Annotated in this window: 39 protein-coding genes and 1 riboswitch; of the genes, 13 read left to right on the plus strand and 26 right to left on the minus strand. The window is 36.9% G+C overall.

Going from position 1 to position 40,529, the window contains the following annotated elements:
- Positions 1 to 522: 522 nt before the first annotated feature.
- Positions 523 to 1,701 (minus strand): MFS transporter, encoded by a 1,179-nt coding sequence (locus ACIQXW_RS21845; RefSeq protein ID WP_402765512.1) that lies wholly within the window; start codon positions 1,699 to 1,701, stop codon positions 523 to 525.
- A 368-nt stretch (positions 1,702 to 2,069) separates the two neighbouring features.
- On the opposite strand from ACIQXW_RS21845, the gene ACIQXW_RS21850 reads away from it, so the two are divergent.
- Positions 2,070 to 2,255, plus strand: a complete 186-nt coding sequence (locus tag ACIQXW_RS21850) for an SE1561 family protein (protein WP_173479575.1) — start codon at positions 2,070 to 2,072, stop codon at positions 2,253 to 2,255.
- Between the two features lie 45 nt (positions 2,256 to 2,300).
- Here the strand turns inward: ACIQXW_RS21850 and ACIQXW_RS21855 are convergent, their stop codons facing one another.
- Complete coding sequence (locus ACIQXW_RS21855) at positions 2,301 to 3,101, minus strand: YwqG family protein (RefSeq protein ID WP_402765515.1); 801 nt, start codon at positions 3,099 to 3,101, stop codon at positions 2,301 to 2,303.
- A gap of 226 nt (positions 3,102 to 3,327) precedes the next feature.
- On the opposite strand from ACIQXW_RS21855, the gene ACIQXW_RS21860 reads away from it, so the two are divergent.
- Positions 3,328 to 4,866 (plus strand): fumarate hydratase, encoded by a 1,539-nt coding sequence (locus ACIQXW_RS21860; RefSeq protein WP_401021812.1) that lies wholly within the window; start codon positions 3,328 to 3,330, stop codon positions 4,864 to 4,866.
- 345 nt (positions 4,867 to 5,211) lie between these two features.
- Complete coding sequence (locus ACIQXW_RS21865) at positions 5,212 to 7,116, plus strand: heavy metal translocating P-type ATPase (protein ID WP_402765517.1); 1,905 nt, start codon at positions 5,212 to 5,214, stop codon at positions 7,114 to 7,116.
- Positions 7,117 to 7,400: 284 nt separating this feature from the next.
- On the opposite strand, the gene ACIQXW_RS21870 is transcribed toward ACIQXW_RS21865, so the two are convergent.
- Both ACIQXW_RS21870 and ACIQXW_RS21875 read right to left on the minus strand, forming a co-directional pair.
- A complete protein-coding gene (locus ACIQXW_RS21870; RefSeq protein ID WP_401021816.1) occupies positions 7,401 to 8,324 on the minus strand; it encodes a YihY/virulence factor BrkB family protein in 924 nt (307 codons plus the stop codon).
- Between the two features lie 24 nt (positions 8,325 to 8,348).
- Positions 8,349 to 8,675, minus strand: a complete 327-nt coding sequence (locus tag ACIQXW_RS21875) for a YtxH domain-containing protein (protein ID WP_340822327.1) — start codon at positions 8,673 to 8,675, stop codon at positions 8,349 to 8,351.
- Between the two features lie 182 nt (positions 8,676 to 8,857).
- Between ACIQXW_RS21875 and ACIQXW_RS21880 the strand changes: the two genes are divergently transcribed.
- Entirely contained in the window at positions 8,858 to 9,079 is a 222-nt protein-coding gene (locus ACIQXW_RS21880; protein ID WP_340822324.1) for a DUF1128 domain-containing protein, read from the plus strand.
- Positions 9,080 to 9,145: 66 nt separating this feature from the next.
- On the opposite strand, the gene motB is transcribed toward ACIQXW_RS21880, so the two are convergent.
- Together motB and motA are read right to left on the minus strand one after the other, a co-directional pair.
- The gene (motB, locus tag ACIQXW_RS21885) at positions 9,146 to 9,922 is read right to left on the minus strand and encodes a flagellar motor protein MotB (RefSeq protein ID WP_340822323.1); all 777 of its coding nucleotides are present in this window, start codon (positions 9,920 to 9,922) and stop codon (positions 9,146 to 9,148) included.
- Positions 9,906 to 10,709 (minus strand): flagellar motor stator protein MotA, encoded by an 804-nt coding sequence (motA, locus tag ACIQXW_RS21890; RefSeq protein ID WP_340822322.1) that lies wholly within the window; start codon positions 10,707 to 10,709, stop codon positions 9,906 to 9,908. Before motA ends, motB begins: the two co-directional genes overlap by 17 nt.
- A 198-nt stretch (positions 10,710 to 10,907) precedes the next feature.
- Between motA and ACIQXW_RS21895 the strand changes: the two genes are divergently transcribed.
- From ACIQXW_RS21895 to ACIQXW_RS21905, 3 genes are all read left to right on the plus strand, one after another.
- A complete protein-coding gene (locus ACIQXW_RS21895) occupies positions 10,908 to 12,143 on the plus strand; it encodes an aminopeptidase (RefSeq protein WP_402765521.1) in 1,236 nt (411 codons plus the stop codon).
- A 142-nt stretch (positions 12,144 to 12,285) separates the two neighbouring features.
- Positions 12,286 to 12,420 (plus strand): hypothetical protein, encoded by a 135-nt coding sequence (locus tag ACIQXW_RS21900; protein ID WP_340822319.1) that lies wholly within the window; start codon positions 12,286 to 12,288, stop codon positions 12,418 to 12,420.
- A gap of 183 nt (positions 12,421 to 12,603) precedes the next feature.
- Complete coding sequence (locus ACIQXW_RS21905; RefSeq protein ID WP_340822317.1) at positions 12,604 to 13,164, plus strand: beta-class carbonic anhydrase; 561 nt, start codon at positions 12,604 to 12,606, stop codon at positions 13,162 to 13,164.
- Positions 13,165 to 13,279: 115 nt separating this feature from the next.
- Here ACIQXW_RS21905 and ACIQXW_RS21910 read toward each other — a convergent pair whose 3' ends face one another.
- Positions 13,280 to 14,356 carry a helix-turn-helix domain-containing protein gene (locus ACIQXW_RS21910; protein ID WP_402765525.1) on the minus strand — a complete coding sequence of 359 codons (1,077 nt, stop codon included), beginning with the start codon at positions 14,354 to 14,356 and terminating at the stop codon, positions 13,280 to 13,282.
- A gap of 141 nt (positions 14,357 to 14,497) precedes the next feature.
- Between ACIQXW_RS21910 and ACIQXW_RS21915 the strand changes: the two genes are divergently transcribed.
- A complete protein-coding gene (locus ACIQXW_RS21915; RefSeq protein WP_402765528.1) occupies positions 14,498 to 15,247 on the plus strand; it encodes a class I SAM-dependent methyltransferase in 750 nt (249 codons plus the stop codon).
- A gap of 303 nt (positions 15,248 to 15,550) precedes the next feature.
- On the opposite strand, the gene ACIQXW_RS21920 is transcribed toward ACIQXW_RS21915, so the two are convergent.
- Positions 15,551 to 16,138 carry a GNAT family N-acetyltransferase gene (locus ACIQXW_RS21920; RefSeq protein ID WP_340822312.1) on the minus strand — a complete coding sequence of 196 codons (588 nt, stop codon included), beginning with the start codon at positions 16,136 to 16,138 and terminating at the stop codon, positions 15,551 to 15,553.
- Between the two features lie 109 nt (positions 16,139 to 16,247).
- Positions 16,248 to 17,075 carry a polyphosphate kinase 2 family protein gene (locus ACIQXW_RS21925; protein ID WP_340822311.1) on the minus strand — a complete coding sequence of 276 codons (828 nt, stop codon included), beginning with the start codon at positions 17,073 to 17,075 and terminating at the stop codon, positions 16,248 to 16,250.
- 207 nt (positions 17,076 to 17,282) lie between these two features.
- Between ACIQXW_RS21925 and ACIQXW_RS21930 the strand changes: the two genes are divergently transcribed.
- On the plus strand, positions 17,283 to 17,996 hold the full coding sequence (locus ACIQXW_RS21930) for a hypothetical protein (RefSeq protein WP_401021832.1): 714 nt from the start codon (positions 17,283 to 17,285) through the stop codon (positions 17,994 to 17,996).
- Between the two features lie 47 nt (positions 17,997 to 18,043).
- On the opposite strand, the gene map is transcribed toward ACIQXW_RS21930, so the two are convergent.
- On the minus strand, positions 18,044 to 18,799 hold the full coding sequence (gene map / locus ACIQXW_RS21935) for a type I methionyl aminopeptidase (RefSeq protein WP_340822308.1): 756 nt from the start codon (positions 18,797 to 18,799) through the stop codon (positions 18,044 to 18,046).
- 254 nt (positions 18,800 to 19,053) lie between these two features.
- A complete protein-coding gene (gene thiT, locus ACIQXW_RS21940) occupies positions 19,054 to 19,614 on the minus strand; it encodes an energy-coupled thiamine transporter ThiT (protein WP_402765533.1) in 561 nt (186 codons plus the stop codon).
- 121 nt (positions 19,615 to 19,735) lie between these two features.
- Positions 19,736 to 19,843: riboswitch (TPP riboswitch) on the minus strand.
- A gap of 128 nt (positions 19,844 to 19,971) precedes the next feature.
- Here thiT and ACIQXW_RS21945 point away from each other — a divergent pair.
- Together ACIQXW_RS21945 and ACIQXW_RS21950 are read left to right on the plus strand one after the other, a co-directional pair.
- A complete protein-coding gene (locus tag ACIQXW_RS21945) occupies positions 19,972 to 20,304 on the plus strand; it encodes a magnetosome magnetite crystal formation protein family (RefSeq protein WP_340822305.1) in 333 nt (110 codons plus the stop codon).
- A 28-nt stretch (positions 20,305 to 20,332) separates the two neighbouring features.
- A complete protein-coding gene (locus tag ACIQXW_RS21950) occupies positions 20,333 to 20,455 on the plus strand; it encodes a hypothetical protein (protein ID WP_255639590.1) in 123 nt (40 codons plus the stop codon).
- Between the two features lie 188 nt (positions 20,456 to 20,643).
- Here ACIQXW_RS21950 and ACIQXW_RS21955 read toward each other — a convergent pair whose 3' ends face one another.
- From ACIQXW_RS21955 to ACIQXW_RS21995, 9 genes are all read right to left on the minus strand, one after another.
- Positions 20,644 to 23,724, minus strand: a complete 3,081-nt coding sequence (locus ACIQXW_RS21955) for an AAA family ATPase (RefSeq protein WP_402765536.1) — start codon at positions 23,722 to 23,724, stop codon at positions 20,644 to 20,646.
- Positions 23,721 to 24,878, minus strand: a complete 1,158-nt coding sequence (locus tag ACIQXW_RS21960) for an exonuclease SbcCD subunit D (RefSeq protein ID WP_402765539.1) — start codon at positions 24,876 to 24,878, stop codon at positions 23,721 to 23,723. The genes ACIQXW_RS21955 and ACIQXW_RS21960 overlap by 4 nt, the downstream gene beginning before the upstream one ends.
- A gap of 396 nt (positions 24,879 to 25,274) precedes the next feature.
- Positions 25,275 to 26,207, minus strand: coding sequence for an SGNH/GDSL hydrolase family protein (locus tag ACIQXW_RS21965; protein WP_402765542.1), 933 nt, complete (start codon positions 26,205 to 26,207; stop codon positions 25,275 to 25,277).
- Between the two features lie 32 nt (positions 26,208 to 26,239).
- Positions 26,240 to 27,469: an aminopeptidase gene (locus ACIQXW_RS21970; RefSeq protein ID WP_402765545.1), complete on the minus strand. Its 1,230-nt coding sequence runs from the start codon at positions 27,467 to 27,469 to the stop codon at positions 26,240 to 26,242.
- 1 nt (position 27,470) lies between these two features.
- Positions 27,471 to 28,619 carry a DEAD/DEAH box helicase gene (locus tag ACIQXW_RS21975; protein ID WP_340822296.1) on the minus strand — a complete coding sequence of 383 codons (1,149 nt, stop codon included), beginning with the start codon at positions 28,617 to 28,619 and terminating at the stop codon, positions 27,471 to 27,473.
- Between the two features lie 147 nt (positions 28,620 to 28,766).
- Complete coding sequence (gene cuyB / locus ACIQXW_RS21980) at positions 28,767 to 29,468, minus strand: cysteate racemase (RefSeq protein ID WP_340822294.1); 702 nt, start codon at positions 29,466 to 29,468, stop codon at positions 28,767 to 28,769.
- Positions 29,465 to 30,697 carry a carboxylate--amine ligase gene (locus ACIQXW_RS21985; RefSeq protein ID WP_340822292.1) on the minus strand — a complete coding sequence of 411 codons (1,233 nt, stop codon included), beginning with the start codon at positions 30,695 to 30,697 and terminating at the stop codon, positions 29,465 to 29,467. The genes cuyB and ACIQXW_RS21985 overlap by 4 nt, the downstream gene beginning before the upstream one ends.
- A gap of 103 nt (positions 30,698 to 30,800) precedes the next feature.
- On the minus strand, positions 30,801 to 31,784 hold the full coding sequence (locus ACIQXW_RS21990; RefSeq protein WP_401021852.1) for a C39 family peptidase: 984 nt from the start codon (positions 31,782 to 31,784) through the stop codon (positions 30,801 to 30,803).
- 146 nt (positions 31,785 to 31,930) lie between these two features.
- A complete protein-coding gene (locus ACIQXW_RS21995) occupies positions 31,931 to 33,427 on the minus strand; it encodes a class I adenylate-forming enzyme family protein (protein ID WP_402765656.1) in 1,497 nt (498 codons plus the stop codon).
- Between the two features lie 382 nt (positions 33,428 to 33,809).
- Here ACIQXW_RS21995 and ACIQXW_RS22000 point away from each other — a divergent pair, with 382 nt between their 5' ends.
- Entirely contained in the window at positions 33,810 to 34,421 is a 612-nt protein-coding gene (locus ACIQXW_RS22000) for a metallophosphoesterase family protein (protein ID WP_402765659.1), read from the plus strand.
- A gap of 647 nt (positions 34,422 to 35,068) precedes the next feature.
- Here the strand turns inward: ACIQXW_RS22000 and ACIQXW_RS22005 are convergent.
- From ACIQXW_RS22005 to ACIQXW_RS22025, 5 genes are all read right to left on the minus strand, one after another.
- Positions 35,069 to 35,647, minus strand: a complete 579-nt coding sequence (locus ACIQXW_RS22005; RefSeq protein WP_340822289.1) for a DUF305 domain-containing protein — start codon at positions 35,645 to 35,647, stop codon at positions 35,069 to 35,071.
- Positions 35,648 to 35,741: 94 nt separating this feature from the next.
- Complete coding sequence (locus ACIQXW_RS22010; protein WP_340822288.1) at positions 35,742 to 35,924, minus strand: cysteine-rich CWC family protein; 183 nt, start codon at positions 35,922 to 35,924, stop codon at positions 35,742 to 35,744.
- 84 nt (positions 35,925 to 36,008) lie between these two features.
- Entirely contained in the window at positions 36,009 to 36,203 is a 195-nt protein-coding gene (locus tag ACIQXW_RS22015; protein WP_402765662.1) for a gamma-type small acid-soluble spore protein, read from the minus strand.
- A 25-nt stretch (positions 36,204 to 36,228) separates the two neighbouring features.
- On the minus strand, positions 36,229 to 36,438 hold the full coding sequence (locus tag ACIQXW_RS22020; RefSeq protein WP_340822287.1) for a hypothetical protein: 210 nt from the start codon (positions 36,436 to 36,438) through the stop codon (positions 36,229 to 36,231).
- A 273-nt stretch (positions 36,439 to 36,711) separates the two neighbouring features.
- Positions 36,712 to 38,184: a helix-turn-helix domain-containing protein gene (locus tag ACIQXW_RS22025; protein ID WP_340822285.1), complete on the minus strand. Its 1,473-nt coding sequence runs from the start codon at positions 38,182 to 38,184 to the stop codon at positions 36,712 to 36,714.
- 406 nt (positions 38,185 to 38,590) lie between these two features.
- Between ACIQXW_RS22025 and ACIQXW_RS22030 the strand changes: the two genes are divergently transcribed.
- Positions 38,591 to 38,926, plus strand: a complete 336-nt coding sequence (locus ACIQXW_RS22030; RefSeq protein ID WP_402765549.1) for a hypothetical protein — start codon at positions 38,591 to 38,593, stop codon at positions 38,924 to 38,926.
- Between the two features lie 184 nt (positions 38,927 to 39,110).
- On the opposite strand, the gene ACIQXW_RS22035 is transcribed toward ACIQXW_RS22030, so the two are convergent.
- Positions 39,111 to 40,529: coiled-coil domain-containing protein (locus ACIQXW_RS22035; RefSeq protein ID WP_483869810.1), on the minus strand; the 1,419-nt coding region annotated here is incomplete at its 5' end.

Raw genomic sequence — 40,529 nt, forward strand, 5'->3', positions numbered from 1 at the left:
TTCGCGGAATTCTCACCCGCTTTCGCGGAATCCCCACCTTCTTCCCGGAATCCCCGCCCACTTTCGCGGAATTCTCACCCTCTTCCGCGGAATCCCTACCCTCTTCCGCGGAATCCTCACCTGCTTTCGCGGAAATCCCACCCTCTTTCGCGGAATCACTACCTTCTTTCGCGGAATTCTCACCCGCTTTCGCGGAATCCCCACCTTCTTCCCGGAATCCCCGCCCACTTTCGCGGAATTCTCACCCTCTTCCGCGGAATCCCAGCCCGCTTTCGCGGAATCCCTACCCGCTTTCGCGGAATTCCCTCCCACTCCCGCAAACATGGAACTAATATCTAATTGCTTTTATAGAAGCTTGTCTGTATAATGTATTTCTAGGTGCCAAACCTACGTGGCATGGACGGAACATCCGTGTCACACCGAAAAACGCCATTACAGCACGGATTTGCTGGGCGTTTTTTGTTTTATGAGCGGGAGATGAGCCCCGCTCTTTTATTTTGCATTTAAAAAGCGACCGTGACATTAAACAGTCACTGATCGCTTATTTTTATTCCCAAATACAAGTAGAACTGTCGCTACAGCTAGTAATAGAAGTGCTACAAGTAACAGGAAGCTATAATTTTTTACAAATTCTAAATAAACGCCACCTAAAAATGGTCCTGTTAAACTACCGATACTTAATGCAATACCACAAAGAAGGTTTCCGGTTGGTAATAGCTCTTTAGGCGTTAAATCAGCCATAAACGTAATACCGAGAGAAAACATCGAACCGACCAATGTACCTGCGAAGAAAAACGCGATCGCTACAGCCATTTGTGAGTGCTCTAAAAAACTAGCAATACTAAATAAAATTGCGCCTCCAAATGATCCAAACATCAGTATATTCCGTCGCCCAATTTTATCGCCAAGTGCACCAAGCGGCACTTGCGTTAAAATGCCCCCAAATGTAAAGACGGATAAAATAATCGGAATCATGTCTACCTCAAAACCTATACGTAAAGCGTATACTGGAAATAAGGCATTTAATGAAGATTCTAAAAAACCGTAAACAAACGGACCTAAAAATGCTATCCATCCAAATACAATTGCCACCTTATAGCGATTCCATCCTCTTGCATTCATATCACCCGTTAAACGCTCTGGCTTTTCATTGCGTAAAAAGAATACAAATGACCAAGCAAATAAGCACATAATCGATGACACAATAAACGGCAATGCCTCTGCAATTTGTATAAGCTGTACCATTAATGGCCCTACCGCAAAGCCCATGCTAAAGGACAAACCATAAATAGCCATACCTTTGCCTAAGCTTTTATGATCAGCTGTGCTCGTAATCCATGTTTGAGTAGCATAATGTAGCGCATGATCTCCAACACCTATTAGCAAACGTAGCACAAACCAAAATGTGACACTTTTCCATAAAGGGAATATGATAAGTGATACAAAGACAAATGCCCCGCCAATTAAAATAATTGGCTTATAGCCCCATTTTCGTAAAGGCTGTTCGATAAACGGTGAGATTAATAAAGTTCCTATGTATAGTCCCGTCGCATTTAAACCATTTAAAGCGGACGATACACCATCACGCTCAAAAATTATGGAGATAAGCGGCAGTAGCATTCCTTGTGAAAATCCCGATATAGATACAATTAACACTAAAATAGTAAATCTTTTTTTGCTGTAATCTGAGAAGTAATTCATTTTTTCCTCCAACATCAAGTCTTCTTCCACATTACAGCATACCAAAAAGCCTTAGCGCTCACCACATGTGATTTTACGCTAAGGCCTAACTAACACTTATCTTCATTCAACTTGTATAAACACGAATTTCGGCTTTTTTATTTGACCGATTACTTGTTTAAACTCCCTCCTTTTCGAGTTAGAGTTCACCGTTTTGTACAATCAGCTCCTTTACTATTTCTTAAAATAACTTTAACACACAACATCAATATTGTAAATATTCTGTCTATTGATTTTTAAAAATAATCGCTAAGTCCTAGGTGTTGACCTAGGCATTGAAATTTAGTCCCAAATCAGCTACTATGTAAGGGACGAAATGAGGTGTATGCATGTCAAAGCCAATCACGGATAAAGAACAACAAGTGACTTACTTAAAAGAACGTCTAGAAATGTTTTTAGAAGTTTTAGATGCCATCGACCCAGAAAAAACTGAATTACAAGATATTGATCGTTTAATTCAAATGATGGATGATTTAGAAGATAAAATGGAGCAATTCAACGCTCGTGAACAATAGTAACGATAAAAAGCAAGCGAGCATATAAATTGCTCGCTTGCTTATTTAATGACAATCCCAATTGTAAACAACCTTGCTAAAATCTTGATTTTTAAGTTCATCCTCTGTAATGAAGAAATTGCAAACACCACAATCCCCCCACATAATATGATCTCCTTCACTATCTATTTGAAGTAACATCGTTGTTGAATCCGTATAATTGCCGTATGCTCTAGGATCCTCCTGTGTAAAGAAAGGATACCCTCCAATTTTATGACCATCACCCGTTAATACATCATATAATACATCTGTCAGCTCTTCGTCTTCTTCAGCGGCTGTTTCGATGCTTGCGTATATTTCATTGCTTCTAAAGTCATCCATAGATAAAGGTTCAAATTTTGCTTTAAAGGACAAGGCCATTTCCTTATCTACTGGAAAGTACAATTCTTCTTCTTTATTTTCTACAAATGAGAAATCTTGAATAAGCTGTGATTCATCCTTGACGATTGTATCGTGGAAAATAACTCGAAAACCATTTTGATTTTTCCCATTATCGAAATCCATTCCAAGTACATCATCATAGCCATCAATATAAAATTGCAGTATCCCCTCGTTAGGGAAATGAGGTAAGTGCTTAGGTACATCTGCAAAATTAATTTGTGCTAAAAGCTTTAATGGTTGTTGTTCCTCGTTTTTTGGATATTCCATAGAAAGTGGAAAATACGGATTACCTGCAAACTTACTTTCAAATAATGTCGTTTCCTTTTCATGCGTTTCAATTACAACAACAGGCTTCATAGTTCCTTCTATAATATTTCGAAATTGCTCAACTTCCTTTGGTAACTTCAACGATATTGTTTCAGACATGAAATATCCTCCTTAAAGTAAAGTTAATTCTATTTTAGAACAAATGTTCCTAATAATCAAATACTATTTTCTTTGAACATTTAATGGTTAATGATTAAACATTACAAAATCTATAAAAATAATCGCTAATTCCTACCACAATGAGATGGACTCTTTTTTTCATTAGTGGAAAAGAGTATAATGTATCGTGGAAATAATCAATTTTTCATTGGGGGGCAATATCAAAATGAATCTTCAAACTTTGGAGAAAAGTCTTTACAATTTAATTACTGAAACGTCAACAAACTTACCAAAAGATGTACGTCGTGCCATTAAAAAAGCTAAAGAAGCTGAAAATGCGGGTACTCGCGCAGCAATGAGTTTAGAAACAATCTCAAATAATATTATTATGGCAGAAGACAACGTATCACCAATCTGTCAAGATACTGGTCTACCAACATTTAAAATTTACACTCCTGTAGGTGTAAACCAATTAGAAATTAAAGAAGCGATTAAAAAAGCAATTAACGATACAACAGCTGATGCAAAATTACGTCCAAATGCCGTTGATTCTTTAACTGGTGCAAACAGTGGAAATAACCTTGGTGATGGTCTGCCAGTTATGAAATTCGAGCAATGGGAAAAAGATTATATTACGATTAAATTAATTCTTAAAGGTGGCGGCTGTGAAAACAAAAACATCCAGTACAGCCTACCATGTGAGTTAGAAGGTCTTGGCCGTGCTGGTCGTGATTTAGATGGTATCCGTAAATGTATCTTACACTCTGTTTATCAAGCACAAGGACAAGGCTGTTCTGCAGGCTTTATCGGTGTAGGTATCGGTGGCGATCGCTCTTCTGGATATGATTTAGCAAAAGAGCAATTATTCCGTCATGTTGAAGATACAAATTCAAATCCTGACCTTGCTAAATTAGAAGACTATGTTGTGAAAACTGCAAACACTTTCGGTATCGGTACAATGGGCTTCGGTGGTGAAGCAACTTTACTTGGCTGTAAAATTGGTGTAATGCACCGTATTCCTGCTTCATTCTACGTATCTGTAGCATATAACTGCTGGGCATACCGTCGTATGGCAGTTGATATTAATCCTGAAACAGGCGAAATCATCAACTGGCACTACCAAGAAGGTGAAAAAATTACATTTAAAGAAGATGAAGTCGCTGCAACAACAGATGAAACTTTAACAAATGTAGTAGAACTTACTGCTCCAATTACAGAAGAACAAATTCGTTCACTTAAAGTTGGTGACGTTGTATCTATTACTGGCCGTATGTACACTGGCCGTGATGCAATTCACCATCATTTAATGAGTCACGATGCACCTGTAGATCTTAACGGACAAGTTATTTATCACTGTGGTCCTGTAATGGCAAAAGACGAAGAAGGCAACTGGACTGTGAAAGCTGCTGGTCCAACTACTTCTATACGTGAGGAGCCATATCAAGGCGACATTATGAAAAAATTCGGTATCCGCGCTGTAATTGGTAAAGGTGGTATGGGTCCTAAAACGCTTGCTGCTTTAGGCGAACACGGCGGTGTTTACTTGAATGCAATTGGTGGTGCTGCTCAATACTACGCAGACTGCATTAAAGGTGTAGATGGTGTAGACTTAATGGAATTCGGTATTCCTGAAGCTATGTGGCATTTAAATGTTGAAGGGTTCACAGCTGTAGTAACAATGGACTCTCACGGTAAATCGCTTCACGCTGATGTGGACAAATCTTCTCTAGAAAAACTTGCTCAACATGCAGAAAGAGTTTTCTAATCTAGAAGAACATTTTTAACTAAAGAGATTTATCTGTTACACACACAAAATGTAAAGGCACAGAATATTCCTAGTGAATATACTGTGTCTTTTTCTGTTCTCAATGCAATGTTCAGAATAGGAAAATCAACAATCAGTTTCTTGAACACATTATTATATTTAATTGATTTCTTTCCTAGACCATTTCCTCTAAAAGTTATTGCTTTCATTTTCCAAAAACCTTTGTTATAATAATTCTAAATTAGAAAAGATGTAAATGAAAGTGATTATCAACTACAAGAATGTTTATACTTCCTTATTATACAAGGGTTTTGATATTGATTTTCATTATCAGGGGGGATATTGATGGAATATACTAATCGAGAAAACGTAAGTCTAATTGAGAATATCAAGGTACATGCTGAACTGATTGCTGCTGTTATGGCTGGATTATTTATTTTACTTGCATGGCGTTTAGATACAAATGATCAAACAACAGCTTCTATTCTCTTATATGTTGTTGCTTTTTGTGTCGGAGGATTTGCCAAAGCAAAAGAAGGTATTGAAGAAACACTAGAAGAAAAAAAATTGAATGTAGAATTACTTATGATATTAGCTGCAGTCGGCTCAGCTGCCATTGGCTATTGGACAGAAGGCGCAATTCTTATTTTTATCTTCGCTGTCAGTGGTGCTCTTGAAACATATGCTATGAACAAAAGTCATCGCGAAATTTCTGCTCTTATGAATTTACAACCTGAAGAGGCTTGGCTAGTACGTGGTGGATTTGAACCGATGAAGGTGGCTGTCTCTACATTAAAAATTGGCGATCATTTACTTATTAAACCAGGTGAACGTGTTCCAGCAGACGGTATTATCTTTAAAGGACAGTCGTCTATTGATGAATCAGCGATTAGTGGTGAGCCGCTACCTATTGCTAAATTTGAAGGTGACGAAGTATTTGCAGGAACGGTAAATTTAAATGGTGCAATTACGATGGAAATGACGAAACCAAATTCCGAAACACTATTCCAAAAAATTATTATGCTTGTACAAAGTGCTCAAAGCGAAAAATCGCCTTCTCAACAATTCATCGAAAAATTCGAAGGCACATATGTAAAGTTTGTATTATTATCTGTAGCGCTTATGATGTTCCTTCCCCACTTTTTACTCGGTTGGGATTGGACGACTACATTTTATCGAGCAATGGTGCTCCTAGTTGTTGCCTCCCCTTGTGCACTCGTTGCATCCATAATGCCTGCAACATTAGCAACTATTTCAAATGGCGCTAAAAATGGGGTGTTATTTAAAGGTGGCTTGCATTTAGAGCATCTAAGTGTTTTACGTGCATTAGCTGTCGATAAAACAGGTACTCTTACGCAAGGAAAACCAGTCGTTACAGAGTTTATTGTACGTGAAGGTTTAGATCAACAAGAAGCATTAGCGCTTCTGGCAGGCATTGAAGCACAGTCAAATCACCCATTAGCCCAAGCAATTACAAGCTACGCAAAAGCACAACATATTTCACAGTTTGCTCAAGCAACAATAGAAGATATCCCTGGTTGGGGCATAAAGGGCTACGTTAATGAAACAGAGTACCTTATCGGTAAACCCGATTTTGTAGGAGAGGATGAAGCCAATGCTTTTGCGAATAACGCATTAGCGAAGCTTACCTCAGAAGGTAAAACAGTGATTTTCATGCGAGACAATGAAGGCATTGTTGCACTTGCTGCGTTAAAAGATACAGTTCGTGATGAGGCAAAGAAAGCCGTCACATTATTAAAAGAATTAGGTATAGATGTCGTCATGCTTACTGGTGATAATGATAAAACAGCAAAAGTTATTGCGAAAGAAGCTGGCGTTACTGAATACGTGGCAGAGTGTCTTCCTGAAACAAAAGTTACGGAAATGAAACGCCTACTTAATCAACATAACTTTGTAGGGATGGTTGGCGATGGCATTAATGACGCACCTGCATTAGCGACAGCTACTACTGGGATTGCAATGGGCGAAGGTACTGATGTCGCTTTGGAAACAGCAGACGTTGTGTTAATGAAAAATGACTTATCTAAAATTGCTTATGCAGTACGTCTATCTCGCAAAATGCAACGAATCGTCAAACAAAACATCTTCTTCTCTATTGGTATCATTGTTTTGCTAATTGCCTCTAACTTTTTACAAGCTGTTGATTTACCACTAGGTGTTATCGGGCATGAAGGTAGTACAATTCTTGTAATATTAAACGGCTTACGAATGCTTAATAAAAATGTATAAAAAAGGGTGGTCTCAAACTGGTATTTATGAGAAGTGCCAGGCACTCAAACAATTCCGAATTTTTAACAAAGCAAAAATCCACGTAGACTCCTGCGGGAACAGCACCAGTTGTAAGACGCAACAAACCGCGCGACAGCGAGGGTTGCGGCTTACACTGTGCCCGCGGAAAGCGAAGTGGATTTTTACGCTTTAGGAGCGTAATATTATGCCCGCGGAAATCAACGGCATTTAACTGTAAAAAGACTGAAGGGTGGTCTCCAATTGAGACCACCCTTTTTATAAAGTTATTTAATAGCACCTTCAGCTTTTTGCAAGGCTCTTTTTTGCATTGTGGCATTTAACACACCACCAAAAATTATTATCATCCCTGTAAAATACAGCCATAGCATTAAAATAATAACGCCACCAATACTACCGTATGTAGCAGAATAATTTCCAAAGTTACTTATATAAAAAGAAAAACCATATGTCACAACGAGCCATGCAAGCGTAGAAAATATTGCCCCTGGCCATACACCCATTATTTTCAATCGTGGGCTTGTATTCGGTACTAACCAATAAATTGCCATCAACAGTAAAAAGATAAGTAATGGCGGCATTGACCAACGAATATTACGCCAAAGAGACTCAAACTCATCTTCAATGCTAACAATTGAAAACAAAAAATGCCCAATTTGCTGTCCAAAGACAGGTAATAGAAGAGCTACTGCAATTACAATAACTAAAGCTATAGTAAATACAAGTGAGAGCCCTCTGTCTACAAAACCTACTCTACCTTCCGTATCGTACGCTTTATTTAGAGCTCTTATTAACGCATTTATTCCTTTTGAAGCAGACCATATTGTCCCTAGTACCCCGATGGATAATAAACTACTATTGCGATTTGTTAATACTTCATTTAATGTACTTTCAATAAGCCTATATACTTCATCTGGCATTAGATTGACTAAAAACGAGTACACTTGCGTTGTCTCTAAGTTTAAATATGGCAATAGGGTAACAAGGAAAATTAATAGGGGGAAGAAAGAAAGTAAAAAGAAATAAGCAAGTTGTGCCCCAAGAGCTGATATTTCAACGCGTTGTATGCGAAGCATTAAATCTTGGATAAAGCCTTTCGATGTCATCACATCTACCGCATCTTCATTTGGTGAGAAAAACGACTTAACCTCACCAATCGTTGAATGTATGGATGCTTTTCTCTTTTCCATTTAATCCCCTCCTTTTACTACAGCTTATTCTTTATCTGGCGAAGAGAAGGCTGATTTAGTATCGCTAATCATCCCTTGAATTGTAGAAGGCAATTCTTTAAACTCATCAACTTTCTCGGCTAGCGTATTTACATTTTCTGACACACTATCGCAAAGTACTTTTGCTGCTAACACCTTTTCTTCAATTAGGTCTTGCAGTTCACTTCGGTTTGATGCGTAATAAGATACCGCTTCTTTCATTCTTTTTGTTGTAGCGACTGTTTTTTCTCGTGTAGTACGATCAAACATGCTTATTGCAGCCCCTACAGCTGCGCCTACGACGATAGATGCTAATAATTTACTTTGTCCCATATTTTATTTACCCCCTGCTTGTTTAATGTGTATTCCCTTTTTTAAAAATAACTAAACAGCTTACTGCCCTTATTCTACCCAATAACAGTGCATTTTTAAAGCAACGCCCAATTACAGTATTGACATTTTTTTTATTCAATGAAATGATATTGGCTAGGATTATGAAAGGTAGGTTTAATTGAATGGATTTATCAGTACCGTCAAAAGAAAACGTTATTTATATGGTCGACCAAATGAAAGATAAGCTCCGCATGGTAAATGTAGATGCTATGAAATCTGAGAATTTTGATGAAGCAAATTATGAAGATTTAGTCTATCTGTACGAAATGGTTATGAAACGTGATACATTTAGCCCGAGTGAAATGCAGGCTATCGTTGCCGAATTAGGATCTTTACGTAAATAAATGTTCAGCGCACTAAAAAAGCTATTAGCAAGGACGACGAGTCTATTGCTAATAGCATTTCTTTTATTACTGAGTGTTTTTCGCTACAGAACCGTCTTCGGCAACAAGTGGTTGAATTAACACTTCCACACGACGATTTTTTGCGCGACCTTCAGCCGTATTATTTGGTGCAATGGCTTTATACTCACCATATCCTTTTGCACTAAAATAAACCGGATCAAGATTTGAGTTACTATCCACTAAAATTTTCAAGAAGTTCACTGCACGCATAACCGATAATTCCCAGTTTGAAGCAAATTCAGGACCTGTTTGAGGCACGTTATCTGTATGACCAGTAATGACAATACTACGAGCAGGATCGGATACTAATACGCCTGCAAGTTCCTTAGCTATTGCATTATACTCAGGCTTAATAGTTGCTCTCCCTGGGTCAAACAAGATGCTATCTCGAATTGTTACTAGCAATCCCTCATCAGTCATTTCAGTTGCGAACTGACCTTCCATCTCATTTACTGCGATAAAATTATCTACACTATCTTTAATTTCAGCTAACTCCTGTTGATCCTTTAAATACGCTGAGTTTTGCTGTGGCTGTTGCGGTGTTTGGTCATTATTTGCATCAGGCGTTGGCATTGGCGATGGCTGTTCTAAAAAGCTCGTACCACCATCAAAAACCTGATTAAATACTGCTGACATACGATCTAACTTTTCTTGGTCAACTGAACTGGATGCAAAAAGTACGATAAATAACGCTAGTAATAACGTTAAAATATCTGCATACGGTACTAACCAAGACTCATCAACATGCTCTTCATGCTTCTTTTTCTTAGCTTTCTTTGCCAAGGCCGCCCGCCCCGCTTTCACCCGAAATTTGACGACGCTCTTCCATCGTTAAATAAGAAGATAATTTTTGTTCAATTACACGTGGAGCTTCTCCTTCTAATACAGAAAGGATTCCTTCAATCATCATACGTTTTTGCTTCACTTCAACTGCTGATTTACGTTTTAACTTGTTAGCAAATGGATGCCATAATACGTAACCTGTAAAGATACCTAATAATGTTGCCATGAAAGCAGCTGAAATGGCATGTCCTAACTTATCAATATCGTTCATATCTGCTAACGCTGCGATTAAGCCTACTACCGCACCGAGTACCCCTAATGTCGGGGCATATGTACCTGCTTGTGTAAAAATGGCTGCGCCACTTGTATGTCGGTCTTCCATCGCCTCTACTTCTTCCGTTAATACGTCACGAATATAATCTGCGTTTTGACCATCAATTGCTAATGTAAGACCGTTTTTCAAAAATGGATCTTCAATTTCTGAAGCCTTACTTTCTAACGCTAACAAACCTTCACGTCGAGCTAAATCGGCCCATTGTGAAAACATCTTAATGATTTCAATATCATCCGCTAGTTTTGTTTCTTTAAAAAGAATTTTAAACAGCTTTGGCACCCGCTTTAATTCCTTCATTGGGAAGGCAATTGTTACAGCAGATATTGTACCGAAGATGATAATTAAAATAGCCGCTGGGTTATAAAAGGCACTTAAATTTACACCTTTTAACACCATCCCTGTTAACAGGGCGATAAACGCTAAAATTACCCCTACTACTGACGATAAATCCATTCTCGAACCTCCAAATCTTCTATCTTACTTATTTTCGTCCAATTTTCCATATTTTAAATAAAGATATTATATAGTATAAATGTATTTCACTAATTTTTCGATGAAATAAATGCTTTTTATTCACATTTCGACCATATTTGATTATATTGAATTAAGAATAATACACTAAATTGTCTTTAATGGAGAGGGGTTAAGAATTTGTTATTATCATTTAACACAAAATTACTAAGATATGCCGAATTAGCTGTGAAAATAGGTGTAAATATCCAGAAAAATCAATACCTTTATATGAGTTGTTCGACGGATAACTTAAAATTAGCAGAAATAATTACTAAAATTGCCTATGAAAATGGTGCAAAACAGGTTTTTGTCGATTTATCGGATGATAGACTTGTTCGTACACGCTATGAAAAAGCTCCAAAAGACTCATTTGATTTCTTCCCACCATGGAAAATTCAAGAACGTGAATGGCTAGCTGAGCAAGGTGCTGCCTTTTTAAGTATCGTTTCACAAAATCCTGATCTTTTAAAGGATATAGATCACGAAAAAATTATGACTTTCCAAAAAGCCTCAGGTAAAGCACTTGTAAATTATTATAATATGATGCAGGCAGACAAATTTAGCTGGACAGTTATCGCTGCTCCTTCTAAACCTTGGGCAGCTAAAGTATTTCCACATCTACCAGAAGAACAACAAGTTGATGCATTATGGGAAGCAATTTTTGCAGCAACACGCACAGACCAAGAATATCCTGTAAGTGCATGGGAAGCACACGATTTACAGCTACATAACAAAGCTGACTACTTAAATGGGAAACAATATAAATCCCTTCGCTATACAGCTCCAGGAACAGATTTAACGATTGAATTACCAGAAAAACATGTATGGACAGGTGGTAGTAGTGTCAATACACAAGGACAGACATTTATGGCGAATATGCCAACTGAGGAAGTTTTCACAGCACCGCTAAAGACAGGTGCTAATGGCTATGTATTAAGTACGAAGCCTTTAAGCTATGGCGGAAATATAATTGATAACTTTAAATTAACTTTTAAAGATGGCCGTATTGTCGATATACAGGCTGAACAGGGGCAAGAAATTTTAGCGTCGCTTGTAGCGACAGACGAAGGTGCTCATTACCTTGGGGAAATAGCACTTGTTCCACATCAATCACCTATCTCGCAATCAGGGTTATTATTTTACAATACATTATTCGATGAAAATGCTTCTAACCATCTAGCAATAGGTAATGCCTATGCATTTTGTATTGATGGCGGCAAAGAAATGTCTTCAGAGGAACTACTAAAACATGGTCTGAATCAAAGTTTAACGCATGTTGACTTTATGATTGGCTCAGCAAATATGGATATTGATGGCATTGCAGCTGATGGTCAAATTGAACCGATTTTCCGCAATGGTAACTGGGCCTTTTAAGAAAATAGTCAGTCTTATTAATATTATTCTAGGCTAGGTATCTTATGGATGTCATAAATTATCCTTACATTTTCCTAGCAACCTATTGTATAATTAGTATAGTTCTTATAGTAGATTATTTAAGTAGAGAGGAGCTTTTATTATGTTCATCACAACTGTACTTGGCTTTTCAGCCGTATTATTAATTTCTACAGGATTCTTCATCCACTACCTACAAGTTGGTTTAGATACTAAATCTTCAGTAACTATAGACCCACAACCAAAAGAAAAATTTTAATCATATTAAAAACAGCTACTTTACGTAGCTGTTTTTTTGCATATATAAAAATGCCTTATAGTTCGCTAATTAACTATGCAAACTTCTTTTTTTTTTCATAAAATTGCATGAATATTGTTATTATTATTTGCATATTTACTTTTTTGCTCTAAAATATTTCTGTAGGGAAGGGAGCAAAATTTCATGACAATGTTAAATGATATTTTAAAGTTTAATGAAGATTTCGTTCAAGAAAAAAAATATGAGCCTTTTATTACAACTAAGTACCCAGACAAGCGTATCGTTGTTTTATCTTGTATGGACACTCGCCTTGTAGAACTATTACCAAAAGCGATGAACTTAAGAAACGGCGACGTAAAAATTGTAAAAAGTGCTGGTGCTTTAGTAAGTCACCCATTTGGTGCAGTAATGCGTAGTTTACTTGTTGCTGTTTATGAACTACAAGCTGATGAGGTGTATGTAGTTGGACATTATGACTGTGGTATGAGCGCAGTTGATCCAGATGCAATGCTTAGCAAAATGGTTAACCGAGGTATTAAACCAGAAACTATTAAGATGATGGAATACTCGGGTATTGATTTAAAAGACTTTTTACGTGGTTTCGGCGACGTAGCGACTAGCGTTAAGAAAAGCGTTGATACGATTCGTAATCACCCCCTAATGGTACAAACTGTACCTGTTCATGGTTTAGTAATTGATCCGAATACTGGTCGACTTGATTTAATCGACGATGGTAGCAAATAATATACAAAATTAACTGAGCTTTTTGTAGCTCACTATTCTATTGGCAAACAATCATTCAATAAAAAAATGTGTCTATCGTATCGAAAGATCGAATGATAGACACATTTTTTTTGTCCTATTTAATTTTATTTATAAGCTCTACGTATTGTGTATCACCATAGCCTACTGTCGGAAATAGAGCAAATAATTGCTTCAATAATTCTGTTGTTGGCATGTCTTTATTTTTAGCAATAAATTTTACTACTGCATTATCTTCGTTTAGCATATCTAAGTATATGTTGATTGCCTGATACATTACGGGTAGTACTTCGTTAGTCGGCTTATTGTGGTTGACCAATACTTCGTTGTATACAGCATCATAATGTCCTAATGAAAGTTCAGTTTGATTAACTTTAAACTCATCCTCCCTGAAACTATTTAAGAACACTTTCCCCTCATAGCCTGACTGTTCAAGATAAGACAGTATAGTAAGAAGGTTCATTTGACAAAACATGTCTTCACCAAACCATAAAACGATACATTTATACTCTTTGTGAAAAAGACTCTCTAATGGTGCAATTACCTTCTGCATATAATTCTCTACAGAATCACGATGTCCGTCAGCTCGTTTGTTTATAAACGCTTTATTAAAAACTTGTTTAGTAGTGGCGTTTACACACATAGCTTCATTAAAAGGAGCGTAATCGGAATCCCCCATTAGTCTATTATCCTTAAATTCCTCATACATCATTTGTCCGTTCAAAATGTTAAGTACGTCCCTCTCAAATAATTCGCTTTTCGTATTTTGTAACCGCTCTACCTCAACTTTTTGATTGATATTCATTCCATACCATTCCCCGTCTTTATTCATAGTGAGTTTAACAATTGACTGAACAGGCAACTTGCTAAGTTGATATTCTTTCGGACTTATACCAAAAACAGTTTTAAAAGCTCTGCTATATGCTTCCTGCGAGGAATAATCGTACTCAAAGGCGATGTCAATTATCTTTCTGTTTTTCGCCAAATCTTCTGTAGATAAATACAACCTTCTAAGATGAATATACCGTCGAATACTAATACCTGTTACTTGGTGGAATTTAAAAGAGCAATAGTACGGGGAGTATCCCATGAAATTAGAAAGCTCATTTAATGAAAATTGATTTTTTAATTTACCTTCAATCCACTCAATCATAAATTGTATTTGTTCATCCATTTATTTCACCCCCCAAATAAAATTATAAGTAGCATCCATATCTTTTATATGATATTTCTTGTGTTTTTTAAAAAATAATTAACTAAATTATGTATAATAATACTATAAATAGAAAAAATAATAATTTAGTTGGAGGAACATATGCAAACTTATCATTCTATTTCAGCAGAAGTTTATAATATTGATAAACCAATTGGCAGTTCGTTTGGTGATGTTGAATACTATAGCCAAAGACTTTCACATGTGAAAGGAAAAATATTAGAGCCAGCTGTTGGAACGGGTCGTATTTTAATTCCATTACTTGAGCAAGGATTGGCAATTGAAGGTTTCGATCTTTCCGAAGAAATGTTAGCGTACTGCCGAGACAATTTAAAGATGGCAAATAAAGAAGCAAACATCTTTCTAGCCAATATGGAGACCTTTCAGTCAGAACAACAATATGAAGCAATTATTATCCCAGCAGGAACATTTTTATTAATTGAAGACGATGACAAGGCTTTTCAAATACTAACTAATTTTCACCATCATCTAGAATCAAATGGGCGATTAATTGTAGATTTATTTTTGCAACCTGATTTTAGTGAAGGTAGCTCACACTATCGAACGTTTACAAACAATCAAGGCGAATTAATTACATTACAAGTAACACAATCTGAAGTAAATTATATTAATCAAACAACTACTTCGCATCATCGCTACGATAAATGGAAAGATGGTAAATGTATCGAAAGCGAATTTGAAATTTTTACTTTGAAATGGTATGGAATCAATGAATTTAAAAGGCTTCTAATGCAAATTGGATTTAGAGATATCGTTATTTCAGCAGACTATTGCTATCAGCAAGACCCAACAAATCGAAATCAAGTCATAACATTTGAAGCTGTTAAATGACTGTTCGATGCGAAATGAACATCTAAAAAATGTGGGTGGGACAATACTTTAAAATTTTATAAAGAGTGAGCACTAGTTGTTGGTAGCGGAGGTGGCGACTCCTGCGGGAACGCACAAAACGTAAGACGCAACGATCCGCGCGTAGCGAGGGTTGCGGCTTACGGTGTGCCCGCGGAAAGCGCCCGCCGTAGCGGACAACAACGGCATTGCAAAAAAAGTGTTAAATTGATTGTAGTCAATCTAACACTTTATCTCTTTTACCATTGCCACATTTGCACTTTTTAATAGCTTATAGCCTATTCATCATGATGGCTCTAAGCGGGCATACATATAGTGATCTACCCATTGGCCATTGATGTACAATAATTTTCTTAACAAACCTTCTCGTTGAAAACCTGATTTTTCTAAGACGCGGATAGATGCGTTATTTTCAGTTGATACATAAGCCTCCACACGATGTAATCCTATTTGTTCAAAGGCAAATTGGACAACTAATTCTACAGCTTCTGAAACAATCCCTTTCCCAACATAGATTTCATCCATTGCGTAGCCAACAAATGCACTTGAATACGGTAAACGTTTGATAGCGTACAACGAAATGTGCCCTATTAAATTATTTGTACCTAGCTCATATATACCAAATGTATATTCCCTCTTCGAGTTCATTAAATATAAACTTTCTTGAATTTTTTTATATTGAGCATCAACTGTATAGTATTCAGGACGCTGTAACGGCTCATATGTAGACCAAAAATATTTATTTCGACTTACAAGACCCATTAAGCTTTGTGCATCTTTTTCTTGGAATGTGCGAACGTAGCATTTTCCCCCCTGAATCGAGACCACATTTCCACCCTTTTTCCTTAATAAATTCCAAATTTTAAGCACCATTTCTCCCCCACAAGCCTTCCGATAAATGTAAATACATATTCATTGTATGTAAAAAAAGATGCTGCTACAACTAAAACAGTCTTGTCTTGTTATCACAGCATCGGTCGATTTATTTACTTGTTTTTACTTGTTTTTTAGAATGTATTTGTAATTCAATACTTGATGATTCAGCGTCTTCTATATGGGACTTATCTAAAACATTCGATAGATGTAGACCTCTTTTTTGTGCCTCGCGTTCAATATGTGCAAGTGTTTCTTGTAACACTTGTACTCGTGCATGTTTTTTATCGTCTCCTGCCACCAAAATCCAAGGAGCATTTTTCTTATCTGTTTTTGCAAACATTTCATTTGCCGCTTCTATATACTCAGGTGTTTTCTCACGATTTCTCCAGTCTTCATCCGTTAACTTCCATGATTTATACGGATCCTGCGCTCGCTCATTAAAACGCTTTAACTGCTCTTCATCTGACACATGTAACCAAAATTTTATAATAATGTAGTCTCCAGCAGTTAAAATCTTTTCAAAGTTGTTAATCTCTTCATAAGCACGAGACCATTCATCTTTTTTTGCAAATCCTTCAATACGCTCTACTAGCACTCTTCCATACCAAGAACGATCGAATATAGCGATTTGTCCATGTTGCGGTAACTTTCTCCAAAAGCGTTGCAAATAGTTATAGCGTAGTTCGTGAGGCTGTGGAGCTGAAATTGGATGGACTATGTAACCTCGTGGGTCTACACGTTCAATTAGACGTTTAATGGCGCCACCCTTACCTGCTGCATCCATTCCTTCAAATACTAGAATAAGTCCGATTTTATTGTTTAGTAAAAATTGCTGTGCATTTAACATTTCGTATTGAAGTACTTTTAATTTCTTTTTATATAATTTTTTATCTAGTTCAATCGATAGGTCAAGATTTTTAAGATTTTGAGCCATAAAAATTCCACTCCTTCAAATTGGTTATTTCTATTGTACTAAAGAAATATTTGGATGCATATTCAAATGGTAAAATGTAGATTTTTTAATGCAAATTCATATGATACATTGTAAGGGTTTTCCGCTATAATAAAATAGATATTATGTGACAGTCATATACTTATTTGTCTTTTCCCTATACAATTTAACACGAAGGGAGAGGAATCCTTGCCTAAGTTTATTTTAATGACAATAACCTTTATTGTCTCACTCATCCTAACCTTTTCATCCTATTTCATAAAAATAAATGGTCAATCTTCGTTAGAAATCTCAAATCGTTTTCCCGTAATGTTTGCACCTATTAATATTAGTTATATGATATGGATATTAATTTACATTTTACTCGCATATTGGTTAGTTATGAATTTTCAAAAGACATCTATTAAACAGACTGTTCTCTTTAGCAATGTATGCATTTTACAGGCGCTCTCTATCTTATTTTGGCATTATGAATTATTCATCGTATTTTTCTGTTGTTCTGTAATTTTAGTATTGTACTTGTTTATCCTTTACAATACTTATCCGCATACAAATAATGCTTTAACTGGCCGTCTGCCCATTTCAATTTATTTTGCCTGGTCTACATTTATCATGATGACAAATGCAAGTTTTACGCTAACATCTTATGAATGGCATGGTTTTGGACTTAGTAACCCACTTTGGGCAGTTATTTTACTGTCAATCGGTGTAGCCATCGCCTTACATATTCGCTACTATCATTTCGATATTGTTTATCCTAGCGTGTTTATATGGGCTTATATTGGCATTGCATTCCATAATCAACTTGATGAATTACTTGTGACGACAGCGGCTCTATTTTTATGTGGCGTCCTAATCGTTGGTATCCGATTTGTCAAAAAAAAACCTGCTCACCGAAAATAAATCGGTAAGCAGGTTTTTCATTTAGCCTTGTTTATTACTTGGCTATTTTATGCTTCATCTAATGAAGTTAAAATGATTGGTTTATCTTTTGTAACAATAATTGAATGCTCAATTTGGGCAACTAATGATTTGTCAGGTGTAATAAATGTCCAGCCATCACCAGCTTCAACGATATGTTCTGCTTTCGCAGAAATAAACGGCTCAACTGCTAGCACCATACCTTCTTTCATAATTGTTGAATCCCAAGCATCGTAATAATTTAAAATATGGTTTGGCTCATCATGTAATGAACGACCTAATCCATGACCTGTTAAATTCATAATAACAGTTAAATCATTTGCATAAGCTTCACGCTCAACAGCTTTCCCAATTTGGTTTAATTTAGAACCTGCTTTTACTTTTGTCATAGCGCGATCAAAGGCACTTTTTGCTACGTGACAAAGTTTTTCTTTATCCTCGTAACCTTCCCCTACTACAAATGAAATACCTGTATCTGCAAAATAGCCATTTAGTGAACCGGATACGTCAATATTTACAATATCCCCTTCTTGTATAACACGTTGTCCTGGAATACCATGGGCAACTTCCTCATTGACACTAATACAAGTGTATCCTGGGAAATCATATTCTCCTTTAGGACCAGAAATAGCTCCTGCTTCAGCAAACATGCGGCCTGCAATTTCATCTAATTCAAGTGTTGTCACACCCGGTTTTGTAGCTTCCTTCATTGCCTCACGAATTTCTGCACAAATGCGACCAATTTTTTTAAAGGCTTCAATTTCTTCTTGCGTTTTTACAATCATTTTTAACGTCCCTTTCATCTAATATCTATTCATTAATATAACATAACTTTATATGTCCATAACGCCAAACGCTTTAATTATTCTATGCTAACATTATTTCATAAGTACCATGCAAATAATAATCAGGCCTTTTTTGAAGTTCTTCGGCTAAAAAATATTGACCAAATAACGTGGAAACCTTGGATAATAAAAAAAATAGCATACTAAGTAACACTTAGCATACTATTTTCTCTTTTAGGACAGTCTTATAGTGTTTAAGATTTTCGCTGCATTAATTGTGGCGCAGCTGTAAATAATAGCACAGCAACAATGGCTGTTAAAATTGTTGCTGGAAGCATGTATGTTCCATTGTAAATGATTGAATAAATCCATGCGTTTTGCTCGCCTGCATACTCTGCAAAGAATACTGCACCTGCAAATGTGTGCGCAAGATAACGTAGGAATCCAGCTAACAACGTACCAATGACAATATAAACGGCCATTTTCTTTTTATTTAAAGCTGTTGCCGCTTTTAATACAGGTTCACGAACGATTGCCGCTAAACCTACTACGGTAAAGGCTACCCCGTAATCTAGTAATCCTTGAAGCCAGTGCACAATATAAGCACCAAACATTGTTTGCATAACACCAATCAATAGCCCGGTTGTGAGTCCTGATAAGAGGCCCCAACGAAATGCTATTAAGATGATTGGTACCATTACTAAGCTTACCGAGCCACCTTGTGCCCATACTTTAAAGGAAATTTGATCGAGTACAAGTCCTACCGCTGCGAAAATTGCAATTTCCACCAGCATGAGTAATCTTTTTTTGTCCATATTATTATTCTCTCCTTTGTTCCGATGTAGGATACAAGAGCAGGAATAGAAATCATTTTGATATGCATGTCAATCCGGCATAAAAAAACGATGCCAGGACAGAGCCTCACATCGTAAAAGTGTCGGTTTCTATCCACATCCCTACGCAAGCGTTAACTTACAGGTTCGAAGAGTAAAGGCATTACGTGCCCAGTCTCAGCTGACATCATCAGCTCCCCTTGTGGTCGTTACATCTAATTTTTTTGTTGAACACCCTCATTGTACGCAAACACTTTTGCAATTACAACCTTTTCAACATTAATTTTTTTGAAACTTTCGAGTTTTCTATGCGTAAATAATTAAAAAGGAGGGACTACTATGGAGAATCCAAAAATTTTATCTGCCTTTAGTTATCTCAGTATTTTTTTTGCACCATTTATCGTTCCGTTAATCGTTTATTTCGTGTCAAAAGATAGCGATGTCAAGAGACACTCCATCAAAGCACTTATTTCTCATTTAATACCGTTTGTCTTTGGTATCATTTTCTTTATCGTCTTTATATTTTCTACTATGTCATTAAACACGTTTGATCCTTCGTCTAATGGGAATACATTTATTATCATATGGTTTGTATCTTTTGGTATTTATTTACTCGTTTCGTTAGGCATAGTCATTTGGAATATTGTCCAAGCTGTACGAGTTATTCGTTAAAATTTAGTACTAAGGAGCTGTCGTATTCATGAAAGTATCGAAAGTAGTTAAAACTGCTATAAAATTAGCGCCCATCGTTATTCCGATTGTCAAAAAAGTGGTCGCAGCAAAAAAAGGAACAACTCCAAACGTAACGACACACAAAAAATAATAGCCAATGGGCTCCTATAACGTAAAAACCCACTTCGCTTTCCTGCTGCGCAACAATCTGTAAGCCGCAGGAGGCTTCGTAGGTTTTTACTTTGTTATACATAAATTGTTTGAGTGACTGGCACTTTTTTGGGGTCTAACCCTACTCCCAGTGCCCTAAGAATTCAGAATTGTTTGAGTGACTGGCACTTATTTTACTTCAAAATGTGTTGTACTATGTCCGCTCAACGTTTTTTCAACGTGTAATACTGCCGGCATAGCAGCCTTTAACTCGGCTACATGTGAAATAACACCAATCATTCTTCCAGAGTCTTGTAAATCAATTAGCGTATCAATCGCTTTATTTAACGCTTCCTCATCCAATGAACCGAAGCCCTCGTCAATAAACATTGTTTCAATACGAATATTACCTTGGAAGCTTTGAATTACATCGGCCATACCTAATGCAAGACTTAATGATGCATTAAATTTCTCCCCACCTGATAATGTTTTGACATCTCTTAATTGATCTGTATACGCATCATAGACATCCAACCCAAGCCCACTTTGCTTCGCATGTTTCTCTAACCGATCGGAACGACGCAGTTCAAACTGTCCATTCGATAAATGGAATAAACGAATATTTGCTGCCGCAGTGATTTTATCTAAATAATTAATTTGAATATACCGCTCAAAGGAAAGTTTTTTCGGATTTTGACCATTCAACACTGTGTAAAGCTCTTTTACACGACCTGCTTCTTTTTCAAGGACACGGATTTCCTTTGCCGTTTCCTCTACTTTAACAATAAAGTCTGCACATGCCTTTGCATAGCTTTGCGTTTGTTGTAAGGTTTTAAATGCTTCTTCATATGTGGCACGGAGCATCTCAAGCTTTTCTTCTAATACTGTTAGATCTTGCTTTTCTTTTCCTTCAAGATGCTTTGCTCCATCCTCCATTTGTTGCTGTAAGGAATGTAATTGTAAGGCATAATCACGACATGCTTTACGTAAATCATCAATTTGACTAACGCTACGCTTTGCAGCAGCATAATCTTCATACGTTGCAAAACCAACATCTTTCATGCTTACTAAAAACTGTTCACGCTTGTCATTCAGTTTATTTAGCAATTCCTCATATGCGGTTTTAGCTAGTTCTTCTGCCATTGATGCTTTATTTGTTGCTTCCTTAGTCGTTTGTAAGTTTTGTTGTATTGCGTTCCAAGCTGACTGTAACGCCATTTTTTGTGATCCCACATCTGCAATCGTTTGTTTTAAAGCTCGTAATGACTGTACATGTTCGGGTATTTGCTTTTGCTGTTCTTCTACAATCGCTTGCTGTTTTATTAATTCTTTCGATTGCTCTGCAAAATGTTGCTCTAATTGTAATTGTTTCTGTTGTAGCTGTTCATTTTTTTCGTGTTGCCCTTTTAGCTTAGCTCGCGCGACGGACAGTTGGTCATTCACTATTTTTAAAACAGTCACTTGTTGTTCAATAGCGTGTAAAGAAGTTGTCAGTTCTAATCGATCAGCTACTGAAATATGATAAGCATCTACTTGTTCAATTGCCTCTTGAAGCAGTTTTTTAGTCGATTTTAACGTCGCCTCTTGTTCCAAATATTTACGCTCAATTGCATTGGTCATCGCTCGTAAAGATTCTAGCTCCGCTTCATCTACTACTTCTAACGGTTCTCTATGTGTTAGTTGATGTGTTGTGCTACCGCAAACTGGGCATGGATCTCCGTCCTTTAACTTAGCTGCTAATATACTTGCCTGACCGGTAATCCATTGTTGCTCTTTTGTTTGCAGTGCTTGCTTACTTTCTTTGTATTGTTGATGTGCATTAATAACAGCTTGCTCAGCTACTTCAATCGCTCGCTCATATTTTTCAATTTGAGCTAAAAGTGTTACTTGCTCTTTCAGTAATGGAAGCTGTTCTAAATAGCCTGCATATGGTTCCATCTGTTTTTCATATTGCTCAATCGTTGCTGTTAATTGTCGAACTTGCATTTGTTCTTTTTCTAAAATATGAAGATTATCAGCTACTGCACGCTTGGAACTTTCGACAAGCTGTTCTGTTATTTCTAATTGCTGCTGATTACTTTCAAATGCCTCAAATTTCGGCACTAATGCTAATAGCTCTATTTCGCGTTGCAATATTTGCTGACGCTCAGGCTCTTTTGCTTCTTCCTCTGTATACAATTGTTGCGATTTCTTCAGTTGTTCCACTGCATTTTGGTGATTAATTGTAGCTTGCTGATAAAGTTGTTCTTTTCGATTTTGCTCTGTCCGTAAATCTACACACTGTTGTTCAAGCATAATGAGACGATTTGCTTGCTCTGCTAACTGTATTTCCTGTTCCATAGCTGTATACTTTTCTCGTTGTTGCATCAACAATTGCAAACGTGCTTGTCGTTGTGCCTGTTGATCGAATTGTTCATTGAGCGCCTTTGCCATACTGTAATATTCTTGTTCTTTTTGATGATTTGCATAAGCTTCTTCATAGCGCATTTGTTCCGTTCGTATACTAGCACTATAAAAGAATTGCTCCTCTTCAAGGGCATTTTTTAGCTGATGCATATTGTCGGTATTATTGCTTATACAAGTAAATAGTGTTGATGATCTGTGTGGTAAAACGCCTGCAATTTGTCCAAGTAAATGCTCTTTTAATTGCTGGGCACGTTCTAAATCCTTTTCTGCTTCTTTTCTTTTTAGATCTAGCTTTTTTGTCATTGCACTGAAACGATCCGTTTTAAAAATCTTACGTAAAATCACTTCTTTATTGGTTGAATCTGAAGTTAAAAGTTTGCGAAACTCTCCTTGTGGCAACATTACAATTTGACTAAATTGATCTTTTGTTAGTCCTATAATCTCCAGCAACTTTTTATCCACTTCATTTGTTTGCTGTTTTTCCACAATACTAAAGTCAAATTTACCATCCTTCATTTCTGCTAACTCGACTTTTTTTCCTGTAACACTTTTATTTTTTGCTTTAATATGGCCCGGCTGACGTACAATTTGATAAACTTTACCTCTCATTTCAAAAACCAATTCCACTGAAGTGTAAACATCATCTGCAGCAAAACCGCTTCGAAGCATCGCTGTATCCTGACGATCTTCTCCGCTTCCTGATCCATAAAGTGCATAACAAATGGAATCAAAAATAGTCGTTTTACCAGCACCTGTTTTTCCTGATATAGCAAATAACCGATATTCACCAAGCTGTTGGAAATCAATAATTTCTGTATGTTTGTAAGGACCGAAAGCAGTAATAGTTAACTTGAGTGGTTTCATCGAACTGCCTCCCGTTCCTCTTCTAATAATTCCTGTAGCATTTCTATAAATAAACGTTCAGTTTCTGAGTCAGGCTGTTCACCCAAAATATCAGCATAAAATCCTCGGAATAAATCAATATCCTCTACTTTTTCCATTTCAATTGCTTGTATTTCATGGTTTTCTTGCATTCGTGACGCTTTTCGTTCAATATGCATCGCATGAGGAAATACTGTACGAATTCGCTCCATCGGTGAAGCGACTGGTGTGGCGTCTGTTAAACGTACGAAAACATAATCATCACATGGTGGTAGTTTTAATAAATCGTCCATCGAGCCCTCTACCACTCGTAGATCACGTCTTGGCACAAGTTTTTGTTTAGTGACTTCTACGTTTCCACTTGCATCTAGTTCTACAATTAAAAAGCCTTTTTCATGTAAATGTTCAGACAACGAATATTTTAAGGGAGAACCCGCATATCGAATCGATTCATTCAATACAAAATGGGCTTTATGGAGATGCCCCAGTGCCGTATAGTTGAAATGTTTAAATAGCGCTGCATCCACACAATCAGACCCACCGATAGATAGTGGACGCTCTGAATCACTCGTGTTTTCTTCTTCATAGCCGTATTTCGTCACAAAGCCATGTCCAATAAAAACATTACGCTTTGTTGTTTCCATCGTTTGTTTGATATGTGCGATAATTTTTTGCATTGCATCTTGATGTGTTTGAATCGTATCATCTTCTAACATAGTACGGACTGAAGCTGGCTCTGCAAACGGCACAAGATGAAAATGGACCTCACCGAATTCGTCTGTTAGTACAATAGGTGAATGCTCTTTTGTGAACTGACCTACTATATGTAATCCACTATCACGCATTACACGACTACCAAAATTCAATCGACCTGCACTATCATGATTGCCAGCGACCGCTAACACAGGAATTTTCTTCTCCAGTACAATTTCTGCTAAAACATCATTCAGTAAATTAACGGCCTCTACAGGTGGCATTGAGCGATCATATAAATCTCCTGCTACAATAATTGCATCCGGTTTTTCTTTATCGATGGCTTGCATAAATTGCTGTAAAATATAGTGTTGATCTTCAGTCATATACATCCCTTGTACAAGCTTGCCTAAATGCCAATCGGCTGTATGAAATAATTTCATTGTATTTGCGCCTCCTGTCTTTTTCTATTATTTTATTTTATCATGCATTTAACTATATTCTTGCTTTAAGACAACATCTTTTATATGGAAAAAGCCTCAATTGTTTCTGTGCCTGTTACTCGTTACAGCACTCGGCACGGGCACCTTGCAATGTTTCAACCTTCTATTTCGTAAAAATCCACTTCGCTTTCCGCGGGCACAGTGTAAGCCGCAACCCTCGCTGTCGCGCATTTCAGAATTGTTTTGGTGCCTGGCACTCATAAAATTCAGAATTGTTTCGGTGCCTGTCACTACAATAAAAAAGTATGCTAAGTTACTTGAATTGTCCCTAATTAGGAAGCAGTTCATTTACTTAGCATACTTTTTTACTTTACAGCTTTTTGGATCTTTCATGTCCTAGATTCGTTGTAGTTGCAAGCGTTGATTGGCTCTGGCTTTTTCAATGAAAGTAGCATAGCCAATAAAGCCTTGAATGTTTCTGACGGTTGAAACTTTCTCCTGTTTTGCTTCTACTGACCTTTTCTTGGACTCTGCCTGTTTTTGTAATATTTCTTGAAATGTCATTGGATTAGGCTTTGGTAATTCTGATGTAGAGATTGCTAACATATCACTACCACTATAAGATTTTAAAAAGGCATTCGCCATTTGACGATAACCTTCAAAATTTGGATGGACATCCGCAATATTTGGCAAGAACTGTGTAGCTTGCAATCCGAAAGCATCATAGACATTAATGTAAGTCATCCCTGCCTGCTCAGCTTGTTGCTCTAAAATCGTATTTAACTTCATGAGCTGTGCATTCGTTCCCTCTTTTTGTGTTGCATGCACATTTGGATAGGCAAAATAATAACCCATGACGTACACTTTCGCATTGGGTGCACGTAATTTTAGCTCTGCCAACATCTCCGCTATATTTTTTCTGGCTATATTTAAAGCGTAGTCTACCTGAAGCTGTGAAAATGCTAACGTACCAGCCATTGGGTTGACCTGCACAAGACGCAGTAAATCATTGGCGCCTGCTGAAATCGTAATAAGTGTTGCGTTCGCTAACACCTCACTTGCTTCTTCTGATTTTACCCGCTCTAAAACGTCCGCTGTTGTGAAGCCTGGGAAAGCGAGTTCTTTTGTATAGTGACTCAGTTGTCCCATCTTCCCTAAACGCATCGCGATAAAATCACTATAGCCTGCATCAATTTCCTGATATGGTGTTTGACCAGCTGCTAATGAATCACCAAGTGCTACATAATTTTCAGCACGTGCAAAAGCAGATGAAACACCAAGTGTTAACGAAAGCACCGTTATACTTACTAGGCTCAATAGTCGTTTCATCTGCTCACCTCACATTTATTTACGTTAGTCTATTAAAAAGCCCAGCTACCTTTACGGAAAATTGGCTCCACAGTACCATCTGGTAAAATACCGTCAATATCCATTTCGCCGCTACCAATCATAAAGTCCTCATGTGTAACTGAAATATTCGCCCCTAACGCTTCAAGTTGACCATTTTCTAAATCTCTTCCACCTTCTAAACAAGTTGGATAAGCTTCGCCGATAGCTAAATGGTTTGAAGCATTCTCATCGAATAATGTATTGAAATATAATATTTCTGAAGCCGAGATTGGGGACTCATGCGGGACAAGTGCTACCTCTCCTAAATAACATGAGCCCTCATCGACTGCAATTAACTCTTGTAAAAGGTATTGCCCAACTTGCGCTTTCGCATCAACAATTTTTCCTTCTTCAAATGTAAGCTTAAAGCCATCAATAATATTGCCTTGGTAAACTAATGGCTTTGTATTACTAACATAGCCATTTACACCTTGCTTCATTGGCAACGTATAAACTTCTTCCGTCGGCATATTAGCGATGAAAATAGTATCATCAGGAGTTTTACTGCCACCTGTAAGCCATTTATGCTGAGGTGCTAATGCGATCGTTAAGTCAGTACCTGGTGCAGTATAATGAAGTTTTGCATACTTTTTATTGTTCAGTAATGCAGCTCGCGATTCTAAATTTGCAACATGTGTACGCCAGTTTTCAACAGCGTTCCCCTCACCAATATGCACCGTTTTAAAGATGGCTTCCCAAAGAGCTGGTACTTGTTTTTCAACTTCTAAATTCGGGAATACTTTTCCTGCCCACTTTTCTGAAGGTACTGCGACGATAGTCCATGCAATTAAATCCTTCATGACTGCATTACGGTAGTTTTTCAATGCTGCGCCTGATACCTTTTGATGTGTTGATAAACGGTCTGCTGGAATACCAGTTAATTTGTCTGGGTCAGCCGCATCTATCCATAATAATGCCCCTTTGCGTTCGATTAGCTCATCACGCATTTTAACAACCCATTCTGGAAAACGATTAAATTCCTCATCAGACGCATGCTCGAAATAAGCACGGTCCATTTCATCATCTGAAAAATTAACATGAACACGACCAGCTCCAGCTTTGTATGCCTCCTTCACCACTAGACGAGCAAAGTCTAAAGCTTCCACTGATGTATTCACTAATAAGTATTGCCCTTGTTGAATATTGACACCAACCTTAACCGCTAGTTCTGCATATGCCTGTAATTTTTCTTCAAATGTCATATTAGTTCCCTCGCTTTTGTCCAATTGTTTTTGAATTACCTTCTACGAGCTTTCCATCATGCCATACCTTCTGCACTGGTTTGCCTGGAATCTCACGTGTCCACTTTTTATACGTTTTTTCATCATGGTATGATAACAATGTTAGTACTTCACCATCTGCACCTGCACGACCTGTACGACCAGAGCGATGCAAATACTGTTCAATTGTACGTGGAACATCGACATGAATAACATGTGTTAAACCAGCAATATCTAAACCACGCGCCGCAATATCTGTGGCAATTAAAACACGCGCATCTCCTTTACGGAATGCATCTAAAGCTTTTTTACGTTCTTCCTTTTTCATGTCAGAATGTAATGTCACAATTGGTGCTGAACGATATTGTAGCTTCGTTTCTTTCATTAACAATTGATCGATATTATTGACGAAAGCAAGGGCACGTAAGCCTTCTGTATGTGATAGTCTACGGAGGAAGTCTGTTTTATCACGCTCTTCTACTTTCAAGAACGAATGCACGACTTTACCAAACTTCACCATATCCTCAGGTTTAATTTTAAAGCGTAATGGCTCAAACATCATACGGCTTGCGACTAATTCAATTTCTTCAGTAATTGTGGCAGAAACAACAACTACTTGGCGACCGAATGCTGACCCTTCGATAAATGATTTCACCACAACGCGATACTCGCGGCTTAGTAGCTGATCACATTCGTCTAAAATAACTGTTTCAATTTCTTTTAACTTTAATTTACCCGAACGCACTAATTCATTTAAGCGACCTGGTGTACCAACTACGATGGTTGGCTTTTTCTTTAACTTCTCAATTTGTCGTGCAGAGTTTGCACCACCAATAAGTTGTTGTACGGTAATATCAGTACCCGCTGTCCATTCACGAATGACCTCGACGATTTGCATTGCTAATTCTTGAGATGGCGCAACAATTAAACCTTGTGTTTGCTTTTTCGATCCATTTACTTTATTAAGTAAAGGCAACACATAAGCCAATGTTTTCCCTGAGCCTGTTGGTGATTCTGCTACAATATCCTTGCCTTCAAGCATTGCTGGAATCATTTCTTCTTGAATTTTCATCGGTTCTTCAAAGTTCCATTTTGCTTGTAATTCTTCTTTTAATAAATTTATTACTGACATGTTAATTCCCACCTTATTATCCTGCTTGACATTAGTTTAACACACTAGCTGTGCACAAGCATTTTCCTTCTATATATTGTGCAATACTCATTAATCTTTTAGACATGGATTAAAAAAGCTCACCTTTTACAACAGGTGAGCCAAATGTTACTCCACTAATTCATAGCCGCATGCTAAAATAGCACATTCAGCTAAAACGATTAATGAATCTATATATTTGTCACTTAATTTTAAGTCTCGATTGACGATTGATAACTCTGTACAGCCTAGTACGATACGATCACAATTCAAGGCTAGCATCGCTTCTTCGATAGGCAGCCAATCTTCTTGTGTGACATCCTTACCAGCTTTCACATAATCGTAAATAATCGCCATCACTTTTTCTTTCATTTGATCATCTGGTATTACTGGTGTAATGCCAAACTCCTCTAATGCATCTTGATACATGCGTGACGTTAACGTGCCCGTTGTCGCTAAAATACCAACCCGCTTTGCCCCTAAATCATTTGCTCGCTTTGCCGTTTCACGAATCATGTGTAGCACAGGAATTGGAGAGCCTTGTGCTATTTCATCATAAAAGGTATGTGCCGTATTACACGGAATGGCAATTAAATTTGCTCCAACAGAGGCTAGTTTTTTTGCATCCTCTATTAAAACTGGAACAGGGTTTTCTTTTGTTTTATCTAATATAAAAGCTGTTCGGTCAGGAATATTTGTATCATTATCAATAATGGTATGTACATGCTCCTGATCTTTTGTAGCCTTTGTACGTCTTACAATCATTTCGCCGATAAACATTGTTGCAAGTGGACCGACGCCACCAATTATACCTAAAGTTTGTTTTTTCATGAGTTAGACAGACCTTTGTTGTTAAAATATTTCTTATATTTGCGATAGAAGCTTAAATTATCAAGCGTTACATTCAGCCAACGCTTCGCATTCATATCTTTATAATTAAAAATAGAATCCGTTGCTAAACCTTGTCGAATCAAACTTTTAGCTTCAATTACAAGTTGTTCATTTAATACGTATTTAAATAATACACCATTAGGCACTATCGTCCAAAGGTGCTTGTTCTGCACATATGTTAGCTGCTGTTTACTTCCCCGAATAAAATCATCCGCTACATACTGCATTAAATTATAGCCGCTTGCTGTCACATAATAATTCGATAGTTCATTATGTAATTCCATACTCAATAATTTGTACAGTCCATCACGTTCATCATATTTCATATCAAATGTAGCAAAGCCTTGAAATTGTAGCGCCTCAAGAAACGTTTTAACACAATCCATTAGTTCCTTGTCATAAGTCGTCATAATGGCGACATAGCGTCCAATACCGTGCGGTGAATGCTCTTCTAAAATCGGGTTCCCTACAGATAGTAGCTTGACTTTGTGATCTTGTCCAACATAAGCATTTACAACACGCATATTGGCATCTTCACCTGGAATATATTGTTGCACCATTAAATCATCACGGTAGGCAGATTCCTTATATATTGCGTGAAAAATAGCATCTTTTTCATCTTCATTATGTGCAGTATATACCTTTTTCTTACCGGGGAAAATACAACTTGCGTACTTCGTCATATTCATAGGCTTAATGATAACAGGATATTCAAATGGCATCGTCAATTGCTCATAGTCATTTACCGTACAAACATGCATTGCAGGATAGTGGAAGCCATACGCTGCACAAAGCTGATACATACTTTCACGCTTTAATAGTTGATTGGCAAGTGGTTCATCGACATAGGGAATAACAAAAAAACTCGATAATTCATCTTTATGCTGCACAATTTTCTTTACATAAAATTCATCACAAGCTAACAGTAATAATTTCTTTTCTGAAAATTCCTCTGCGATAGCTTTTAAAGCAACAACAAAGCGTTCTTCAATATTCAATCTTGCTACTTCACGAAAAGTAAATAAATCACTTTGTTGAATTTTTTCCATATTCGTATGATTTAATGCAAGTGGTTTAACGCCATAGGACTCGTAAAATGCTCGCGCCATGCCGTAAGCATTCATTTCATCGCCCAATAAAACCGGTAAAAAAGCGTGCTCAATGGCCATTCTACTCAACTCACTTTAGCTTTTTTATTAGTGTAACATATTTTACTACAGTCAAAACTGCGCTCCAATAGCTTTCCTAGATATAAGAAGTTTGCAAAAATCCTTATTTATGAATCGCTACTGCTTGCATATTTAACTCCTGATAGCTCTTGAAAAATTCGTCTACATTGTATGAAACATTACCCTGTAATGGGTCCATGACGACTACTTGCTGATCTGAATGACCAGTTAATACTACGGCATGTAAGTTTAAGTACGCATCATGCTTCACCGTTTCACCTTCATAAATCCAGCCTTTATTCGCTGTTGTTTTAGGTGTCGATAAATCAAGCGTAACCCATACGACAACAGGAACTCCCTCTTCTACAAGGTCTAAAATCTCACTTTGAGATGCACCGCTCATATCCGTTACACGAAGGTTTGCCTGCTTATCTGCAATAGCGGCTTCCGCAGCTTTGACAATAGGCGCTGCAAAGACGTACATACCATTTGCCTTATCCCGTGGATTTCCTGCATACGCAAGCGCTGGGTTCGGCCCGTAGCGTTGACCGCCTGATGTATATATATTTTGTTTAGGCAAATAGTTATCCGCCATTTCAAGCTTTGTAACATCCATGCCGTAATAATTTAAAACAGCCGTTAGTGCCGTAATTTCACAACCTTGAGGAAGCTCTGGTTTCTGCATGATTACTGGAACAGCAAGCTCTTGTTCTGCTCTTGAAGAATGCGTTGGCAGTCGATAATACGGCTTTGTCACATCATACGTAAATTTTTCAATTGTCGTATAGCCATTATCATCCTTGCCACTTAGCGTTGTTGCCGTAATCGTATATTCTCTGCCCTCTACAAGGTTTGAAAAAGTAGCCTCGCCCTCTTCAGAGCCTACTGCTTCTTCAATTTTCTTACCGGTCTCCGTATCTGTCATTGTTATATAGAGACTCGGAATTGGTGCACCACTATTAAATTCTACCGTCAAAACAGTTAATTGATTCTTTGGTCGACTCTGCTGTGTTAATTGATTACAACCAGAAAGTAGCATGATAATCATAATACTAACTATTAAAAGGCGTTTATAATCACTCCACAAGACAAATTCCGCTCCTATCTCATTCGAAGAAATACATAATCTTCTATTCTATTTTTACAATTTGTCGTAGCTTTATTATACGCTAATTTAATAGGTGTTCATATTTTATCCTGCTACTTTTCAATGTATTGACAAAATCCTATACTTTAAGATGTTGCTATTTTAGGTCGAAGCGTATGTTTTAACACCTTTCCTGATGCATTACGTGGTAACTGTGCTAAAAATTCAATTTCAAAAGGCACTTTATATTTTGCAAGCTGTGAACGACAATAGGCTAAAATAGACTCTTCATCTAACAGCTTCCCTTCTTTTAATACAACAAACGCTTTTGGTACTTCACCATACACTTCATGTGGTAAGCCAACTACTGCTGCCTCTAAAATTTCTGGCAATTGATATAATACTTCCTCAATCTCAATTGGATAAATATTTTCCCCACCACGAATTATCATGTCCTTTTTACGATCGACTATATATAGGTAACCTTCTTCATCAAACCGCCCTAAATCCCCTGAATAAAGCCAACCATCTTGAATAGCTCGGGCTGTCTCTTCATCATTGCGCAAATAACCTTTCATTACCTGTGGTCCTCTAACGCAAATTTCTCCAACTTCGCCTGCTGGCACTGCTTCTCCATAGCTATCTACAACACGTACTTCTGTCTGTGCTAACGTTTTTCCGACTGAACCAATCTTCGACAATGCATCTGCATCTAAAAGAGAGGTAGCAGCAGGTGAATTTTCTGTTTGACCATATAAGTTTTGAACTTTTACATTCGGCAAAGCTTCTTTAACTTGCTTCACAAGTTCATATGGCATTGGTGCTGCACCATAACATAATAAACGTAAATTCATAAAGGAATGATCCTTAAATTCAGGCGTATTTAATATCATCGTATACATGGAAGGTACACCGAAGAAAATAGTGGCCTGTGTTTTTACAAGTTGTTCTAACGTATTCTTTGGTGAAAAGCTTTCCTCTATAATTACCGCACCGCCTTGAAAGAACATTGGCATCGCAAATACGTGGAGTCCTGCACAATGAAACAAAGGCGTACAAATAAACATGCTGTCCTCGTTTGTCATATTCATAGATGCTGACCAAATATCCGCTGTCGAAGCAATATTTTGATGCGTCAGCATTACCCCTTTTGGCTTCCCTGTTGTACCAGACGTATACATTACAACAGCCGTATCATCTGCTTGTAATTGTATAATCTTTCTTTGCCCTTTATAGTTTTCGATAACTTCTTTCATATCTTTTAATCCAATCACATGTTGAAATGAATACGGAACATCAGCTAGTACTTCTTCAATTCTCTCGTCATAAATGAGCCCTTTTGCTTCTGAATGGTTGACGATAAAATCAACCTCTCGTGCTGCAAGTTTTGTATTGATAGGCATCACAACATAACCTGCTAGTTGGATACCGATGTAAGCAATTAAAAACATATCGGAATTAAGTGTATATAGCGCAATGACATCATTTTTCTCATAGCCCTGCTCTTGTAAATAGGCTGCAAACTTTTCTGCACACTTATAAAACTCGCCATAAGTTACCTTTTCACCTTCATAAATCGTTGCAATCGCATCAGGTTGCTGTGTAGCGTATTTTTGTAAAATATCCGTCATAAATATCGTCATCATATACCCCCTCATTTTTAGTTGTTACTCAGCGAATCGATGTTTTCAAGCTAATCAAAAACTACGCTTAAATTTGTGACATCCGCAGACGCTTGCCCCACTACATTCAAAACATAGTTGACATTCATTTTCCACGTTAAGAAATGGAAAACTTCTGTTAAAGTAATTAAAAGCTTTAAAATAGAATTCCACTAACATTATTCAGAAAATTTAGACTACACAAACTATTTTATCAAGCAACTTATTTGTTAGCAATTTTTCCTCACATTCAAAATATGTAAGTAGTGTCACAAAATATTCTGATACATATTACTTTTCTATCAAATTCTGTTAGGTGTATGATACTTGTAAAATTATTTTGAAAATGAAAGGCATGATTATTATGCTGTATGCACTTTTAGGAGATTTACATTCTAATATTGATGATACAAAGGCAGTATTAGCTCATATACAAGAAACAGCAGAAGATGCTGCAATAATAGGATTAGGCGATTTATATGAATGTACAGTAAGTAAGAAAAAAGCAAAAACGATATCAGGCTTGCCTTTGCAAAAAGCCGCTATTATAGAGAATGATTTCGAAAAACTACTGACATTCCCGTCTATTCGAGGCAACCAAGAAGAACGGATTACACACGTTACAGGCATTGAGCGCTTTATTGCATTGCCCGAAACGATGGACATTGAAGGTGCCATGCTAATTCATGGACACCAGTTCCAGTGGAGTGTTTCATGGCAGCCTAAGTTTCCTTCAATTGAAAAGCAGATTCTTTTTTTCGGACATAGCCATGAATCAGGAATCTATCGCCAAAATAAAAAGCTGCCAATTCGTATTCATTTTGGTCAACCAATTGAGTTGCAAGCAAAACAATATCGCATCAATGTTGGTTCTGTAGTGGATCACCGTGAGTGGTGCCTCTACGATAGTGACAAGCGAACGGTCACTTTTATGTGCGCATCGTCCTGCGAAGCTAAGGATGCAGTTGGCATTTAAATTATCGTTACTTAGAAACCAACATAAGTTCTTTAATCACATTTAACTACTTAAACAATCAGATACTGCAACTAATAAGGCTCAGAACGCTGATGCTTTCCGCTTGCACAGAACGTAAGCCGCAACCCTCGCTAACGCGCGAAATGCCTGCGTCTTATGTTCTGTGCTGTCCCCCAGGAGTTACCGCCTCCGCTACGATTAACTAGTATCACCTAGTCGCCACGACCTACCTCGCTTTTAAGAGCAATCCTTTATTACAACTAAGCGTGCGACAAGTAGAACCTTCTTAAATATCAATCTTTTGCTACAGCTGTCTCTCATTTCTTTAATAGAAGCCTTTCATGTCCGCAAAGAGTGGTGACTCCAGTGATTTAAGCTTTTGCAGAAAGCTTAACAGGAGAGAAGTATTGTAATAGTAGATAATCCTAGTTGATTGGAGTGGAAGCCGCGATACATCTGCCGAAACAGCACGAGCAAGATCACGAAGAGTGGCGACTCCAGCGAAAAGCTTGAGCTGAAAGCCCCGCAGGAACGAGACCACTCGGAGCGAAATTCAAACACATTAATATTTTTAGATACACATTCATTTAATTCTATTATCAACAAAATAAAACGCTAAAATTGCGAACAATTTTAGCGTTTTATTGTTAACAATCACAATCTTGTAGCGCATCAAGTAATTTTTGCATTTCTTCAAGTTGACAACATAATGTTTGAATCATACATTGAAGAATTGGAATTAACTCTTGGCATATGCAGAATCGTTGAACGTTTTGTACTAATCGTACGCCTGCTTGATGATGGATAATCATATCTTGAAGATAATTTATATTGATACTATTAGAGGTTGGTGGCGAGCACAATGCTTGGAACATCGTTTCAGCAATTTCTTTAAATGCGCACATATATTCATATAATTCATATTCTGTATTTTGTACGATACAGCATCTGTTTTGTATTGCTTCTAGACTTTCGACTATTTCGGTATGAGTTTGTATAACTTCTAATGCAAAATTTTGAACAGGTATATTCGTTGTATATTGCAACACATTTTCTGACATTCTAATTGCCGCAATTTGATGTGGAATAATTTGTTTGATAAAGTTTTCCGATATGCTACACGTTATGGTTACATAGGTCATACCTTGCATCATCTTATTGATTATTCTTTTGTTTTCCTCTAAATATGCCTGGGTTACATTACTAAGTGGAATTGGTTTGGTCATTAGACACACTCCTTTCAGAGTAATGTATGCCCCGTAGGTTGTTGTGCGATAGACATTTGTACCACCGAATATCAAGATAATGAAACAGAAAAAGCTAGATGTTTTGATATGTATGTAAACAATTTTGGCAAATACACTTTTTAGGTTCGTTAGAGACTGCCCCTATTATACCTTCAGGAAATTTTTCGTTCATACACCAGCATGCATCTTGGCCTTCTGCTACACCACATTGATTTTCTTTCCCACATAAAGGACAACATTTTTCTTCATATTGCATGTAATTACACTCCTTTCTACGATGATTGTAATGTACAACAAAAGGAGTACGAAATACAGGTTAAATTTCGCACTCCCTAAACTATTACATATTACGCATTGATTGATTATTTTGCGCCTTCACTTCTTCACTATCTGTATCACTATACATTGCAGTACCATGCCCACCAGTTCTAGCTAGTAGCTCTTTTACTTCGTTATAGGAAAGCCCCGCTTCTGCGTTTTTCCGTTTTACATCATTAATATTCGTACCCGAAGCCGTAAGCTGTTCTTCATTCATATTAGGCAAGCAAATTCATTCCCTTCTATAATTCATCTGGCTGCATTTCAATCAATTCATCGCCTTCTCTTTTCACCCTTTTATTGAGCTCTTCAATTGGAATGATATCGACTGTTTGCATATCTTCGTGCAAGTCAAAAATACTAATGGTATCCGAATCAACCATATCGGGCTTATCTTTACTTGATAAGTTCATAAACATTCTTTTCTCAGGTGGCACATTTTCTTTATTCATATTGTCACACTCCTTTATCGTTAATGTGTGTAAACATACAAAGATTATGTGTCCTTCGTTTTATTAACTCGATAATATTTAGAAACTTGAAAAACGTGAACATTTCTTATTTTTAGCCATGTGTACTGTTTTCTTAAATAGTGCAGATTGAAAGCCATTATATTAAACAAAAATTAGGGGATAATTGTTCTTTTACATCTATCTTAAGATTGGGGTGGGAATTCTAAAAATTCACTAAGATATTTACAATGCATAAAGCATATCGAGATTACGCTAAAAAACTATTAGTTCAGTATATTTAGTCATTTTTTTATTTAAAAGTTCGTTTATTTTATATTCAAGTTTGCTCTTATCGGCGTTACTTAATAAAGGGGAAATAGTCAAGCTTTCAACGCCTTTGAAAAGACTATTGTTATTTTCCATATTTATTAACAAATCATACTCTTGATAAAATATATTTTTTTTGAAAGCGTATAGGTTCAATGAGTATGTTTGTATATTTGTACCGTATTTAAACGTTAAGTATTCTGTTATACTTTCTTGTTCAATTTCAGATTCCGTTATAATAGCTATTGATACAGTTTGAATCTTTTTTATTCTAAGTTGACTGATTGAAAGAAAGTAGTACAGCGCAAATATATCAATCTCTTTAATTTCAGGAAGAAAATTATATTGCTTAAATAACTTTAAAGCTGCTTCTTTTACTAAAAAATAAAAAGGATGATCTTTACAAATATTTATGTAACCGCTTAACTCATTTAACCTATTACTAGTTCCTAAACGTAAATCAATATAGTAGAGTTCAGTATATCTGCTTAACCCTTCAACGAGTCTTATATCAGAAGAGAAATCAAAATAAAAATTTTCGGATATATATTCTAAAAAATTAAAAATCATACTATAACGCAAATTAGTTTCTTTTAAAGAATAAATTTCACCTATTGTGAGCTTTCTCTTTCGTATTAAATAGTTATATAAATTCGTTGCATAATAAATAACCTCACATTGTTTAGTGTTTTTGTCCATATAATTAGGAAAAAATGATTGCAGCTTTTTCGTTATGTTTATATAAAGAGAATTTTCTTCAGTAGGGAAATTTTCATATTGTATATACCTTGAAAGTCGACTCCTAATATGCAAAATTTCCATGGAAATTGATAATTTCCGTAGACCTTGCGGTGTCAAATTGAAACTATTTAAAATACAAATTTCGTCTATTTTCTCCACAAAAAGTTCCTTATTAAAAAATCTTATTTCTGATAAAGAACGAGATAAATAAAAATCATAAAATTGTTGCATCAAATTTCTAATATTTTTTTCATCACCTTGAATCGTTAGCACTGGAGCAGTAACTAATTTTAGTTTATATTCTTGCAGCCATTCTTTTATAACTTTAAATTTACGGTATACTGTGGATTTGCTCATATTTAAAATATTGGTTATTTCATTTACAGAATTTATATTTTTCTCGAAAAGTAATGTTATTATTTTTAAAAATATATTATTTTTATATAGCATTTTCAGTGTATCGTCTATAAGTGAAGGAGAAACTATATCCAAATGGACTTCCCCAGATTTTATAAAAAAACTTGTGTTACTTAGTGTCTCCATTAAAAAATGTAGTTCTTTTTCTATAGTTGATCGTCCAACTTGTAAATGTTCTGCCAACTCATCAATCTTTGCTTTTCCACTTTTACAATAAAGGTAAATCAGTATTTTTTCTGGGCGATCTAAAAATCTTTCCATAAAAAATCAGCTCCTTTTTATTTCATCAATATACTAAAATTCAAACTAAATACCTAAAATACATTCTAAAAAAACATAAAAACAAAGCCATTATCGACTTTGTCTTTATATCAAGCGTTTCGGAACTTATTCAACTATCATCGTAGCTGTTGTTATGAAATCCAATATGTATGATTTTCTGTGTTGTCGTGCTGTTTAAGGAGACACTAACGGAAGTTTTAGTCTTATATGAGATACAAGGTATCAAAACTTTATGATTTTGATACCTTGCATTCTGAAATCCCTGTATAAAGAGATTCTCTAATATAGAATCATCCTCATGTGCTTTACGAAACTGTAGGAGAGCAAGTTTACAATAGGCATGTCTAGACAATGAGATATATAGCAACATGGAATCGGCAACTGTTTGTTTAGCGTTAAATCAGTAATTGATACTTCCGCGGCTGCAAAAATGTCCACTCTGTTTGCGACTGATAACGTTGTTGTGCGAGCAACCGGTTCCTGTGTATCGACACCTGTTTTAGTTGCAATGGTAGATACATCTGTCGCTGACCTAGCAACTGATTTGGATGAATCGGTGCGGGATTCCATAATTGAGTCAACAGTTGTGTCAATAGATGATTTTGCTTTAATAACAAGTAGTTTTGTTGGGACAGCAACAAATTCTGTTGGTTTGGTTGCTGCTGATTTTGTTGTTTTGTCGGCAACTGGTTCGCTCCATATAGAGCAGATAACCGTTTGATTCGTAATCGATTATATGAAATCAATTGAGTTACCACCTTTGTCTATTCCTTTCTTGTCTCACGTATAAAAATTAGCTTATTCCTTAATGACTTACAGGTTTTTTTAAAATATTGTTATTCCCATTGTCAGATCTATAGCTTGGATCGACACGCCATAAAAAAGGAATTTAGTTACGAATTATATTAGTCGTTTTGATGAGTTAGCAACTCGTTTTGTTGCGCTAGTAATTCGTTTTGTTGCGCTTGTAACTCATTCTGTTGCGCTAGTAACTCGTTTTGTTGTGCTAATAACTCGTTTTGTTGCGCTTGTAACTCGTTCTGTTGAGCTAGCAACTCATTTTGTTGTGCTAAAAGCTGAATCCATTTATCCAGTAGCTCGTTCTGCTCTGCGTCAGGAGCTGGTTCTGTTGGCTCTGTTGGCTCTGTTGGCTCTGTTGGCTCTGTTGGCTCTGTTGGCTCTGTTGGCTCAGTTGGTTCCGTTGGCTCTGTTGGTTCTGTTGGCTCTGTTGGCTCTGTTGGCTCTGTTGGTTCCGTTGGTTCTGTTGGTTCTGTTGGTTCCGTTGGCTCTGTTGGCTCTGTTGGTTCTGTTGGCTCTGTTGGTTCTGTTGGTTCTGTTGGTTCTGTTGGCTCTGTTGGCTCTGTTGGCTCAGTTGGCTCTGTTGGCTCAGTTGGCTCTGTTGGTTCTGTTGGCTCTGTTGGCTCTGTTGGCTCTGTTGGCTCTGTTGGCTCTGTTGGTTCTGTTGGTTCTGTTGGTTCTTCCCATTTAGCAAAGATTTCCGTTTTACTAGTAATTGGCTGTGTACTAAAATCAAATCTTTTTCCTTCTTTATCTACCCATTCGATAAATGTCTTGCCCTCACTTGTTGGTATAGATGGCTCTTTTACGTTGTCTCCTGATAGAACAAGCGAAGTCGCTAATATTTCGCTCATCTCGCTATTTCCATAAAATGTGACCGAATTATAGTTTAACGTAGGAACAGTAGCGATACGACCATTTCTATGGATCGTAATGCTCCCTGCTGGCTTAAGCGTTTTATGAATATTTGCAGCTTGAACTGAATCTGTTAAATCATAATCTGTCAAATCGTAAATATAATATGTTCCCACATCATTCACTAAAAATTTTCTTGGTAATGTTCTTGTATAATATATTTTATCGTCTTTCGTACTAACTAAGCGAAGTGTTCTGCCATCCCATTGATCAGTTACTTTTTCCCCATCTATTCTCATTGCAATGTTATAGCCTGCTATTAAAACATATACCACACGTTTAGCATTTTTAGGCGGTGTCACTGACGTTGTTTCATTCACTTTTGGTTCTGTTGGGACTGTCACAGTTTCATCCACTTTTGGTTCTGTTGGAACTGTCATTGTTTCATCCACTTTTGGTTCTGTCGGGACTGTCATTGTTTCGTCCACTTTTGGTTCTGTTGGGACTGTCACTGTTTCATCCACTTTTGGTTCTGTTGGGACTGTCATTGTTTCATCCACTTTTGGTTCTGTCGGGACTGTCATTGTTTCGTCCACTTTTGGTTCTGTTGGGACTGTCACGGTTTCATCCACTTTTGGTTCTGTTGGGACTGTCATTGTTTCGTCCACTTT

It is taken from the genome of Lysinibacillus sp. NPDC097162 (assembly GCF_044762185.1).
In the GTDB taxonomy this organism is placed as follows: Bacteria; Bacillota; Bacilli; order Bacillales_A; family Planococcaceae; genus Lysinibacillus.

Bases quoted from the DNA above. Each gene is read 5' to 3' on its own strand.
- ACIQXW_RS21845 (WP_402765512.1), bottom strand. From the start codon at position 1,701: ATGAATTACTTCTCAGATTACAGCAAAAAAAGATTTACTATTTTAGTG.
- ACIQXW_RS21850 (WP_173479575.1), top strand. From the start codon at position 2,070: ATGTCAAAGCCAATCACGGATAAAGAACAACAAGTGACTTACTTAAAA.
- ACIQXW_RS21855 (WP_402765515.1), bottom strand. From the start codon at position 3,101: ATGTCTGAAACAATATCGTTGAAGTTACCAAAGGAAGTTGAGCAATTT.
- ACIQXW_RS21860 (WP_401021812.1), top strand. From the start codon at position 3,328: ATGAATCTTCAAACTTTGGAGAAAAGTCTTTACAATTTAATTACTGAA.
- ACIQXW_RS21865 (WP_402765517.1), top strand. From the start codon at position 5,212: ATGGAATATACTAATCGAGAAAACGTAAGTCTAATTGAGAATATCAAG.
- ACIQXW_RS21870 (WP_401021816.1), bottom strand. From the start codon at position 8,324: ATGGAAAAGAGAAAAGCATCCATACATTCAACGATTGGTGAGGTTAAG.
- ACIQXW_RS21875 (WP_340822327.1), bottom strand. From the start codon at position 8,675: ATGGGACAAAGTAAATTATTAGCATCTATCGTCGTAGGCGCAGCTGTA.
- ACIQXW_RS21880 (WP_340822324.1), top strand. From the start codon at position 8,858: ATGGATTTATCAGTACCGTCAAAAGAAAACGTTATTTATATGGTCGAC.
- motA (WP_340822322.1), bottom strand. From the start codon at position 10,709: ATGGATTTATCGTCAGTAGTAGGGGTAATTTTAGCGTTTATCGCCCTG.
- ACIQXW_RS21900 (WP_340822319.1), top strand. From the start codon at position 12,286: ATGTTCATCACAACTGTACTTGGCTTTTCAGCCGTATTATTAATTTCT.
- ACIQXW_RS21905 (WP_340822317.1), top strand. From the start codon at position 12,604: ATGACAATGTTAAATGATATTTTAAAGTTTAATGAAGATTTCGTTCAA.
- ACIQXW_RS21910 (WP_402765525.1), bottom strand. From the start codon at position 14,356: ATGGATGAACAAATACAATTTATGATTGAGTGGATTGAAGGTAAATTA.
- ACIQXW_RS21915 (WP_402765528.1), top strand. From the start codon at position 14,498: ATGCAAACTTATCATTCTATTTCAGCAGAAGTTTATAATATTGATAAA.
- ACIQXW_RS21920 (WP_340822312.1), bottom strand. From the start codon at position 16,138: ATGGTGCTTAAAATTTGGAATTTATTAAGGAAAAAGGGTGGAAATGTG.
- ACIQXW_RS21925 (WP_340822311.1), bottom strand. From the start codon at position 17,075: ATGGCTCAAAATCTTAAAAATCTTGACCTATCGATTGAACTAGATAAA.
- map (WP_340822308.1), bottom strand. From the start codon at position 18,799: ATGATTGTAAAAACGCAAGAAGAAATTGAAGCCTTTAAAAAAATTGGT.
- thiT (WP_402765533.1), bottom strand. From the start codon at position 19,614: ATGGACAAAAAAAGATTACTCATGCTGGTGGAAATTGCAATTTTCGCA.
- ACIQXW_RS21945 (WP_340822305.1), top strand. From the start codon at position 19,972: ATGGAGAATCCAAAAATTTTATCTGCCTTTAGTTATCTCAGTATTTTT.
- ACIQXW_RS21950 (WP_255639590.1), top strand. From the start codon at position 20,333: ATGAAAGTATCGAAAGTAGTTAAAACTGCTATAAAATTAGCGCCCATC.
- ACIQXW_RS21955 (WP_402765536.1), bottom strand. From the start codon at position 23,724: ATGAAACCACTCAAGTTAACTATTACTGCTTTCGGTCCTTACAAACAT.
- ACIQXW_RS21960 (WP_402765539.1), bottom strand. From the start codon at position 24,878: ATGAAATTATTTCATACAGCCGATTGGCATTTAGGCAAGCTTGTACAA.
- ACIQXW_RS21965 (WP_402765542.1), bottom strand. From the start codon at position 26,207: ATGAAACGACTATTGAGCCTAGTAAGTATAACGGTGCTTTCGTTAACA.
- ACIQXW_RS21970 (WP_402765545.1), bottom strand. From the start codon at position 27,469: ATGACATTTGAAGAAAAATTACAGGCATATGCAGAACTAGCGGTTAAG.
- ACIQXW_RS21975 (WP_340822296.1), bottom strand. From the start codon at position 28,619: ATGTCAGTAATAAATTTATTAAAAGAAGAATTACAAGCAAAATGGAAC.
- cuyB (WP_340822294.1), bottom strand. From the start codon at position 29,468: ATGAAAAAACAAACTTTAGGTATAATTGGTGGCGTCGGTCCACTTGCA.
- ACIQXW_RS21985 (WP_340822292.1), bottom strand. From the start codon at position 30,697: ATGGCCATTGAGCACGCTTTTTTACCGGTTTTATTGGGCGATGAAATG.
- ACIQXW_RS21995 (WP_402765656.1), bottom strand. From the start codon at position 33,427: ATGACGATATTTATGACGGATATTTTACAAAAATACGCTACACAGCAA.
- ACIQXW_RS22000 (WP_402765659.1), top strand. From the start codon at position 33,810: ATGCTGTATGCACTTTTAGGAGATTTACATTCTAATATTGATGATACA.
- ACIQXW_RS22005 (WP_340822289.1), bottom strand. From the start codon at position 35,647: ATGACCAAACCAATTCCACTTAGTAATGTAACCCAGGCATATTTAGAG.
- ACIQXW_RS22010 (WP_340822288.1), bottom strand. From the start codon at position 35,924: ATGCAATATGAAGAAAAATGTTGTCCTTTATGTGGGAAAGAAAATCAA.
- ACIQXW_RS22015 (WP_402765662.1), bottom strand. From the start codon at position 36,203: ATGAATGAAGAACAGCTTACGGCTTCGGGTACGAATATTAATGATGTA.
- ACIQXW_RS22020 (WP_340822287.1), bottom strand. From the start codon at position 36,438: ATGAATAAAGAAAATGTGCCACCTGAGAAAAGAATGTTTATGAACTTA.
- ACIQXW_RS22025 (WP_340822285.1), bottom strand. From the start codon at position 38,184: ATGGAAAGATTTTTAGATCGCCCAGAAAAAATACTGATTTACCTTTAT.